The sequence below is a fragment of the Paenibacillus sp. MMS20-IR301 genome (assembly GCF_032302195.1).
Taxonomy (GTDB): Bacteria; Bacillota; Bacilli; order Paenibacillales; family Paenibacillaceae; genus Paenibacillus_AQ.
On the sequence record NZ_CP135275.1, the window covers coordinates 4,093,728 to 4,151,398 of the forward strand.

Genomic DNA, 57,671 nt, shown 5'->3' on the forward strand with positions numbered 1-57,671 from the left:
TGCGGGAAACGGCTGTGGAAGATGTTGAACAGCTTGCCGCTCTCCTGCTCATAGTACACGGAGTTATGGCCTGCCGACACATATCCGTATACCGGGAAATCCGCTTCGGCATTCAGGTTAGTGTACTGGAAGTTGCCGAACAGCTTCACGCCGTAGGGTGCAATGGCTGCATCATCGAAGAAGGAGCCTGCCGGTCCATGCGCGGCTGTCATGTCCTGTCCGGTATAATCCACGTAGGGACCGTCAGGATTAAGTGAGCGGGAGACACGCATATTGTATCCGCCGCTGGCATCCAGTCCGCCGAACGTAACATACAGGTAATAGTATCCGGTCTGTGGATCATAGCTGATATTCGGCGCTTCGATCCGGCTGTGATTCTGGCCCAGCAGATGGACGCCATCCCCCTGGCCCGGAATAGGGAAGCCTGTTGCCGCGTCCAGCTCCAGGATGAAGATCCCGCCCGAATAGGAGCCGTATACCAGCCACAGCTTGCCGTCCTTATCGAAGAAGGCATCCGGGTCTACCGCATTCGGCCGTACCGTGGCATCATAATTGGCTCCCCCGGATTTCAGGAAAATACCTTTGTCTGTGTAAGGTCCTTCGATGCTGTCCGACACGGCAATACCCATAGCCGAGAGCGGCTGGCTGCCTTGGCAGGCATTGTAATACATATAGAATTTGCCGTCAGCCAGCTGAATGACATCCGCCGCCCACAGCGTGTCGCTCTGCGCCCATTCCAGCGCCTCGGCCAGCTCCAGCTTGACATTGCTGGTCTCACTCTTAAACAGCTTGTTGTCCGGGGTGACACCTGAATCAATCAGCGTCCAGTTCATGAGATCCGCCGATTTGGCCGCACCCAGATGCGAGCCGAACACATAATAGGTTCCATTATCCTTAATGATGGACGGATCATGGACAGAGACGTTCGTGAACACCGGCGGCTTCTCCGTTATAACCGGAGTAGCGATGGCTGTAGGAAGCGGCGTTGCGCTTGCTTCCGGTACAGGCGTTGGGGTCGGCTCTGCAGTAGCTGCTGCCGGTCCGCCGTACGACACCGCAGCAGTTGCCGACGGCTTAGCTGATGGGGCTGCCGTCTCCTGTGCAATCCGCGATGCATACTGCGGATCAAAGGTGACTTTGCCTCCCCCTTTAACTTGTATGCTGTCACTGGTCTGCAGCACCAGCTCTTTCACTTCACTTCCCGTATCCACCTGCAGCAGTGCTGCGTGATAGAGGATCAGCTTGGCAATGCTGCCTTTCAGCAGCGCAATCTGCGGTGCCGAGGCTGCACGCATTTCCACCTGGCTGAAGCTGCCGCTCAGCCGGATTACGGCATCCTTCGGCAGGGAATCATTAATGCTAATCCTGCCGAAGCCTTCACCGGTCAGGGAAGCCCCCTCCTCCAGCTTCCCGCCGGACAGAAGCTGCGCATCCCCGATGCTGCTGCTGCCTTCAGCCAGAATACGCACCTTGCCGTTTGCTTTGTGCAGGACAAGCTTCGCTGTGCCGGAATTGTTCAGTACAACGCTGTTCTCCCCGCCGCCGCTTACCCGGATTTCTCCGCTGACAGTGACATTATTCAGGGTAACCTGCCCTTCACCAATGCCTTCGGTTAAATAGAGATTGCCCGCGATTCTGGTATCCGCCAGAACCACGTCGCCGGTACTGATAATGACATTGCGGGCGCTGTTCGCTGTGTAATCTCCCTTGCTGTTCAGGATCTCCCCCGATAGGCTGTTCATCAGCCGCAGTGACTCTGCCCGGGTAATCAGACCGGATGCTCTGAAGGTATTATCCTGGTAACCGCTTACATAACCTTGATCAGTCATCGCTTGAACTGCTGCCCGGCTCCAGTCAGGCAGGGCTGCGATATCCTTGAGCGTGCTGCCCGCGCTAAGTGTAGATGGACTCAGGCTGAATGCTCTGTAAAGCATCACAGCAGCCTCCTGGCGGGTTACCGGATCACCGGTCCGGATCGTCCCGTCATTATAGCCGGTAACATAACCTGCGGCTAAACCTTTCTGTACCTCCTGGTACAGTGCGCTAGTCTCCGGGAGGTCCTTGAAGCTCTGTCCGCTCTCCGCCCGGAAATTAAATACACGGTTAATAAGTGTGATCAATTCACCCCGGGTAATCTGCTGATCCGGCTTATAACTTCCATTTCCGTATCCGGTAATCAGCCCTTTCTGAGCCCATGTCCGGAAATCCTGCTCCGCCCAATGCCCGGCAAAGTCGGCTTTCACCGCTGATGTATCCAGTGCAGATTTCACAGTCCCGCTGTTTGTACCTTCCGTGCTTGAAGCAGCACCGCCGGCTGCATGAATAGCCCCAACAGGCATCATCAATGTCACGGCAAGCAGCATTGCGGTCAGCTTACGAATTTTTTTGCTCATGTTCTTCCTCCCGGTCTTATAGGATTAATAATTGCGATACAGCGCTTACAAAAGACTCATGAAACAACAGCCTGCCTTCTTCTCCAGCGGAATAATTCATTTATTTCAATAAAACCAAAAACAAATCTTCGTATGACGTTTTCATTCTAACGGTAACTATTGGTATCGTCAATAATTATTTTTGTTATACATATATTGATTTAATAAATACTAAATTAAATACATATACCCTATTTTTCAGCCGCTCCACTACAGCAGTATTCTTCCGCCTGCTCCCGCCCCCGCCTTATTACGGAAAGCTTCCCCGACTAAGGTCGGGAACCAAAAACAGTCTGCAGGCTGTTTTGCCGCGCAGGATATACAAGTACAATTCAACTATAGACAACGAAGCACAACACGCCGCGCTGCGGCAGTCACTATAAACCATAAACGAGAGGAAGATTTCATTATGAAAAAATTATACCGGTCCGTTACTGACAGTAAACTCACAGGCTTGTGCGGAGGTGTGGCCCGCTGGCTGAACCTGGACAGCACCATTGTAAGATTGCTTGTAGCCGCTGCTGCTGTATTCAGCTTTGGAACAGTCCTCGTCCTGTATGTTATAGCCAGTCTCATTGTCCCTAAAGAATCTTACGGCGGCTTCACCGACGGATTCGACTACTAATCTTTATTTGCCGGTCGTACCAGCCTGGTTATACCAACCCCAACTAAAAAGGAGATCATAATCATGAGCATATTCCAGAGAATCACAACGTTAACCAAAGCAGCAATCCACGAGGGACTGAACAAGCTGGAGGATCCGGTTCTGCTGACCGGGCAATATTTGCGGGACTTGGAGGATAAAATCACCTCTGCCGAGAGCAAGCAGCGTGAATTCAAAGCAGCGGCAAGCGTCCTGGAGCGGCGTATTTATGAATATCAGGTGCTGGCGGAGCGCAGTGAAGCGGAAGCGGTACAGTCAATGAGTGAAGGCAATGAAGCGGCTGCCCGTACTGCCGTAATGGCCAAACTGCGCTATACCGAAAGCGGACAGGAATGCATCACAGGCCTTCAGGAGACGAATGCTGCACTGGCTACACTTGAAGTACAGCTGGCCCAGGTCAAGGAAGAGCATAAGCGGCTAAAAGCTAAACGGGCTGAGCTGGCTGAACGCGCCCGCAAGGCTGCTGAGATCAAGCAGTCGGCGCAAGCCGGTGCAGCAGGCAGTCCTGCCGGATACCGCGCTCAGGTATTGAACGCCGGTGATGCCTCCCGCGGATTCGAGCGGATGGAAGATAAGATCGCCATGCAGGAAGCACTCGCTGAGCAAGCCGGGCTGGCCGCTGCTGCTGCTGCCTCCACTGAATCCCCGCTTAACTCCGCTGTAGAGGCTGAGCTGGAGCGCCTGCGCAGTAAGAAATAATCTTGCGGTACGCAGCCCGCAGGACAGAAAAGGATGCCTCCCCGATAATGGGGAACGGCATCCTTTTTTGCTGTAAATAAATTTTTCCAAATATGAATCCTTAGGTGAAGCTGCGCGTACAATACTTATCCTTCTTTCAGCTGAAGTGAAGAGAATACAACTTAATATCACTTCTGGGGGGATTTGTTCATGTCAATTCTGGCAGTGCTTCTGTTCTTTGTATTTGTTGTTTTCGGGATCATGGGAATTGTATCGCTGATCCGCAGGCAATCAACTGTCAAACGTAACTTTCTGGTCTCGCTCGTTTCATTCGCCGTCATGATCGTAATCTTCGCAACCCTCGGCAGCCAAGACACTGAGGAATCCGCGACAAAGGGATTAAGCTCTGCTAATAATTCATCTAACAACGAAATTAATTCAGTAAATAACATTCCTGCTGCTGCGAATGCGACAGCTGATCAGGATGCTCAAGCGGCTGCAGATGCTGAGAAGGCTGCGGAGGAAGCGGCAAAGCAGAAAGCGGATGCCGAGGCCAAAGCACAGGCTGAGGCGGATGCTGAGCTTCAGGCGAAGCAAAAGGCTGCGCTGGCGCAAATGACGGCAATTGTGGATGAAGTCGAGGGAATCACCTGGTATCAGGATAAGAGCGCGCCGGAGTACATTAATGAGAATGGAATCTACGCTTATTTCGGAGTCGGCAATGACGGGGCTGTCAGCGGCCTGCATCTGAAAATTCAGTATGCCGCCAAAACCTGGCTGTTCATCAAAGGATATACCTTCAATATTGATGGTGAGAAATATGAGATAGACCCGGGCCTGCTGGGCGTTCAGCGGGACATGAGCACTGATTTCAACTCGCCGGGCGTCTGGGAATACTATGACTTCACGCTCAGCAGCTCCCAGATGGACATGCTGCAGCTGCTGGCCGGATCAGAGAAGACCATTATGCGGCTTGGAGGCGACCAGAAGGTGGTCGATCAGACGCTAAGCGCGAACCAGAAAGCCGCACTCCAGCGGGTGCTCGATGCCTACATAGCTACCGGGGGAGAAGTGTAGCACAGCAAAAAGGTTGTTCCTGACGCCATCCGGCTGAAGGAACAACCTTTTTTGCAGCTAACACCTATTTAGAAGCCGTGAATAGCGCTTCCGTCACACTTGTCCTGCCGGTTCTGAAGCCTTGGTATAACGGTTCTCCGGAACAGGCAGGCCGAGATTGCCCCGCAGTGTATCACTTTCGTATTCGGTACGGAACAGGCCGCGCTCCTGCAGGATCGGCACAACAAGATCCACGAACTCCTCCAGGCCGTTTGGCACGGCGGCTGCCAGCATGAATCCGTCAGCGGCTCCGGCCTCGAACCAGGCCTGAATCTGATCCGCCACCTGCACCGGTGTTCCGATGAAGCTGCTGCGCGGCGTTGCAGACTGCAGAGCAACCTGGCGCAGGGTCAAGCCCTGCTCCCTGGCATCCTTTTTAATTTTGTCCGTACCGCTCTGGAAGCTGTTTCTGCCCAGATCACCCACATCCGGGAACGGCTCATCCAGCGGATACTGCGAGAAATCATGATGCTCGAAGAATCTGCCCAGATAATTCAGCGCATTCTCAATCGTTACCAGCCCGGCAGATTCCTGGTATTTGCGTTCTGCTTCCTCAGGGGTAGCCCCCAGAATCGGTGCAATGCCGGGGAAGATCAGCACTTCCTCCGGGTTACGGCCGAACGAGGCTACCCGGGTTTTGACATCCTTGTAGAATTCCTGCGCAGCCTCCAGTGAATCATGGCCTGTGAAGATAGCATCTGCTACGCTTGAGGCATAATCCTTACCGACCTCGGAGGACCCTGCCTGGAAAATCACCGGCTGCCCCTGCTTTGAGCGGGCAATATTGAGCGGCCCCTTCACAGAGAAGAATTCACCCTGATGATTGAGCGTATGCATTTTCTCCGGATCAAAGAATACCCCCGTCTCCTTGTTGCGGACAAAGGCATCATCCTCCCAGGAATCCCACAGCCCGCGCGCCACCTCCAGATATTCAGCGGCAATGCGGTACCGCTTGCCATGATCCGGATGCTCCTGCTTGCTGTAATTGAGGGCAGAGCCTTCAAGCGGCGAGGTCACAACATTCCAGCCGGCCCGTCCGCCGCTGATGACATCCAGCGAACCGAATTGCCGCGCTACGGTAAACGGCTCACTGTAAGAGGTGGACAAGGTGCCGACCAGACCGATCTTGCTGCTGACTGCGGCCAAAGCGCTGAGAATCGTAAGCGGCTCGAAGCGGTTGAGGAAATGGGGGATCGACTTCTCATTGATAAATAAACCGTCGGCGATAAAAATCAGATCCAGCTTGCCATCCTCCGCTTTGCGCACCCATTTCTTATATAACTCAAAGTTCACGCTGGCATCAGGCTGCGCATCCGGATGGCGCCACATCGAGGTGCTTCCCCCGACTCCGTGCAGCAATGCGCCGAGCTTCAATTGTCTTGGCTGTGACATGACCATTCCTCCTAAAAGTTTGTGAGCATTCCTTCGTTTGATTCTGCTCCGAACAAACTTGCTTCGTAAGCATAAGCTTAGTTTGTGATAGCATGAAGCTTCCCGGCTTACTCCGCAAAGCTAATTCCTGCCTCTTAACGCTGCAGGGACCCAGCCGCTTCCGCTCCCCGCTTAACCCGTTCAATCTGGGCCAGATGGGTCTGTACGTGGGCTGTAAAGCTGCGGACAATATCCGAAATCCGGACAGTTTCCCCCTTGAAGTTAATGCCGCTTTTCTCCCATTCCCCGCTGCCCAGCCTGCCGAGCAGGAGACTGTTGTAATGCAGCAGGCTGCGGAACACATTCAGGCTTTCTTCAGCAGTGCCCTGGTTGCTGTGCTGTCCGCTAACCCAGGCATCCTGGTTGAATGCGGGCAGCTGCACCTGCGTATCCGCCAGAATGTCCCGGATACGGAAAGAAACGACGATGCTGTGATCAGCCAGGTGTGCCAGCACCTCGGTTATGCTCCAACTGGCCGGCCCTTCTTTCCACTTCAGCTGCTCCCCGGAGAGACCATCCAGCGCCTGCGCCAATTGCTGAGCTGTGTTCAAATAATCCGTTAAGTCCTTACTGCTCATTCCATTCCCTCCCTGTGTAAGCTCAGAATGCTGCTTGTTCCTGCTAAATGTTAAAGCGTGACAACGCGAACGGTTTAATAGGATGCCCTGTATGTCCCTGTACCGCCAAGTCTGCGAGAATCTCGCCTACGACGCTGGAGAATTTGAAGCCGTGTCCCGAAAAGCCTCCGGCCAGCAGCACATTGCTGTAGGCCGGATGGCGGTCGATGATGAAGTCTTCGTCCGGCGTATGCTCATATTTGCAGACGGCCCCTTTGAGCAGCCGCCCCGCTGCACCCGGCATATATGCCTCAAGAACCCGGCGCAGATCGCCTTCATCACTCTCCAGGCTGCCGAACGGGGCCAGCGCCTGACCCGGCTTCCATTCTTCACCGGTATCATGGCGGCCGATCTTCAGCCCCGCCCCGCCGATGCCGGGGAAGCCATAGAAGCCGCCTTCTTCCGCTCCCAGCGTGAAGCCGGGGAAGTTCCCCGCGTTGAAGGCAGGCGGGCTATCGAACCAGCCCACCACCTTGCGGATTGCCTTAATGGGCAGGCTGACAAAGGGGGATAAGGAGCTGAACCAGGCTCCGGCGCTGAGCACAGCGGCTGCGCCATGATAATCGCCGTTCTTCGTATGAACGGTGACACTTCCTTCGCGCGCCGTTACATCCAGCACCGGTGTATCCGTCAGCAGTGTTGCCCCATGAGCCAGGGCCAGCTCCCGGTAAGCTGTGATGCACTGCTCACTGTAAAGGTAACCGGCATCAGGTTCGTACATGGCCTCGAAGGATTCCGGAAGATTCAGGACCGGCCAGCGGCGGGTTATATCCGCTGCTGGCAGCCGCTCCGCCCGGACCCCGCGCTTCTGCGCTTCCTCCAGCCGGCCGGCGAACGAATACACGCCGCTGTCTGCCAGATTCAGCACGCCGGAACGGACGAGCAGCGTCTTTCCGCTCTCCGCCTCGGCTTCCTCCCACAGCTGCTGGGCACGGAGCGCCAGGTCAATATAAGCGGGATCACCGCTGTAGGCATGCCGGATCAGCCGGGGCTCCCCGTGATGGCTTCCCTGCGTATGCGGCGGATCAAAGGCATCAATCAGCAGTGTCCGCACGCCGCGCCGGGCCAGATGATAGCCTGCACTCATGCCCATCGAGCCTGCGCCGACAATAATTACATCATATACGGGCTGATCAGCGATGCTCATCACCGCCCTCTGCTGTGTAATGCTCCAGCACCCGTACCGCCAGAGCGCTGTAGAATCCGGCGCCTACCGGCAGCGCCGCTTCATCCAGTTCAAAGGCGGGATGATGCCATTCCCGGCTTCCGGCGGTGCCGGTGAAGACGAACAGGCCGGGAACCGCCTTCTGGTAGAAGGCGAAGTCTTCTCCGGCCGGTGACGGCACCGGCACCACCGGGGTATACCCCAGATGCGCGGCGGTTTCCTCTCCAAGCCGGGCAAGCAGGGCATCATTGATAACCGGCGGCGGTCCGCCGATCCAGCGCACCTTGGCTTCGGCACCAAGCGCGGCCGCTACACCGGTGACCACCTCTTCGAATCGCCGCAGCACTGTGCTGCGCACCGCTTCATCGAAGGAACGGATCGTCCCCTCCAGTACAGCTGTCTCAGGAATGATATTCCACGAATTTCCGCTGTGAATCTGCGTCACACTGATGACCGCACTGCTCAGGCTGCTGACATTGCGGCTGACAACAGACTGCAGCGCCGTTACGATATGCGAGGCGGCCACAATCGGGTCGATTCCGGCCTCAGGCACGGCCGCATGGGAGCCGAAGCCCCGGATGCTAACTGCGAAGCCGTCTGCCGCCGCCATCAGCGGTCCTGCCTTAATGCCGATCGTCCCGACCGGCAGATCGGGCTTGTTATGCATCCCGATTACAGCGCGGACCTGCTCCAGCGCTCCGGCAGCGATGACCTGCTGCGCGCCTTTCGCCTTCTCTTCGGCAGGCTGGAACAACAAGCGTACCGTGCCTTTCAGGCTGCTCTCCCGCTCCTTCAGCTGATAAGCGGCTCCAAGCAGCGCGGCGGTATGGAAATCATGCCCGCAGGCATGCATTTTACCCGGGTGCAGCGAGGCATAGGGCAGGCCGGTCTCTTCCTGGACCGGCAGCGCATCGATGTCCGCCCGCAGCGCGATCACCGGACCGCCGGACAAGCCGCCGATTTCAGCGACCACTCCGGTCTGTAAGCCGTAATCTATAATCTTCACTCCGGCCTGCTTCAGCAGGGAAGTGATATATGCCGTTGTTTCATATTCCTCACCGGACAGCTCCGGATGACGGTGCAGATGACGGCGGATTTCAATCAGCCGGTCAGCGGCCGCTAACTCCTGTACGGCCAGTGCAGCGGATTCTGCAGCTGAGCTTGTCATAGCGATGCCTCGGCCGGAACCTCCGCCAGCGCCTCACTCAGCAGCTCGAAGGAACGTGCCCGCTTGGCAAAGGGCTGAATGTTAGTGGTGACGATAAATTCCTCCACGCCTGAAGCTGCGGCCAGTTCCAGCAGCTGCGCACGCACGCTTTCCTTGGTTCCCTTTGTAATCTCCGGCTCCTGCTCCTCCAGCGTGAAAGGCTCATCGCTCTGCCGGGTGAATTCCTCCGCCTGCTCACGGTTCACCACCGTCAGCTTCTTGCCGCCGGCAAACTGAATACGGATCAGCTTCTGTGTACCGGCCAGCTCCCGGGCTTCCTCTTCCGTATCCGTTACAATTACAGAGAGTGCGATAATGACCTGCGGCTCCTTCCCGCTGCTTGCATCGAAGCTGCGGCGGTAAGCCTGCACCGCTTCCAGTGCCACCGCCTGGTCGCCGCCGATGAATAATGAGAATACATACGGCAGCCCCAGCCCGGCGGCAATCTCGGCACTGGCGACACTGGCCCCCAGCACGTACAGCTGCGGCGGTGTTCCCGGCAGCGGTCCTGCCTTGAGCCCGCTGAGCGGATGCCCGGCCTCCAGCCGGTTATGTACATACTGCTCCAGCTGGATAATCTTATCCGTCAGGGTAGAAGCTTCACCGCCGCCCTGCTGCAGCGCCTGCGTGCTGCGCGGCAGTCCGCCGGGCGCGCGCCCGACCCCCAGGTCGACCCTCCCCGGCGCCAGTGCAGCCAGCACGTTGAAGTTCTCCGCCACTTTATAGGGACTGTAGTGCTGCAGCATCACTCCGCCGGAGCCGATCCGGATCGTCTCCGTCTTCGCCAGCAGATGCGAGATCAGCACCTCAGGGGAAGAACCGGCCACCTGCTCGGAATCATGATGCTCCGAGACCCAGAAGCGGCGGAAGCCGAGGCGTTCTGACAGCTGCGCAAGCTTAACGGTATGCCGGAAAGCCTCTTCCGGCGTCTCCCCGGGATAGATCGGGCTTTGGTCGAGTACACTGATTGTAATTGCCATAGTTATGCCTCCTAGATGGAATAGTTCAGCTCCGGCGTAATCCGCTTCAGGAACTGCTTCGTTCTGTCTTCCTTCGGATGGTTGAATACCTCCACCGGTGTCCCTTCCTCCACAATCACACCGCCGTCCATGAACACCACATGATTGGCCACATCCCGGGCAAAGCCCATTTCATGTGTTACTACAATCATCGTGATGCCTTCTTTGGCAATCTTGCGGATCACCGCAAGCACTTCGCCCACCAGCTCCGGATCAAGCGCCGAGGTCGGCTCATCGAACAGAATCACTTCCGGCTCAAGCGCGAGGGCCCGCGCTATGCCGACCCGCTGCTGCTGGCCCCCGGACAGCTGGCTGGGATAGGCGTCCAGCTTGGCGCCGAGCCCGACCTTTTCCAGCAGCTCAGCGCTCCGCTTGCGGGCTTCCTCCTTAGGCAGCTTCTTAACGATCAGCAGACCCTCCATTACGTTTTCCAGCGCAGTTTTGTGGCGGAACAGATTATACTGCTGGAAGACCATTGCCGTCTTTTGCCGCAGCTCGTGAATCTCTTTTTTGCGGGCATGCCGGCAGTCCAGCTTGAATTCGCCGATGGAGATTTCACCGCTGCTTGGCTTCTCCAGATAATTCACACAGCGCAGCAGAGTCGTTTTCCCGGAGCCGCTGGGACCGAGAATAACGACAACCTCCCCTTTCTCCACCTTCAAATCAATATTATTCAGCACCTGATGGCGCCCGAAAGACTTCGAGATCCGTTCCAGCTTAATCATGCGACCCCACCCCGGTTATACAGATTTATCCGCTTTTCGATCAAGGCGGTTGCCCGCTCAATCAGGAATGTCAGTCCCCAGAAGATCAGTGCCGCCGCCAGATACGCCTCGAAGAACTTCCAGTTCGTTGAAGCTACAATCTGTGCTTTGGCGTTAATATCTACAACCGATACGGTAAAAGCAAGCGTAGACCCGTGCAGCATCCCGATCACCGAATTCGACAGGTTGGGCAGGCTCGCCGCCAGCGCTTGAGGGAACACGATCCGCCGGAGCGCCTGGGGAGTACTCATCCCTATGGAATGGGCAGCCTCGATCTGACCGCGGTCCACCGCCAGCAGACCGGAACGGACCACCTCGGACATATAAGCGCCGGCCGTTATGGAGAAGGAGATATATGCGAAGCCGATCATCGGAATGGAGACTGACCGGAAGCTCCAGCCAAACTGTGCGGCAAGCCCGTCAATAATCACCGGCAGGCCGAAATAGATCAGCAGCAGATGGGTCAGCATCGGAGTCCCGCGGATAAAGGTGACATACCCCGCCGCCAGAGGATGCAGAACAGGAACCTTATAGATCCGGATCAGCGCCACAACGATGCCAATGATGAAGCCGGCCGACACCGAGACGACCGTGATGTACAGTGTTGTAGGAATCGCCCCCAGAATCTGCAGGAACGCTGTCCAGATAAATGACGGGTCAAGCTTCATATCGTGCCGCCTCCTTTACCAGAGTCCAGCTCCGCGATAATCCGCCGGTAGGACGATTTTTTCTGCAGGCTGAATCTCCTCTTCACTGGACTGCCCTGGGCTTCATGCTGCAATAGCCGGCGTTCCGCCACAAGCAGCAGCTTCTCAATGCACAAGCTGATGACCAGATAGATCAGGGCAAGGGCAATATAAGTTTCGATAAAATGCTGAGTCACGCTGCCCAGCGTCTGCGCCTTCCCCGTCATTTCCATCACGCCCAGCGTAAAGGCCAGCGAAGTATCCTTCAGCAGCGCAATGACCAGGTTCGAGAATACGGGAATTGCAATACCCAGCGCCTGTGGCAATACAATCCTTGTAAACGCCTGATAGGACGTCATTCCCGTAGCATACGCCGCCTCCACCTGGCCTTTATCCACTGCGGTAACCGCCGCCCGGATCATTTCTGACATGAACGCCCCGGTATGCAGCCCGTAGGTCAGAATCACGAATACCAGCACCGGTGTCCGCGTCATATCCACATGCACCAGCTTCAGCACCTCGGGCAGCCCGTAATAGAACAGGAACAGCTGGATCAGAATCGGCGTTCCCCGGAAAAACGAGATGTACACCTCGGCAAGGGTCTTCAGAACCGGCACTTTGTACAAGCGGGGAAGCGCGATAATAAATCCTACAAGGATACCAGCCAGCAGCGAACAGGCGACGATCAGCAGTGTAGTGCTCAGCGTGGTCAGCAGCTTAGGCAGAAAAGAAAACACAAAACCAAGATCAAACGGAGCACCCATCCTGCCCCTCCTCTCCGCTATTACAGCAGGCTTACTACTGGACTGTGGTTGATGTTACGTCCGCCCCGAGCCACTCTGTGCTGAGCTTGCCCAGCGTCCCGTCGGCCTTCAGCTCTACAATGACTCCGTCGATGGCATCAGACAGCTTCTGCGAATCAGCATCATCCTTACGCAGCACATACAGAATGTCAGCGGAGGACAGCTCATCTCCAACCGTCTGCAGCTGGCTCTGCGGGTCAATAATCGGTACAACGAAGTCCGCAGCAAGCGTGGCATCCACCCGTCCGGAGACAATCTGGCTTACCGTATCGTTGGCCGCACCGTTCTGGTAGACAATATTGATAGCATCTGTACCGTGCTCCTTGTTATAATTCTCGAGAATTTGCGCCTGGGCACTGGTTGCACCTGCCAGCACCTTTTTGCCTTGCAGATCATCCAGTGTCTTGATGGATTCATTGCCTTTGGCAACCACAATCCGGTTTCTCCAGTGGGCATAAGCTTCCTTGTTAAAAGAGTACTTTAGCTCCCGCTCCGGATTCTTCTCCATAACGTGGGCGACCAGATCAATCTTCTTCGTCTCCAGGCTGAGCAGCAGATTGCCGAAATCCATCGTCTGGAAATCAAATTCATACTGCGGCAGCCGGCTGTCAATCTCCTTCAGCAGCTCTACGTCAAAGCCGGTCAGCTTGCCGTTCTCATCAATGAAGCAGACATTCGGAAATGCCGTCCCTGTGCCGACAATAATCTTGGTCACTTCAGCCGGCTCCGCAGCCGCGCTTGTTGCCTCCGCACCGCTCTGCGGTGCAGCATCAGCCACATTTCCGCTTGTGCCGCTGCCCGCGCTGTTATTATCGCCGCAACCCGCAATGACCAGTGTCAATAATAGTGCAGATGTAACCGGAAGTGTCTTCTTCATTTTTCTATCCCCTTTTAGTTGAAGTATGGTTGAGCGGTAAGTGTCTTTCTCATCAAATACATCAGGCCGTCGCCATTATGCGCATCCAGCTCAAGAATCTTTTCGTAGCCTCTGCGTTCGTACATGGGCACGAGCCAGGGATGCTTCTCAGCCGTCGCCAGGGTTACAGCTGCTGCACCCAGCTTGCCGTGAATGATATGCTCCTCTACCCAGTCCAGCAGCTTGCCGCCATACCCCTGGCCGCTGCGCTGCGGATGAACCGCGAACCACTTCACGAACGGCAGGTCAGTAACCGCCTTGACCTCTCCGCTGTTCGAGAGTGTAATTGTCGCCGCCACCCGGCCGTCAATCTCCAGCACATAACACTCATTCACGGTGATATTTTCCTGAATCAGAGCCAGATCGGCATTAGCCGCCGGCCACTTCAGTCCAAGCTCACGTATCAGCTCATAAGCACCATAGGTCACTTCCAGCAGTTGCTGGGCATCCTTTAGTTCCGCCTGCCGGTATACTTCGCCCATTTTCTGCCCCCGTATCTAAATTTTATAATACCTATGAGTTTAGTATGAATTACATGCAATTAACTTTATCACTGCATGCTGCCATGCGCTAATAGAGTTTTTCAATACATTTATACAAGAAGTCGATCCAGCTTGCTGCCGCCCGTCGCCAGTTCCAGCAGCGTCTCAATGAATTCCGCATTCTCCCCGTTCAGGGAGATCAGGCTGGTCCGCAAGGAGATTCCTTCCGTCTCGGCAATATCGACCCTTATCAGTGCTCCTGCCTCCACTTCCTCCTGCACGCTGAGGGCCGGAAGGAAGCAGATTCCCGCCTGCTTCAGCACCAGCTTCTTGGCGGTCTCCAGGTTATCCACCTGATACACGATGCCCGGCGGCTGCTCCATGCTCTCGAACACGCGGTGCAGCCGCATCCAGTCGAGTGAGCCGCACTCGAAGAACACCAGCGTCTCCTCACGGATCTCCTGAATCGAAGCCCTGCCCTTGCCGGCCAGCGGATGGCTCTTATATACATATAACGAGATGGGGTCCTCACAGAAGGGGAAGGCCTGGATCGCCGGATTGACAACCTTGCGGATAAAAGCAAGATCGATCTCCTTCGCCTTCAGCTTCTCAATCAGCGCATCCGTGGAGGAGGTCGTCAGCTTAATCAGAATATGCGGAAACCTCCGCTTCAGATGCAGCAGGAGATGCGGCATCAGATAGTTGGAGACGGAGACGGTGCTGCCGATTCTCAGTTCACCCGGAATCTGGCCCTTCGACTGGATCTGATGCCTGCCGCTCTGATACACCTGCAGAATCTGCTGCGCATAGGGGAGAAACTGCCGGCCTTTGTCGGTCAGATGAATCTGCTTGCCCAGCCGGTCAAACACCTTGCAGTCCAGCTCCCGCTCAAGGGACTGAATGCGGGCAGTTACCGTCGGCTGGGAAATATACAGCACCTCAGCCGCTTTATTGAAGCTCCCGTAGTGGTTGATGTAGACAAAGGCTTCAATATTCTCAATGTTCAAGGTATACTCCTCCTCTGCAGATTCCATATATTTAACTATTCCAATCGATTAACCATGAATTAGAACCGTACGGGTCTATAGATTTTGTTTATATCTTAGTCACCGGACCTTTTTTTGTCAACAGAATTGCCGCAGACCATCCAATAAAAACTATTACATAGATCACACAAACGGATAGAATTTTTCTATTCATTTATCGGAATTATTAAATTCCTCTTATGTTCATCGGATTTATCGATTATAATAATCGGCAAACCCTTATCCCGGACAGGAGGCACCCTATGTACACTGCAGCAGAACTTATAATCCGTGACGCTACGGATGCTGACCGCGAAGCGATAGCCAGCGTATTGCTTGAAGCTTACAGTGAATATTCCGCAGTATTACCCGAAGCTTATTGGACGGAATACCGCGATTCCATCCTTGATTCTGTACACGGAGACACCCCTGCTGCCCGCATTGTAGCTGAGCTGGACGAGGTGATTGTGGGAAGCGTGCTCTTGTTCACCTCATCCGCAGCTGCTTACGGGCGGCCGGAAATGGGCATCGTGACGCCGATCATCCGCCTGCTGGCTGTTTCGCCGGGCGCCAGGGGCCGTGGAGCCGCACTGCTGCTGATCCGCGAAGCTGCCGCAAGATCCCTTGCCCTCGGAGCATCCAGCCTGAATCTGCACACCTCGGATATGATGGCTTCCGCCATCCGGCTCTACGAACGGCTCGGCTTCCAGCGGGCCTACGAGACAGATATCCATAACGGCAGCACACTGGTCAAGGGCTACCGGCTGGAGCTGTCCGTTACTGGCGGCCCGCTGATTGTGGCGGAGACCGGAGATCCGGCCAATTAATGCGCTATATTGCTACAGGATCCGCTTGGCCTTCGCCGCCTTCAGCCATTGCGGGAATTCATTTAACAGCTGATCGTAGAGCTGCTCGTCGGATACCGCCTCAATGCGGTCCAGATGGATGAAATTCGCGTTATCTACCAGTCTTCCGGTCATTGTATCCAGTTGCTTCAGCACCTCGAAATCCGAATTGCCGATCCCTACAAACTGCCAGAAGATCGGCAGCGCGGAGGATTTCATAATCACCTTCCTGGTAAGCTTAACTACGCCGCCGTCATTAATAAAGATAATGAACACCGGAGTCGTATCCTGCTCCTCCTGCGTGTACTTTCTGATTACATCCTCCATCACCGGCGGCTCATTGTTGCGCCCGAACTTGTGGATGTTATCGTTGTTCATAATGTGTGTGAAGACATAGCTTCCGTGATCCCGTTCTGTTACCGGAGGCAGCCGGCTGAACTCCGTATCATACACCCACACATCGAGCGAGCCGTTATCATCGAACTTGCTGGCGACAGCCAGGATACGCTCTACCACCTCCTGGACTACACCTTTGGCATAAAGATTCCGCATCGAGCCGGTAATATCCAGCACAATCCCCACTCTGGCAGTTACACCCGTCAGCTGCTTCTTGACCAGTGTGAGCTCTACGAGCTTTTTGCGTAAATCGATTGTAGAGAGTACATTGACCGGCTCAGCCTCCCCCACCAGCTCTGCCGCAGCTGCCGCTTCGCTCTCTGCCTCTTGCTCTACCTCAAGCCCGTAGTTTGTGCAAAGTGCCGCCAGACCTCCGTCAAACCCGCTGCCGATCGCGCTGAATTTCCACTCTCCCTGATGGCGGTACAGCTCTCCGACGACTACAGCCGTCTCTTCCGAGAGACCGGCTCCATATTCGAAACGGTGGATTTCCCCGCCGCTCTTGCGGTCCAGCAGCCGCAGCACCAGTCCGGACAGATGCTTCATCCGCTGATTGCGCTGTTCGCCCTCATAGATAGTCAGCGTGATTGCGATCCGGGCCACTTGCTCCGGAACTCTGGCTAATGAGACTGTAAGCTTCTCCTTGCCGCTTCCCTCACCTGAATGTGCTACCGCCCCGTCCACGGATACCGGATTGCCATAGAAGATGAAATCCTCATCCCGCTCACACCGGCTGCGTTCTGACAGCAGAAAAGCTGCCGCATCCACACCGGCATCCTGAAGCCCCGTGCTCCATTCCAGAACCAGCGCTAATTCTTGAATCCCTGTTCCTTTGGTGATGTCCGCCTTTTGCCCTTTCAACAGCTGCAAGTCTATCATCTCCTTGTGTATAGCAGCATATTCCAGTAGTACATAGATTAGGAATACCATATTTGCACTGGTTTTTACAGATAAAAGTTTTTATACGCTGCGCACGGTATCACTTCCCTCTATTTCCCGCTTAATTCACCAGATTGTAATTCCCTCTGTGCTCCTATAATATGAAGTTTATAGATGATAGATAAGGGGCTTTATCTGATGGATTTTACAGCAATTGACTTTGAAACGGCCAACTCCAGCCGCTCCAGTGCATGCGCACTCGGGCTTGTTCAGGTTCGCGCAGGCGTGGTTACGGCGGAGCATGCCTGGCTCATTGATCCGCAGCAGCGGTTCGACGGCATGAACATCGCCATTCACGGGATTACGCCTTCCATGGTTCAGGGCAAGCCGACCTTCCGTGAGCTTTGGCCTACGGTTGAGCCGCTGCTGCAAGGAGAGATTGTGATCGCACACAATGCCTCTTTCGATATGAGCGTTCTGCGGTACTGTCTGGATGACTCGTCCCTCAGCTATCCGGATTTCCAGTATCTCTGCACCTACCTGCTGGGCAAAAAAATGCTCCAGGAGCTGCCCTCCCATAAGCTGAATGTAATCTCGGAGCATTTCGGCATCCGGCTGAAGCACCATGATGCACTCGATGACGCCAGGGCCTCTGCCCTGATTCTGCTGAAACTGATGGAGCAGTGGCAGCAGTTTGACCCGCTGCTCTTAGCCGGTGACCAGGGCTACAAAGCCGGCACCCTGTATGCGGGCGGATATACGCCGTTCAAGGCAGCGCCGAAGAAGCCGGCCAAGAAGCCGGCAGCCCTGAAGGCTGCTGCTCCAGCGGCCGAAGCCAAAGCAAAGGCTGCCCGAGAGATGCCGGAGCTGGTGCGGGGCCAGCGCGTGGATATCGGGGAGCGGCTCAGTGCATCGCGGCTCCTGTTCGCAATTGAGTGGGACGCGCCTTCTCCCGGGCTAGAGCTGGATGTCTCAGCCTTTCTGCTCCGGGATACCGGCCGCTGTGAACAGGAGCAGGAGTTTGTCTTTTATGGAAATATGGAAGACCCCGGCGGCTGTGTCCTCTATGCCAAACCTGCGCCAGACGCGGGACTGCTGATTCTGCAGCTCTCCAGGCTGCCCGCAGCCATTGAACGGGTAGCCGTTACACTTACAATCTTCGGGGATGTGTCCGGCCGGAGTCTGGGCCAGCTGGGGCATGCTGCGGCTTTTCTGATTGATCCCGCGAGCGGGAAGAAGCTGGCCGGCTTTCCTTTTGCCCAAGGCTTAACGCTCGAAACCGCTGTCGTGATTGGTGAGTTCTACAGGTATAAAGAGAAGTGGCGGTTTGCGGCAATCAGCGAAGGCTTCTCCGGCGGACTGCATGCTTTGTGTACCCGTTACGGCCTGGAGGTGGAGTCTTCCGGACCAGCGGCGGGATCTGCTGCGGAATCGGCGGCGGCGGCTGAAGCAGCGGTTGTGCGCTCCGCAGAAGGACCTGACGAATAGCTGTCCTTCATCCGTGCGCCATGTACAAATAACCCCCAATCCGCATTTGCGGTTTGGGGGTTTGCTTTTACCAGCTTACAGCTTCATCCGGTAGACAGCCTTATTCTCCAGCCCGCGGATGAACGGCGTCCATTCCTCGGTCTCAGGAGTTGTATCAAGCGCATCTTCCACCATCTGCAGCTTGGCATCCATCGCATCGATATGATGCAGAGCAACAGCCTCCGCCGTCTGCGGCTGAACTGGACTGCCCCATTCGCCGAGGTTATGATGTGACAGGACGAGATGCTGCAGCGCCATCACCTTCGCAGATTCCAGATCAATCCCCGTACGGATTGCCGCTTCTGTAATCCAGTTCGAGGCCATGGAGATATGCCCGATCAGCTTACCCGGTACGCTGTAATCCGATACGATGCCGAACTGCGAGATCATTTCCTCCGGCTTGGCAATATCATGGAGGATAATTCCCGCCCGCATCAGATCCGGATTCAGGAACGGCCGCTGCTTGCACAGGAAATCACCGATCTCCAGCATCCGCACCATATGATAGGCCAGTCCGGCAAAATAAGCATGATGATGCGTCTTGGCCGCCGGATAGTGCATCAGCTTCTCTTCCACCTTGCCGACGCAGAAGCTCACAATCGCTGCAATCTCCGGGTCTGCTATACTGGCCATTGCATTCTTAATGGTATGGACCAGATCCACCGGACGCACCGGTGCCGAGCGGATGAAATCGGTAAGAGACACGCCGTCCGATTCGTTAGCCAGCCTGATCTTGATTACTTTGACCTGCAGCTTCTCGCGGTAGGTATGGGCAATGCCCCGGACCTTCACCAGCGCCATCGGGAAAAAGGTTTCTTTATCCGCCACGCTGACATCCCAATACTTAGCCGACAGCTGGCCGCTGGAATCACCAAGTACAATATCGAAATAATCCTTTGGAGGAGTACCGTTTGTCTGTTTCAGTGCCAGCTCTCTAAGCAGATAGAAGCCGGTGAATTCATCCTGCGGGGATAATTGTTTAATAAGTGTCATGTAGGAGCCTCCTATTTCTCACAGGCCTCTTGCCTGCCCTGTATATTAGAGTTTAGACGTTCACTTCCGAAATCCCTCTAAATTACTATACGATTACCATTCTTAATTATACCCTTCCCTCAGCTGCCCTGTCCCGGATATCACAAAAATAACCCCACAAATCAACCCCACAAAGTGAGGCTCTGGCTCCGAGGGTTACTCAAGTAATTTGTGGAGGCCCCAAAATATATAAATTTTCATCTCACAAAAAAAAAGGGGTGTCCCGCCATTTGCATGGTCAAGGACAACCCCTTTATTTAGCAGATTACTTATTTACCAGCTGATTCAAGTGCAGCTTTGATTGCTTCAACAGCTTTGGCGGAGATTGCCTTCTGGGCATCATTAGCACCGAATGCAGCCGCGCGGTATCCATACTTGTGCAGGCCTTTACCGTTGGATGTGTTCTCGATTTCGTATTTCACGAGCAATTCATCGTCGGTGAGGTTGTATCTTACTTTGCCTTTATCATCAAGGAAGTAAACCACCATAGTAACCGGAACGTTGAATTTGGTAGTAACCATAACATTTACGGATTTGTCAGCACTTGCACCGATGAAGATCCCGTCGAAGTAAGCAGCCTTCTTAGTTTCTACAACTTCAGCCTTACCATAAGCTCTGTCAACGGCAGCTTTAAGTGCATTGCTGCTGCTGGTAGCGCCGGATACGGCATCAACTTCTTGAACGCCTTCTCTTGTACCTGCAGCCATGAAGCCCGCAGTCAGAACCGGAATAGCCTTTTGAACTTCAGCATAGGCAGCCTTACCCAGGTCTACCATGTTCATGCCTACACGGGACAGGGCAACGTTTACGATCTTGCCGTTACGCAGGGTAACTTCAGCTTTGTTGGTACCTTTGTCATAAGCATCACCGAAAGCGGTGAATGTGCCGTCTTTGTAAGCGCCTTGTACTTTGGAAGCATTGGTCAGAGCATCTGCAAGTGCTGCTTTTGCTGCAGCAGATACAGCTTCCTGGCCGGCAACATCAGCAGTGTTCACGCCGTTTGCAAGCAATCCGGCTGTCAGCTGATCCACAAGGGTTTTCTGTGCGTCAGTACGCTTGTCGTCTGCAATAACCTTACCGTCTGTACCGAACAGGCTCATTTTGATTGCAGTGACTTGATCGCCGGCAACATCTACCAGCAGAAGAACTTTGGACTGATTATCTACACCGGCAAATTTGCCGTCGAAGTATTTACCTTCTGGTGCCACCTTCAGAGCTTTCTCGAAAGCTCTTTCTACTGCCTGGTTCCAGCCGTGGCTGCTTTCAGTAGCGCCGGAAATTCCGTCTACCTTTTCATCATAATTAGCGATATAAGAGCCGTTAGCCAGCAATTTAGCAGTCATAGGAGCATTAGCTTTCACAACTTCAGCATAAGCTGTTGCGCCTCTGTCAATCAGGTTGGTGCCAAGTCTGAACAGCTTCACGTCAACCAGCTTGCCGTTACGGATAACAACATCAGCTCTCTCTACGCCTACACTTCTTGCAGTACCGTAGGAAGAATAGAATCCGTCAACATAAGCGGATGTGTTGTTAATGCTGGCATTTTGTTCTGCATCCCAGAATGCGTTGATTGCAGCTTTGGATTCAGCTTCGAAGCCGGCTACCGGCTTAGCAGCAGAACCATTTGCAAGCAGCACTGGAGTGATTGCTGCAATTGCTGCAGTTTGTTCAGCAGTGTATGCCTTCTCGTCTGCGAAATCACCGGTTGCTGTCAGCGGGTACAATTTAACCGCAGTCAGCTTAGTGGCTTCGTAAGTAGCGAACACAGCGTATTTAGCTTCCGGATCTACGCCCATGTGAACGCCGCTGAAGTAGGTTGCATCAGCCGGTTTGTCTTGCAGCGATCTTTCGAACGCTCTGTCCACCGACAATTTCCAGCCGTCGCTTGTGCGGGTTGCGCCGGATACCGCGTCAACTGCTGCTGCCTGATCTCTGGTTTTGCCGAGCAGTCTGTCTTTCATCAGACCGTATGCAACCCATACGCCGCTGTAGTTTTCACGGGCGTTGCGGTCGATAATTTTCGGGCTGGTTCTCAGCAGCTCGATATCGGCAATTTTACCGTCTTTAATTGTTACTTTAGCGCCTTCAGTACCTTTGGAGTAAGCATCGCCATAAGCTACATATACCCCGTCTTGGTATACAGCTTCTTTAACAACAACCGGTTTAGCCGTTGCTGCTGGTTTTGCGGTTGCTACCGGTTTAGCGGTTGCAGCCGGCTTAGCAGATGCCTTCGCGGATGCTGCTGGTGCAGCAGGTGCTGCTGTTGCAGCCGGTTTAGCGGTTGCTTTCGGTGTTGCTGCCGGTTTAGCAGTTGCCTTCGGCGTTGCTGCCGGTTTAGCTGTCGCTTTCGGTGTTGCTGCTGGTTTAGCCGTTGCTTTCGGTGTTGCTGCCGGTTTGGCTGTTGCCGCCGGAGCTTCTTCCGAAGCTGCCGAAACCGCATCGACCTTCAGGTTCAAGGCTGGTGCATTAATCGTGTAGGCCAGTGGAGCAAGCAGCAAGGCTGCGCTTACAGTCAAAGAAATTAGTTTTTTCAAATGCGTATTCTCCTTTAATAGATCCCCAGTAGTATGTAGCCCTTTAATACCGTTCCTTCTGGTCATTTCATCCCTTCTTACAAAGAGTACTCAAGCTCTTCATAAGAGGTCATCCCCCCTCTCCCAATCCTGCGCGGCCCATCCCGTTCTGTGAAAAAGCTGCATCTATTTATACAATCTTTCTAAAGGTGAAACAATTCACATAAAAAGGTGAATAAATTCACATAAAACGATTTTAGGCTGCTAGCGGTAATTTCTGGCTTGATGATATCAAATTTTAAACACTTTTCTCTGTGTATAAAATCACACACCCTATAAGAAACATCACTTTTTTGCGATTTACTTAAAAAGTACAAACAGTTTAACTCTCAAATTCTCCCATTTACTCCGTCTTATACAATTAATGTGATAGATTATATTGTCTTTATTTGCTGATTTGTGATATTTTTAAACGATGTCATGTTCATGGAAAGGAGCTGGCGGTGCACATGAATCAGCCTCTCATAGGCGTTATTCTTGCTCAAATCGGAACACCTGACGCCCCTAACAGTAAGGCGGTCCGCCCGTATCTTAGACGGTTCCTGTCTGACCGCAGAATCATTGATTACCATCCGCTGCTCTGGCAGCCTCTGCTGCACGGCATTATCCTGCGTACCCGGCCCGGCCGGTCAGCGAAGCTGTACCAGGAGATCTGGATGGAGGAGGGCTCGCCGCTGCTTGTCTACTCCAGGAAGCAGCAGGCTTCCCTCCAGCAGCTGCTCGGCAGCCGTTACCAGGTTGAACTTGGCCTTGCCTACAGTAAGCCCGGCATGCCTGAGGCCTTCCGCAGGCTGGAAGCTGCCGGTATCACCAGAATTATTGTTCTTCCGCTGTTCCCGCAGTACTCCTCCACTACAACCGCATCAGTCTATGAAGCTGCAAGCTTCGCCGCCCTGGGCCGGCACAGCAGCTCCGGGCAGGTATCCAAACGGTTTGTTCCGGCACTGCGGTTCATCGAGGCTTATCACGATGCGCCAGGCTATATTGCAGCGATGAAATCACTGCTGCTCCGGCAGATCGGCAAGTTAAAAGAAGAACCCGATTACTATATTTTATCGTTTCACGGTATCCCCCGCCGCTACGCCGAGACCGGAGACCCCTATCCGCAGCAGTGCCATGAGACAGGCCGTCTGCTGGCTGAGGCGATGGGCTGGGCCCCTGACCGCTGGCAGCTTACGTTCCAGTCCCGCTTCGGGCCTGAGAAATGGGTAGGGCCGTCCACCGCCGATACCCTCACCGGGCTTAGCGGACGCGGGATCCGCCGGCCGCTGGTTTTCTCCCCCGGGCTTGTGACGGACTGCCTCGAGACGCTGCATGAGCTTGCAGTCGAAGGAAGGGAGCTGTATGCTTCAGGCGGCGGTACGGCCGGGAATTTAAGCGTTGCCCCCTGCCTGAATGATGACAGTGAATGGATGGCTTTTCTCAGCGGACTGGTGAACGGTACAGCGCAGGGCTGGCTTCAGCCGGCGGAAGCTGCGGATGGATCCCATTTGCCTGACTGATAATGGAAGGCGCCTGATGGTAGAACTCCCCCATATCTTTTTAACAAAAAACCGCCCGTCCGCAAGTAAGTTATTCACTCCTGCAGCCGGGCGGTTCATTTATAGGCAATTCATGTTCACTCTGTCTATTCTTCCATTATATTATCATGCAGTCAGCTGTTTATATTTGGCAGTCAGTTCCTCGAACCACTGTTTGTCCTGCAGCGACAAAGCGAAGTCAATCAGCTCGGCAATCTCGCCCGGCTGCAGCTCCGGTGAATCATTGAAGCTGATCTCGGCTGAAGCAACCGCTGTACCTTCTGCACCATCCGCGAAGTCATAAGAGAACTTCAGCTTGATATCACTCTCGAGAAACTCATTCCGCAGGAAGTAGAGCACCTCGCACATCAATACAGGTCTGACATGATTATCGAAGACACAATCCATCACCTTGGCCCAATAATGCTGGTTGCTGAGATGGAGCTTATCATTGGTCAAAAGATATTGCTCACCCTGAAAGTCGTTGACGAACTTAAGTTCAACCGGCTCCATTTTAAAAATACCGGCTATCTGCTTCCTGGTGATATTCACAATCTCCTGTGTATCTATTCTCATCATCTCATACACCCCGTTCCTCATATTTGGACTTTCAGTATATTTCAGCAAATTCACGATTTGACAATAATTTTAACTAATTTAAAAGTATTATCGTCTATTTCTCATCTTTTGTTAATGGTTTTTGTTTAAATTTTAAAAAAATATGTTTCAAGTTGTGAGGAATCGGTTAATTATATGCTTTTTGTACAAGTTATACCCCTCTTACGCACAAACGGGATGCCTTCCGTACTCATTTGATGAGCAGGAGGCATCCCGTTTGCGGTGATGGCCTTATTATCCGGCTAATTAATTGCCGCTATTGTTGTAAATCAGTCCACGAACAGGGGCACCAGCTGAATGCCCTCTTCGGGCGATATGCGCACCAGCCCTTTGTCCGAGATCCGCAATGCGGGAATGACCGCCAGGGCCAGCAGAGACAGCGTCATAAAAGCGTAGTTCAGCGTGCAGCCTGCTTCATACAGTGCTTTGCTGATGGCAGCAGACTGGGCGGCAGCAATCTCGAACGGCTCTGCCGACATAAGTCCGGCAATGGCTAGCGGGAACAAGGTCGTTCCCGAAGACGTAATCACAGCGACACCGCCCTGTGCCTCCGCCACCGCATTAGCCGCTTCCGCCATAAGAACATCGTCGTTGCCGATGACCAGCACGTTATGGCTGTCATGGGCGACCGTCATGGCGATCGCCGCCGGCTCATGGAAGCCGATGCCCTGCACCACACCTACGGATTTATTGCCGGTTGCTTTATGCCGCTCCAGTACGGCGATTTTGCAGAGGCCGTCCTGAACCTGCAGCCTGGAGGCGGCTACCGGCAGATTGAGAATCAGCTCCCCGGTCTCCACATGATTCTCAATGACTTTGATGACCCGTGTTGCCAGAACTCCTGTGTCAACCGGCGCGTGGATTACGAAGTCCTCGGCTGTCGGCGTCTGCGCCAGATGTACAGAAGTTAATACTTCATCCGGGTAGGTGTAGGGATTCAGCTCAGCAGTCATAACCCCGTTCTCCGCTACGACCACACCAGCCGCAATCGTCATTACAACATTCACATCAGCCAGATTTCCGTCCAGCAGAATAATATCGGCGCAAGAGCCCGGTGTAATGGAGCCGATATCACGGGCTACCCCGAACCGTTCGGCGGTATTGATCGTCGCCATCTGGAAAGCGGTGACCGGCTTCAGTCCCTGGGAGATGGCATGGCGTACAACAAAATCCATATGCCCTTCATCCCGCAGCGATTCCGAGCTGCGGTCATCGGTCACCAGCATCATCCGCCGCGGATCAAGCCCGCGCTCTGTATGGGCAGTTAACGTCTTCGCCACATCATGCCAGGCGGAGCCGCGGCGCATTTTGGCATACATTCCGAGCCGGACGCGTTCAATAACATCCTCCGCCGTCACACACTCATGATCACCCGTTACCCCTGCCGCAGCATAGACCGGAAGTCTCCAGTCATCCGCAGGCCAGGTAAAATGCCCGTCAACATAACGCCCCGCGCGCAGTGTCGCCTGAATCTCCCCAAGCATCTTCTCATCACCGTAGACTACGCCGGGGAAATTCATCACCTCACCCAGGGCAATAACATCCGGCCCCCAGGTGTATGCCTCTGCCACTTCCTCCGGACCGATGGATGCGCCGGTCGTTTCAAATTCTGCCCCTGCCGAGGGTACGCAGGAAGCGACCTGCATGTATGCGGCCAGCGGCGTTCCGCGCATCTCATCCAGCATCAGCCGTATCCCCTTCAGTCCGAACACATTGGCAATTTCATGGGCATCAAAGAAACCGCCGGTGGTTCCCAGCGGCAGCACCGCCCGGGCAAATTCAGTCACAGTGAGCTGCGTGCTCTCAATATGGCAATGCCCGTCGAGCAGACCGGGCGCGATATATTTGCCCGCCGCATCAATGACCTGTGTCCCTTCTCCAATCGTATGCGATACATCTTTGCCGACATAGGCGATGCGGCCCCCCTGTACAGCAACAGACATGCCTTCAAGAATCTCTCCGGAACATACATTAACCAGCTTGCCGCCTGTTATCACCAGTGTAGCGGGCTGATCACCGCGGGCTGTAGCTACAAGCCCGGGCACGCAGTCCGCGAGCGGCTTTCTTGTATAACTCATAATGCACACTCCCTCCATTTATTAGTATCTATATTTATCTATTGCAACCGGACTGATTCAGTAACCAGTGCCGGCGAAAAAATATCTGAATCGTCTCGCCAGCCGTATCAGGCGAATGCCATTGCTCCTACAGGAGCATTTTGGGCGGAGTATAGTCTGGCTGAGGCGCCTCCGGCGGGACACTTCCCGCCGCTGGAGTGCCTGCGGCTGCGCGCCTCCGGCGGGACAGTTCCCGCCGCTGGAGTGCCTGCTTCCACAGGAGGCCTTTCACAAGAAATCCATCGGCTGAGGCAGCTCTACTCTTCTATTGTACGCTTTCCCTGCACCCATAAGCTCCCCACCGTAGATACCCCGACACTTTGTTACCCAGCCTATTATCTGCAGCTGCTGCTCCTGTAGCAAAAACGGCTCTGACGCCCTAACGGGACGCAAGCCGTTGTCTGAACAAAGTGGGCATAGAGCAAACCAGAACTGAAACAAATGAATGACAATTAGTAAAAGGCATATTTCTTTCTGGCCTACTTCTGGCGGTATCAGGGGTACTTTTGCACTTGATTTCAGCTATCCGCTCCAGCCAAATTGTGTTGATTCAAAACTCCATCTAATAAGTACGCCGGAATGCGGCTTCGGCGAAGGAGATAGAGAAAGAAACACTAACTATTGGAGTCAAATACGAACACCGCATGGCGCACACTTCAGGTAATTCTGAGACTTCGGATACTACAGGTACTATGGACACTACAGCCCTTATTCGCCCGTTTTTGTTTCATTTGACGAATTTGCGGACACCACGGCCCTTATTCGCCACTTTTGGCGGGCTATCTTCACTTTTCTAGCGAAATAACGGCGCTGATGTCCGTAAAACCCGGCATTGAGGCGCTTTTCCACATCTTAACGTCTCCCCTGTCCGTATCACTAGACTATTAACCTAAAAGCCAGCGCGTGACGGTCTACCTTATTGACTGAGATCTAGTTTTACCCCTTTTTTCGCTCATTCAGCCTATATTGGCAGAATTAAAGGGATTTTTACTCTTATTTCGCTCATTCAGCCTACATTGGGCGGGATTAAAGGGATTTTTACTCTTAATTCCACTCATTTAGCCTACTTTGGGCGGGATTAGAGGTATTTTTACTCTTAATTTCGCTCATTCAGCCTACATTGGGCGGATTTATGGGTATTTTCACCTTAATTTCACTCGTTCAGCGTACTTTGGGCGGAATGAAGGGCATTTTGCCGGTGGACCACAGCTTTCTCCCATTCGGCAGCAAACTGAGCATAGGTCACCCGGTTATTCGGATACGAAACAGCCTCCTCCGGTTCCTTGCTGCTTACCTTTCATCACTTACCGCATTTTTATGATTATCTTACTTCTGCCTCGTATACGTCAAGTGCTGCCTGTACGCCATGGCCGGCAGTAAGCACACATCCGTGACGCAGCAGCACAGCCTCCAGCGCTCCAAGCAGGCGCAGCACATTGTTCTCCCGGCAGCTGAAGCCCATCGTGCCGATGCGCCAGATCAAGCCCTTCAGCGGGCCGAAGGAGCTGGCAATCTCAATTCCGAAGCGGTTCAAGAGCATGGAGCGGACGGATTCCCCGTCTATTCCTTCCGGTATCAGCACGCAGGTTACCACCGTCAGCTTGCTGTCCGGATCGCCGTATAATTCCAGTCCCATCGCAGTCAGGCCTGCTACGAGAGCCTGCTCGTGCAGCCGGTGCCGGTCGTGCCGGGCCTCCAGTCCCTCCTCCAATACAAGCCGCAGCCCCTCCCGCAATGCATAGAGCATCGAAGTCATCTCCGTATGATGATTCAGCCGCTGCGGGCTCCAGTAATCCTGTAGCATGCCAAGGTCAAAGTAGTTGCTCCGGACAAACGGGAGCTCACCTGCTATAGCCTCGCCGGTTCTCAGCCCGCGCTCTACCTGTTTGCGCTTCAGCAGCTTCGCTTCAGCCCGTTCATTATACGTAACCGGAGCCATACCCGAAGGGACCGAGAGACATTTCTGCGTCCCGCCGATCACTGCATCCAGCATCCAGGCATCCGTCTCAACCGGCACTCCGCCGATGGTTGCCACTGCGTCTACTATCAGCAGGGCATCGTACTCCCGGCAAACCCGGCCGATTCCCTCCAGCGGCTGCACCCGGCCGGTGGAGGTTTCCCCGTGGACCATTGCCACAACATCCGGTTTAATGCTATGGATGGCTGCAATTACCTCTTCCGGCGGAAAAACACTGCCCCAGCTCTGCTCGATAGTGAAAACCTCCGCACCGCAGCGTTCAGCAATCTCATGCAGCAGATGGCCAAACCGGCCAAAGACCGGTATCAGTACCCGGTCTCCCGGTGCAATCAGACTGACCATTACCGCTTCAATACCCGAACGCGAGGTTCCGTCCACCGGATAAGCCCACTTATTGGTTGTCGCAAACAGTCCCCGCAGCATCTCCATAGTTTCGTTCATTATATCCGTGAATTCAGGATCAAATTGTCCCAGCACCGGAAAAGACATCGCCCGCAGCACACGCGGATCGACTTCCACCGGTCCCGGGGTCATAACACACCGCAAGGATGGCGACAAATCTTCATACCGCTTCATAACCCTTCCCCCCTCATGAATTCCAGAACCTCTTCAGACTGCTGAAGCATGCATAGATGGACTCCGGAACCTTAATTCTCTATTATCTATTCTTAATTACCATTCTTCTATCTCCGAACCCCTATCCTTCACCCTCTATCTTCTATTACGCCTTCCTCTGTATAAGCTAATTTATACAATATCGCCGCTAACACTTGCATTCCGGCGGCCAGCTCTTCCGGCGGTGTATATTCATCAGGAGCATGACTGATGCCTCCACGGCTCGGCACGAAGATCATCGCTGCCGGGCAAAGCGGCGCAAACAGCTGGGCATCATGCCCGGCCCCGCTGACCATTCTCAGGTATGTCTTGCCCTGCTCCAGACAGACTTGCTCCAGTGCAGCACACAGCTCCTTATCCATCGGAGCCGGAGTTGTCATTAGCACAGGCTGTATCTCCAGCTTCAAGCCGCGCCTTGCGGCAATTGCAGCGAATTCCTCCAGCACCTGCGGGCAATAGCGTTCCAGTATCCCGGCATCGCTATGCCGGATATCCAGCGTAAATTGCACCTCTCCCGGAATCACATTCGGTGTACCCGGATACACCTCAAGCCGGCCCGTTGTCGCTACCAGCGGGTCCCCTTCCTCCGCAGCGGAACGTTCCAGGGCGAGCAGCATTTCTGCACTGCCGGCCAGAGCATCCCGTCTAAGTCCCATGGGCGTAGTCCCCGCATGATTGGCTGTTCCGGAGACTGTAACGCGGTACCTCCGCTGGCCGGCGATCGCCTGCACCACACCGATCTGCCGGGCAGAGCGTTCCAGCACGATCCCTTGTTCAATATGCAGCTCCAAATAAGCAGCAATATCACTGCGGAGCGGGCGGGAAATAGTTACTGCAGCAGAACCTGCTGGGCCAGTAACCGCCGAACCCGTATCTACTGAACCTGTACCCGCCGCTCCAGCACCATCCGCCCCGGCATCATCATAGTCTTTCCCGCCCGCTGCTGCGGTCTCAGCCGAGACTCCGGCTGACGCAGCCTCTCCGCCCAGACCGCAAGCCTTCATCGCCGCTCCGAGCGTTACGCCTTCGGCATCAGCAATATCCTCACGGCTGCTGCCGTCATAGAGCCCGGTAACATTCCCCGAACCCCAGAAGGTCAGCGGAAACCGGCTGCCCTCCTCCTCACTGAAGGATACTACCTCTAAGCTGCGCAGCGGCCGGCCGAAGGTCTGCTGCAGATAATGCAGCACGGTGACCGCTGCCGCGATCCCATAGGCGCCGTCATACCGTCCGCCGTTCACTACAGTATCAATATGCGAGCCGGTCAGGATAACTTGTTCTGCCGCAGCAGCCCCCGAACCGGACAACCGGCCGTATATATTGCCAACCCGGTCCTGCCTGACCTCCAGTCCAAGCGACTTCATTCTCTGCTGCAAAAAAAGCTGAGCCCCGCACCATTCCGGAGTGTACAGCAGCCGGGTAACCCCAGGACCCGGGACACTGAAGGCCGCCAGTTCATCCAGCAGCTTCAGCAGCTCACCGGCGGGAACATTATGAACCGGCGGCTTCATAGCACCGGCCCGGCAGATCCGCCGGGCCGGATCCATTCCCCGCTGCTGCCGTCAACAAGCCCTTCAGCGGCAGTATACACTACCTTGCCGCGGCAGATTGTCGCCTGTACCCGGCAGGACAAGGTCATCCCCGCATAGGGGCTGTGCTTATGCCGGTACAGCAGATCCTCCGCCTGCAGCGTATAGGCAGCATGCGGATCGAGCAGCACAAGATCGGCGTCCATCCCTTCTGCAATGGAGCCTTTGCGGTGCTCCAGCCCGAACCGCCGGGCCGGCAGCGCCGACAGCAGGGCGGACATCTGCGTAACCGGAAGGCCGCGCTTCTGCACCCCTTCATGGAACATCAGCTCAAGGCTGCTCTGCGCACCGGAAATCCCGCCCCAGGCCTCGAAGAAGGACAGCCCCGGGGCCAGCTTCAAGTCCGCCGGACAAGGGGAATGATCTGAAGCTATGAGATCCACCCGGCCTGCTGCCAGCGCAGCCCACAGCCGGTCCTGTTCTTCGCGGCTGCGCAGCGGCGGAGCACATTTCGCCAGCGGCCCCAGCTCCTCCAGATCCTCCTCATTCAGCACCAGATAATGCGGGCAGGTCTCTGCCGTCACATCCAGCCCCCGCTCCTTAGCCTCATGAATCAGCTCCAAGGCGGCGGCGGTGCTGATATGCACGAAGTGCAGCCGGCAGCCGGTGCGCTCACTGTACAGCAGTGCCCGGGCCACCGCCTCAAGCTCCGCTTCAGGCGGCCGGGAAGCGGCGAAATCGCGCGCACCGCTGCGTCCTTCGCGGACAGCGGCTGCCCCAAGAGCCGCTGTCACCGCCTCACTCTCCGCATGCAAAGCCAGGATCCCCCCGGCAGCAGCGATGCGGACCATGCCCTGATAGAGGGTGTCGTCATCCACCTCACGGAACCGGCCCTCACCTTCACCGCCGGGATTCGAGATAAATGCCTTAAACCCGGCAACTCCCGCTGATGCCAGCTCCTCCAGCTCCTCCAGATTGCCGGGGACCAGCCCGCCCCACAGCATATAATCTACTGCCGAGTTGCCTGCCGCAGCTTCCGCCTTCAAGCGGAGCGCCGCCAGATTCACCGTCGGAGGATTGCCGTTAAGCGGCATATCCGCATAGCAGGTGCAGCCTCCGGCAGCCAGGGAGGCCGAGCCGCTGCGGAAGCCTTCCCAATGGCCAAAGGCCGGCTCATTGAAATGAACATGCATGTCAATCATTCCGGGCAGCACATATTGTCCGGCTGCATCAATGACCCTGCTCCCGCGTGAACTGCCAAGCGCTTCGCCGAGCATGGCAATTTTGCCGTGCTTCACGCCGATATCCAGCTTACGGACTTCCCCGGGAAGTACAACATCCCCGTTCCTGATAATGAGCTCATAGAATTCCTTCATGACAGGTCCACCTCCGTCTGTATATAGATGTGCCTAGCTGCCGCGGTAGGTGCTGTAACCTCCGGGTGCAACCAGCAGCGGTACATGATAATGTTCTGCCGGGTCCAGAATGCTGAAGCGGATCGGGATATGCTCAAGGAACAACCCCCCGGCCCGATTTGCCGCTGCTGTCACAGCTGCCGCCTCACCTGCAGCACTCCGGCACTCTCTGAAATAATCGCCGGCCATGAACAGCAGCTCATAGGTGCCGGCCAGCAGCTCTTCTCCAGCCAGCAGCGGAGCATCCAGCCTGCCGTCACTGTTCGTAACCGCCTCGCGCAGCAGCACAGGCGCCCCGCCGCCTAACCTCCACAGCTGAAGCGGCATACCGGCAGCAGGTTTTCCTTGCGCCAGGTCCAGTACATGCGTAGTCAGCCGCCCGCTCATAGCTCTTTGAGACATAGATTCGCTTGTTCCTTCTTGAGGCAGGCTCCCGCTCTGCCCGCTTTGAGGCCTCTGCTCTATCCCGGCCATGAATAACACCTCCTGCTGAGTAGTCTGAATTGTGCAACACAGCCCCCTCTATTCCACATTCAGCAGATCATCCAGCCTGAAGCGGGTAATCCGGCTGATTTCCCGCAGCGCCTGCTCCAGCTCCTCCTGCACAGAACGGTGAACCCGCTCAGCGATGGAGCTTATAATATCTTCTTTATTTTTGCCGCGCACAGCCAGGATGAACGGGAACCCGAATTTCTCAGTATAGGCCTTGTTCAGCTCCGTCAGCTGCGCGAATTCCTCCGGTGTCAGCCGGGTAAGGCCCGCCCCCTGCTGCTCCGCTGCCGACAGCGGACTGACCTCAAGCCTGGTTGCCAGATCAGGATGGGCCCGCAGCAGCCCAAGTATCTGCTCACCTTCCGCATTCCGCGCTGTATCCACCATGGAGTCATGCAGCTGCTGCACCGATACAAACGGCTGCTGCCCGTAAGTCCCTTCCGCTACCCAGGGTGAGTGCTCAAAAATCCCGCCCAGGCTCTCCACAAACTCCGTCCGTTCCATAACGTTAATCTGCTCCAGTGTTAATCTATCCGCCGGTACAGGCATTGGCCCTCCTCCATTCATCTAAATTTGCATAATTCAAATTCAAGCATTATCAAGAGTAAAAAAAGCCCATTCCCGCATTCAAGCCATCTACCTTGCCGCCAGCACCCGAAGTGCCGGATGCTTAGTGATTAAAGATGTCCGAACTGCATGAAATGGACCATTAGGACCTGTTGCTTTCATTGAGCTATAGCTATCCAATCCTCTATTTATTGCCTATAACAATGCTTATACGGTATCCCGCGGTTCAGAACCGCTGTTCCCGCACATATGGCGTTCCGAGAGATTCCGGTGTGCCGGAAGGCTTGTTGCGGTTGCGGTAACCGAGATACATCAGGACGAGAATCGTTACAACATAAGGAATCATTTTGAGGAAATAGGACGGCACTACACTGCCCAGCAGCTGAATGCGGAAGCCCAGTGAATCAAGCGCTCCGAAGAAGTAGGCACAGAAGAGTGCCCGCAGCGGATTCCATCGGGCGAAAATAACGAGCCCCACAGCGATCCAGCCCCGTCCGGCGGTAAGGCCCTCATTCCAGGTCGGCGCATAGGCCAGCACCATATCTGCACCAGCGAGCCCGATGAGTGCGGCTCCGGCGGTAACGTAGCTGTAACGGATCAGCTGGACCCGGATACCCATAACATCCGCAGTAGCCGGATTGTCCCCGACTGCCCGCAGATGCAGGCCCCATGAAGTATGGTGAATCAGCAGATGCAGCACAAGAACGAGCAGCAGGCTGAACCAGGTCAGATAATCCATCCGGCCGAAAATATCCCCGATCACCGGCACCGATTTCAGCGCTCCCAGATCCAGCTTGGGTGAAACCCCCGGCAGCGGAATTCCGCTGATTGACTTGCCGAGATAAGCGCTCAGCCCGCTGCCGAACAAAGTCATCGCCAGTCCCGACATCGTCTGGTTCGCCCGGAGCGTGACACATAAGAAGGAATGCACCATACCCAGAAGCGCGGTAATGACCACGGCGGAGAGCAGAGCAAGGATAAGATTCTCGCTGCGGATATAGACGATACATGTAGTCACCGCCCCCATCAGCATCAGCCCTTCCGCACCAAGCTGGATAATCCCGGCCCGTTCGGTCAGAATGCCTCCGAGTGTAGCCAGGAGCAGCGGGGTTCCGGCGGATATGGCTGCTATTAATAACTGTGTAGTGAAATCCATGGGTAAGCTCCCTTCTCTAAAAGCATGCTGTTATGCATTCCGGCGGACACGGAAACGGTGGATCATGTCGCCGGCAATCAGGAAGAACAGGATAGCACCCTGTAGCATTTCCGAGATAGACGAAGGCAGTCCGATGGTCTGTACACTGTAGCCGCCGACGATCAGTCCGCCGAACAGAACCGAAGTAACAATGAGGCCCAGCGGATTCAGCTTAGCCAGCCAGGCAACGATAATTGCCGTGTAGCCGTACCCCGGCGATATCCCCTGCATCAGCTTATGCGTAACCCCTGACACCTCAGCCATACCCGCAATCCCGGCAAGACCGCCGCTGATCAGCATGACGATGATGATGTGCTTCCTGATATGAATCCCGGCATAGCGGGCTGCTGTAGGATTAGCACCAATCAGGCGCAGCTCATACCCCCAGCGGGTGAATTTAATCATCAGATAATAGATAAGAACAGCCACCAGGCCAAATATCAGGCCGATATGCAGCCGTGTGCTTCCCAGTACAGGCAGCGACTGTGCGGCGGTGAACATCGGCGAGCCCGGGAAGTTGAAGCCCTTCGGGTCCTTCCATGGACCGAATACCACATAATCAAGCGCAAGCAGCGCCACATAGTTAAGCATCAGCGAGGTAATCAGCTCATTGACCCCGAAATGCGTCCGCGGAACAGCCGTCATGAGGCCCCAGAGCGCTCCGGCAGCGGTGCCGAAGACCAGCATCAGCGTAATGGACCAGAATGAAGGCAGGTCGGGAAAATAAATCGTTACCGCTGTAGCCGCCATGGCCCCTACAGTCAATTGGCCCTCTGCACCGATATTCCAGACGGAGATCCGGTAAGCCACCGCAATACCAAGTCCGCAGAGCAGCAGCGGTATGGCTTTGACCATCGTTTCTGTGAAGCCGTAGGAGGTCCCGAAGGCGCCGCGGAACATTTTCTCATAGACGACCAGCGGGCTCATGCCGTTGGCTGCAATGAACACCGCGCAGAGGAGCAAGGCCAGTATTACTGATAAAATAGGCGTCCACCAGGGTGAACGGGTACGGCTTGAATCATATTCCAGCCTGAGGGAGTACCACTTCCCGCCTTTATCCGGCAGGGGCTTCAGCACTGCAGTCTCACTTCCGGTATTCGAACTCATACGGCGCTTCCCTCCATCTCCCGGATTCCGGCCATCATCAGGCCGATTTGCTCCCGGTCTGCATGCTCATGATCGCTTTCACCTATAATTGAACCGTTATATATGACCAGAATCCGGTCGGATAACTGCAGCAGCTCATCCAGATCCTCAGAGATCAGCAGTACGCCGCTGCCGGAGCCCCGCAGCTCCATCAGCAGCTCATGAACACCTGCCGTCGCTCCTACATCCAGCCCCTGGGTCGGATGAACGGCAACCATCAGCTTCGGCTGATGACTGACCTCACGGGCGAAGAGCAGCTTCTGCTGATTCCCGCCGGACATTTGCTGCACGGGGGTATCCAGCTCCGGTGTCTTGACGTTGAAGCGGCGGACCAGCTCCTGTGACCAGGAGCGGTTCTTCGCGGCCTTCAGGAAGCCGAATTTGGAATGCTCTTCACTGCGGTAGGATTTGAACAGCAGGTTATCAACTGAACCCAGGCGCCCGGCCAGGCCGCTCTTCATCCGGTTCTCCGGCACATGCGAGATCCCTGAGTCAATCGCGCCTCTTACCGAGGCTGTTTTCACCGGGCTGCCGTCGAAGATGATTTCACCCGTCTTCCAGGTCCGAAGGCCCGTTAATACCTCCGCCAGCTCCTTCTGCCCGTTACCGGCCACCCCGGCGACACCTACAATCTCCCCTTCACGCACCGTGAGCGACAGGCCATCCAGCGCCTTGCGCCCGTGGTCGGCAGCCACATCCAGCTGCTTCACGATAAGCAGCGGCTCCCCGGCTGTCTCCTCCCGGTCCTGGCGGGTGATCGTAACCTCTCTGCCCACCATCAGCCGGGCAAGCTCCAGCTCATCCGTCGCTGCCGTGTCCAGAGTAGCAATCATCTTTCCTTTGCGCATGACAGAAATCCGGTCCGAGGAGGCCATGACTTCCTTCATTTTATGCGTGGTCATGATGACCGTCTTGCCCGCCTGCTTCATCACCTGCAGCGTTTCAAACAGCTGCTCGGCTTCACCCGGCGTAAGCACTGAGGTCGGCTCATCGAGAATGATAATATCCGCACCGCGGTATAGCGTTTTGACAATTTCAACACGCTGCTGCTCCCCGACGGACAGCTGCCAGATCGGCCGGTCCACAGGGAATTTCAGGCCGAACTTTTCGCCGAGCGCCTCAATTTCCTCGTACTTGTTCCTGATCCACCTGCTGCCACGCCAGAAAGACGACTTTTCGCCAAGCACGATGTTCTCCGCTGCCGTGAGGCTTTGCACCAGTCTGAAGTTTTGGAATACCATGCCTACCCCGAGGAGTGCCGCATCTTTCGGAGAACGGATTCTGGCTGCTTTGCCATGAATGAGAATTTCACCCGCATCCGCCCGGTACACACCTGAGAGCATACTCATGACTGTGCTTTTCCCTGCTCCGTTCTCACCTAGCAGCGCATGAATTTCACCCGCATTTGCCGAAAAATCGACTTGATCGCTGGCCGTTACAGAACCGAACTTCTTCACTATCCCGCGCATTTCAACCGAATGGTCCTGCATTGTGGGACGCTCCTTCCTGATAGTTATAGTATAAGTGGGGAAGGCTCCGACAACCGGAACCCGCCCCACCCATAAGCCGTGCTGTATTAGATTACATTGCCGCTGTTATTGCGGAATGGTACCTTCTACACCTTTTACCAGCCAATTCATGCCAAGCACTTCTTCAAGCGTCAGCTTCTGGCCGTCTTGAACCACCAAATTGCCCTTGTTATCAGAGATGGGGCCAGTGAATACATCCAGCTCGCCGCTGATAATCTTGGCTTTGGCATCTTCCACCAGCTGCTTCACATCATCCGGAACCTTATTGCCGAACGGTGCCAGTTCAACCATGCCGTCTGCCATATCACCGGAGTATTGCTCACTCTTCCAGGTGCCGTCCATAACGGACTGGACAGCCTTCACGTAATAAGGACCCCAATTCCATACAGGGTTAGTCAAGTAGTTGTCTGGAGCGTATTTGCTCATATCGGAGTCATTCCCCCCGGCATAAGCGCCGCGTTCTGCAGCCGCCTGCAGGGTAGCCGGTGAATCCTGATAGGCCAGGAGGACATCTGCACCTTTGTCGAGCAGGCTGATCGCTGCCTGGCGTTCAGTCGCAGGGTCATACCAGGTGTTGGTCCAGACCACATCCACTTTGATGTCAGGGTTTACACTTTGTGCTCCCAGGGTAAAGGCGTTAAGGTTATAGATGACTTCGCTGATCGGGAAGGCTCCGACATAACCCAGGTGATTCTTGGTCGTCATTTTGCCTGCCGCAATTCCGGACAGGTAACTCGCCTGATAGTTTTTACCGAAATAAGTGCCCATGTTCTCAGCTGTTTTGTAACCGGAGGCATGCAGGAATTTAACATTAGGGAATTTGCCTGCTACGTTCAAAGTAAAGTCCATGTATCCGAAGCTTGTCGTGAACACAATGTCATGATTTTGGGCAAGCTCAGTGATAATACGTTCAGCATCGGCGCTTTCCGGTACGTTCTCTACGAAGTCCGCTTTGATGCCGAGCTGCTCTTCCATGTACAGGCGGCCCTGATCATGCTGATACGTATACCCGCCGTCACCCGGAGGGCCAATATAGACAAAAGCAACCTTCGGCTTCTCCGCCGCCGGCTCTGTTGTCGCTGCCGCATCGGTCGCTGCTGCCGTATTCGTTGCCGCCGGCGCCTCTGTTGCCGCCGCATTTGTGTTAGACGCCGTATTGTTGTTGCCGCACCCTGTCAGAACCACCGCTAACAGGAACATCGAGACCAAACTGAATTTAAATCCCTGACCCCTTTTTTTCATAATTCTCCTCCTCCAGGATATCTCTTTTAATAGCTAAGCCATTAATTTATATATACTATACTGAGACATGGCAGTTACGTAAATTTATATAACATAGCTTTGTGCCAATCCATAAGAAGTTTCAATGTTTTTGTGCTTTATGCACTAGGATAGCTTGAATTAAGCTTAAAATATGTGATATTCTCTAACACTCACTCGCGCTCCAGCATTTTACGGAACAGGAATACCAGCTTCAGCCTCATGAGGTCATCAATTTTGCGGAAATCCACATCCAGCAGCTCGCTGAGCTTCTCAATCCGGTACGTGGCAGTATTGCGGTGAATAAACAGCTTCTTCGCGGTTTCATTCACATGTCCGTCATTGTCCAGATAAACTTCCAGCGTATGGAGCATTTCCTTGACGTATTCCGGTTCCCGGCTAAGCAGGCCGCGCAGGCTGCCGTTACAGTACCTCTCCATCGTCTCTGACGGAATCCGGTTCAGCAGCAGACTCAGCTCCAGCTGGCGGTAGTGCACCACATTTCCGGGGGAGCCCCAATGCTGGGCCATTCCCATACATTCCTTAATCTCGGCAAAAGCTTCCTTCAGCCCTTCCGGCTTCGCCTTCACCCCGCTGATTGCCGCCCTCGGATAGTAACCTTTATCGAAATTCAGCTTGTGAAAGCATTCTGTAATCAGCTCCCGGAAGCGCTCCGGGGTATGAGGGCTCCCTGGATACAGCGACAGCAGTCCCTCATCCATCATGAGATGGATGGCCCCCAGCCCATGCAGCTCCGGATGCTCTATATATTCCTCTTTGAGGCGAAGCAGTTCCCCCTGCCTTGTCTCTCCTGCAGCAGCCACATCTGTCAGCAGGAGCTGAAACGGTGCCTGCAGCAGCGTAACCTCCAGCTTCCGGGCAGCCTGGGACAATTCATTGCTGGACATTCCGTCATTCAGGCAGCGGCGCAGCAGTGCGCTGAACTCCCGGTGTCCGGCCTGCTCGAAATAATCCTCAAATCCGGCATGAATATGATAAGAAACCAGTTCGGCTCCCTGAATGAACAGGCTCTCTTCCACCGGCAGAAGCAGGGAGTCAACTGCACAATACAGCAGATAGCCTGAGCATTTCCCGCCATGCAGCAGCGGAATCCGGTAACCGGTGCCCTGACCGGTCCGGAAGCGCTGATTACGGTGCTGCCAGGGCCAGCCCTCCAGAAGCTCCGCTTCGGAATGCCCTGAATTATTGAAGACCGCAGCTCCCCGGGCATTAATGACTGCCAGCTTATAGCCGATGATCTCTGATACTGACTCAAGCAGCGGACGGCTTCGCCCGCTGCGCAGGGCAAGACGCATCAGTTTGCGCTGCTTCTCCATAATGCTCTGCAGCATAGTCGTACTCCGCGACAGCTTCGCACGGAACAAGCCGTTCATCTGATCGGAGAAGGTAAACTGGAACGGCAGCTCAATCAGCGGGAAATTTAAAGTCTCCGCTTCGGCAATCAGCGTCTCCGGCACAGTCTCCCAGAAACGGCCCAGCTTAATGCCAAGCCCGGCAGACCCGCGGCGGTTCAGCGTGTGCAGAAGTGCCGAGGCATCCTCCAGACTGTCTTTGATCAAATAAGCTGTCGTCAGCAGCATTTCCCCTTCTTTGATCCAGTCCGAGATATCCGGGGCATCCATCACATTGATCGATTTGACAATCCTGTGCTTTCCCTTGGAGCCTGCAATAAGCTTGGCTTCGGATAAAGGATAAATGGACAACGCTTCTTCTACCGTAAGATGCATGACCACCCCTCCTTTGATAACTTCATTCTTTCAAACTCGAACCATATGTTACTTTATGTAACATTATAGATAAAATGACCCTTGTTGGGAAGATGTGATTGAAAAAAACACACCATATATGTCAGGTAATATCACGCTATTCACAGAATTTTAACGAATACACTCTCCACAGGAAAATAAACGATCAATGTCAATTATGTAAATCTTTAGCCGAAAGATTTGATATAATAAAAAAATGGAAAAAGCCCCGGTTCCCTGATTATAGGGAACGGAGCTTGCTGCATTCAGGCTTTTAGAAATTCGCAGAGTACGACAAGTTGAAATTGCTGATATTATAGCTCTTTCCATGCACTGTGCCGGAGCCGTTTCGGATGGCTGTACGCCGTGCGATAGGATCAGAACCTGTCACACCCTTCAATACCGAATACAACCGCTGATTATCCGGATAACGTCCCGTTTCTCCCGTCTGAAGCCACAGCCGTTCATTCGCGGCAATCTCAGCCACAATACTGCTTTCATTCTGGAAACTCCAGGACTGAACCGCATGGTCAAACAAAAAGGCAAGGCCCTGAGTGCTGATAATGCCAAATTTGGTTGCATACGATAAGGCTCTGTCAATGTAAGATTGCGCATGAGTTTTCTGAAGAGCCTGGTTTGCACTTTTCGCGCCCATATTCTCAAATAAACCCTTCCATTCCGTAACAACCTGGCCTCCGCTGGAAATACTGCCTCCCCATGCGATCTGCTCGGCTTTCGTTTTATTCAGGACAACATTTTTCAGCGTTGCAGCTTTGCTGGCACCGAACACACTATTAAACTCCGCTTCATTGTTGGTAATGTACTCTTTCAATAGAGGGGCCAGCGACCCTTGTCCGAAATTGAATTGAATGATGCCGAAGGAAATGCCCTGGTTGTCGAAATTGCCGGTTACTGTTGAATACCCCTTATCCCCTTCAAAAAAACCTGTATGTGTGAGCAGTCTGTCTCTCACCGTGTTTGTAATTGCCATCTCAATCTCTCCTTTTTCTTATGGAATACTATATAAAGTGAAAAAAGAGAGAAAGAAAACAACCTCTATCAAAAAATAAGGAGAGAATCCCATGATCAAAAGGAAACTGGCACCGTTTCTTATTCTTTTGCTGTGTGCGGCAGGTATTGCGGCCGTTCTGATCCGCTTTCAGGATGCTCCGGCGGCGGACGTGGTAACTGCAACTTCTGAGCCCGCCCCATCCGGCCAAATCCCTGATGTCTTGACCATCCACGACCAGAATGGCAATCCTATCAATTTGGATACCGGAGATATCCCTATGTACAAGCAATATCTGGAATCACAGGAGGACATCCTCACTGAAATCCGCCGGACCCAGCTTGAAACACTTAATCTGTCCGCACAGGAACGTTATCTCTTGCTGAAATACAATTGCGGGAACAAGCAATGCTCGACCATTCTGTTGAAGAATACGGATTCCAAGAGCACCAGCATCAGTTTAGCCAATGGGATCTATCAAGACTTCAAGCTTTCACCCGGGCAAGACCGGATATTATTGCGTTATGCGTATAATGAAGGCGACTCAGTAGTCCGCCATATTCTGATTGCTGTTGATCTGCCGTCGATGAAAATCCTCTCTTATGCCTCAGGTGAATTAGCCAAAGAATACATGTATGCACCAAAATGGCCCATTGTGAGCTACCGTTGGGATAACAATCAGCAGTTTCAAATTGAAACGCCGGATCTTGATTCCTCCGCGTTTGAAGCTCTGCAGGAATGGAATCATTCCGGCACACAAGCAACCAAAAGGGCCGAGGTCTCACTGAACCCCAACGACCGCCTGGATGCTTATACCGTGCCTCAATAAAGCTTGCACCTTATGCATGCCCCAACGAAAAGGAGCAATTGTATCAGATGCAGTAGAATCCTTTTCTGAACGGCCGAAATAGCCATTCAATTGTATTTCGTACAATAGTTTTCAGGCCAATTTAACCGTTATTTGTTGCATAAAATACAATAGAACCCTCCACACTCTAATTCTGCTGAAGCCCAAACTCTCAGGATCAACGATATAGGGAAAATCAGGGGAAAATCAGAGACTAATCAGGAACGCTACTCCCAAACCGCCTGCACCCATGACAGCAAAGAGAGGTCCTGCTCATGGCCGCCGATAACGGATAGCCCTAGCGGCAGTCCTTCAGGCCCGGCGACCGGCAGCGTAATCTGCGGCAGCCCCGCAAGGCCCGCGAGGCAGCAGAGCATCATAGCTCCGCTGCGGTTCCGCTCCAGCTGCGCTGGTTCCCCGCCGCGCCGCGGGGCCGGCCCGGGCACGGTCGGAATGACGAGGCAGCCGTCATTCCGCAGCAGACTGCGCAGGCGCTCTGCCAGTTCCCTGCGCATGGAGCCGGCGCGGCCATGATCCGCTCCGGCCAGACCGGCCGCCCAACTGAACCGGGCGGCAATGTCCGGCCCGAAGACCGGCCGCTCCCGCTCTATCCAAGTGCCATGGGTTGCCCAAATCTCGGCACCCTGAAGCTCACGGAAGACATCCATCCATGTCTTCAACCCCTCCGGCGCAATCTCCGTTTCAATCACCTGCAGTGAAGCGCCCGCCTGAAGCCGCTCCACACCCCGCTCCAGATAGGCGGCGCAGTCCTGTTCAACCAGCGCCCAGCATTCTGCCGGGATATACATTCTGGAGATTCCGGACTTCGGGTCACAAAGGTCCTGCCCCGTACCGCTGCTATTCCCGCCGGCATGCCCCTGTTCTCCGCTATAATCTCCAGGCCCGCTGCTGCCTCCGGCTATAGCCGCCGTGTTCCCAAGCAGAACCTTCCCGACCCTCAGCAGCCGCTCCGCACTGCCCGCAATCCAGCCGGCCGTATCAAAACCCGGAGCCAGCGGGATGACACCGTCCATCTCCACGGCCCCGTGTGTCGGCCGGAAGCCGTATACGCCGCAGTAAGCGGCCGGCACCCTGATGGAGCCCCCCGTATCCGTGCCCAAGGCGAAATCCACACTGCCGGAGGCTACCGCTACCGCTGAGCCGCTGGAAGAGCCGCCGGGAATCCGGCCTGCACCTTGCGGATTGACCGGAGTGCCATAATGATAGTTCTCCCCGCCCAGACTGTACATCAGCTCGTCGGTGTGGGCAGCCCCCCGGAGTGAAGCTCCGGCGGACAGCAGCTTATGAACCGCTGCGGCATGAACAGCCGCAGGCTCATGACTGCGCAGCCAGTCCGGGTTCCCGGCGGAGGAGCGGTGTCCCGCTACCGCAAATACATCTTTAACCGCAAAGCTTAAGCCGTCCAGTGTGCCCCGGCCGCAGGCGGGAACCCTAAGCTCCGGGGCTATGAACGCACCGTACTGGTTCTGAAGAGCCTCCATGTAATTCCCACCTTTCTTAATTCCGCTACCAGCCGATAGCCGCCCCGTCACAGCGCGGATCGGTACCGCCGCTCAGGTACCCGTTCCCGTCAACCGCGATGGCGTGGGCATGGCCCATGATGCCGTCATAACTGCCGGCCGTGCGGACCAGGTGTCCGGCAGCTGAAAGCCCGGCCAGCACATGGTCTGCCACCCGGTTCTCCACCCTCAGCTCCTGGGTAGGCTCACCCCAGGTTCTGCCCCAGACGAAGCGGGGCTCATTCACGGCTGTCTGCGGGTCCATGCCGTAATGCAGCATCCGCGTCAGCAGCAGAGTCTGGGTCTGCGGCTGACCCTCGCCGCCTTGTGTACCGTATAGGTACACGGGTTTGCCGTCCCGGCAGGCCATGGCCGGCATCAGGGTATGGAAAGAACGCTTATGCGGCTCCAGCGTATTAACATGCTGCGGATCAAGCGAGAAGAAGGAGCCTCTGTTCTGCAGCAGAATCCCCGTCTCTCCGGCCACAGCTCCCGAACCGAATTCGAAATACAGGCTCTGGATGAACGAGACCGCATTGCCTTCGCTGTCTACCACAGCAGCATAAGCCGTATCCCGTCCAACCGGCTCACTATCATAAGCCAGCGCCTGCCGGAGGGAGATGGATGCTGCAAGCTCAGCGGCATATCCCTTATCCAGCAGCCGCTCAAGCGGAATCCGGCTGAAGGCCGGATCGGTGAGCACCCGGTCCCGGTCCCGGAAGCTCAGCTTCAGCGCCTCCACCAGCAGATGATAATATTCATAAGAGCCATGCCCGATCTCAGCGAAGTTGTAACGCTCCAATATATTAAGCGCCATAAGCGCCGTGAACCCCTGCGAATTAGGCGGAACCTGATAGACTGTAAGACCGTGATAGTCTGCAGCGAGCGGCTCCTCCCAGTTCCCCTGGTGATCCGCGAAATCCTCCTTCGTGAGATAGCCGCCGGCCTTCCGCATATATTCACTGATCTCTTCCGCGATCTTCCCTTTATAAAAAGCGTCCCTGCCGCCCGCGGCCAGGGTCATCAGCGTCCTGCCGAGCTGCCGCTGCACAAACCTGCTGCCCGCTGCCGGAACCCGGCCCCCGGGCAGATAAATCGCCGCCGCTTCCGCAGACAGCGCGGCTCCGGCAAGCACGCTGCCCCCGTGCTGGTCCGGGGACAGCGGGAACCCCCCGGTGCAGTAGCCGATTGCCGGCTCCAGCACCTCGGCCAGCGTCAGCCGTCCATACTCGCGCTGGACGGCTTCCCAGCTGTCTGCCATTCCGGGTACCGTAATGGCACTGCGCACACCCCGCCGCGGGATAGCCGCCTCGCCGGCGTAACAATCCCGGCGGACGGCATAGCCGGACCGGCCGCTGCCGTTGTAAGCCCGGACGCGCCTGTCTGCGGCGCTGTAAGTGAGCCAGAAGGCATCGCCGCCCAGCCCGGTCATATGCGGGTAGACCACTGCCAGCGTTCCGCTGATTGCTACCGCCGCGTCGAAGGCATTGCCCCCGCGCTCAAGGATGCGCGCTCCGGCGGCAGAGGCCAGATAATGGGGGCTGACCACCATTGTTTTTGTGCCGATTACAGGCCCTCTCTTCAAGCGGATCATCTCCCTTCCAGGTCGTTTCAGTTAGTGTCATTTAACAGCAGCACCAAAACCAATGTCAACGCCTTCCGCCCAACTGCGAATTCCAGCCGTCATTTTTGTGAGCTGTGCACAAACTTTGCGTTACAGCGGAGCAATCGTCTCCCTTAACAACCGCCTGCTTGTCCAGCCGTGACCCGCGGCCAGCGCTTTTATTCCCCTCTTTAAACAGCTCAAGGGACCGGCAGATGCCATTTCCATCCGCAAGTCCCCGATTTTTTTTGCCGCCCGGATCTGTCATTTCAGAATATACTGCGACAGCACCGCCTGCACCTCATAAATATTGACGGATTTATTGAACGTTTTCTTCAGCGGAAGCGCCGCACCGGAGACATAAATGCACAGCTCGGCATCCAGATCGAAATGTCCGGCCGTTTCCACCGAGTAGTGTGTGATGCTCCGGTAAGGGATGGAATGGTATTCCGTCTTCTTGCCCGTTACCCCCTGCTTGTCAATGAGAATCAGCCGTTTGTCCGTAAAAATAAACATATCCCGGATCAGCTTATACGCGCGTTCAATCTTCTCCTGCGGGGCCAGAATCTGTGCATATTCCCGCTGGACATCGCTTAGCTGAACCTGAGTGGCATTGCCCAGAAGCCCGTTAAAAATCGTCATGTGCATCCCCATTTCAGTCATACATTTGGCAAAAAAAGCGCTCGGCCATAGTCCATACTACTTGCCGGTGAACAGGTTTATGCCTGGGCAGCCTGATTTGCCACTTGCTAATTTCCGCTATATTGGTTACACTGACTTTAAATTTATGCGAAGGAGGTGTAGGAGAATGGATCACAATGTGACTAATAGTGTTAGCAGCCGGCTGATTAATATCATGTCTGGCATCGTTCATGTAAATGCCGTCAACGGGAGAAGTCTGTCCATTTACACGAACTTAATAACACTACAACATTGTGAAATGCCTTTCTCGCCTACACTCGAGCGGATGCCATAAACCGGAGAGTTTTCAGGCCGCAGGGAATTTCCCTGTGGTCTTTTTGTTATGTATTTTTAAAGATTGCGGGGGATTTCCGGTGCGGCAGTGCGGGTAAGGCATTCCTATAAAAGGAGAATAACTATGATCATCTCATGCCAAAATGTCCAAAAATACCACGGTGCCCAGCTCGTTCTGGAGAACATCACCTTTGAAATCCGCCAAGGCGAAAAAATCGGCCTGATCGGCCGCAACGGCTGCGGCAAAACCACCCTTTTCCACCTTCTGAGCGGGGAAGAACGCCCCGATCAGGGACAAATCTCGATCCGCCGGGGCAGCGTTATCGGGCTGCTCGCGCAAATCCAGGAAGCCCATGACAGCGAGACCGTCTACGATGTCCTGCAGCGCAGCTTCGCAGAGCCGCTTGCCTGGCAGCGCCGCCTGCGGGAGCTGGAGCAGGAGATGTCTGCTCCCGGCGCAGAAGCCGACGAAGCCGGCTGGGGCAGCCTGCTCAAGGAATACGGTACACTGCAGGAGAAATTCGAAGCGGCCGGAGGCTATGAGATCGAATCCTCCATCCAGCGTGTAGCCGCCGGGCTCGGCATCGGAGCCCACCAGTATGACCGCCGGTTCGCAACCCTCTCCGGAGGGGAGAAAACCAAGATCGGTCTTGCCGAGCTGCTGCTGCGCCGTCCCGACATTCTGCTGCTGGATGAGCCGACCAACCATCTCGATATGGAGGCAATTGAATGGCTGGAGCAGTTCCTGCAGAGCTATGACGGTACGGTACTGGCTATCTCCCATGACCGTTATTTCCTGGATGCGGTCGTCAAGAAAGTGATTGAGATTGAAGACGGTGAAGCCTTCACCTTCCATGCGAACTACAGCGGCTATCAGATTGAGAAGGAAGCACGGCTCCTGCAGCAGTTCGCTGACTATCAGGAGCAGCAGAAGAAGATTAAGCAGATGCAGGAGAGCATCAAGCGGCTGATTGAATGGGGCAAATTGAATCCCCAGAACGTCTCCTTCCCCCGCCGCGCCGCCTCCATGCAAAAGGCGCTGGACCGGATGGTCAAGGTCAAACGTCCGGTGCTGGAGCGTAAATCCATGGATCTGCAGCTGCAGCAGGATGACCGGACGGGCAATCAGGTCGTGATTCTGGAACAAATCAGCAAAGCATACGGAGACCGTAAGCTGTTCTCCACAGCCAGCGATATCCTTAGATATGGAGAAACCACAGCACTGATAGGCGGCAATGGTGCAGGCAAAAGCACACTGCTGCGGATTATCCTTGGCCAGGAGACCCCGGACAGCGGCAGCTGCACCCTGGCTGCGAGAGCCGTTGTCGGCTATCTCGCCCAGGAAGCTGTGCCGGAGGAGAACGGGCAGTCGGTACTGCGTTATTTCCGTGAGGAGGCCGGACTTGAGGAGGGTGAAGCCCGCGGGCAGCTGGCCCGGTTCCTCTTCTACGGCAGTGATGTGTTCAAGGACATCACCAACCTCTCCGGCGGGGAGTGGACACGGCTGCGCTTCGCGGTGCTGATGCACCGCCGGCCGAATCTGCTCATTCTCGATGAGCCGACGAACCATCTCGATATTGATTCCCGCGAGGCGCTGGAGGAAGCGCTGGAGGAATTCCCGGGCACCGTGCTGGCGGTATCCCATGACCGGTATTTCATTAACCGCTGCTTCGGCAAGCTCTGGACGATTGAAGGCGGCCGCTTCTCCTCCTTCTCCGGAAATTACGAGTATTATAAGGAGAAGCAGGCTGGCGCAGCAGTACAGCCGTCGGCAGCAGGCAAGCCTGCTGGCAGGGCAGACATACCGTTTAAGGCGAAAGCTTCACCTGCGGCTAACGGTGTACGCTCCCGGAGCAGCGAACACAGCGCCTCCGGTGCCGCATCCCGCAAGCCGCGGCCGGCGGCTGCCTGGGAGCAGGATATCGCAGCAGCGGAAGCCCGGCTCGCGTCAATCGATGCCGAGATGCTGGACCCGCAGCATGCCAGTGACGCGCTGAAGCTGGCCGGGCTCCAGGAGACGCGCGACGGCGCCCAGCAGCAGCTGGATGACTTGTACAGCAGCTGGTTAAGTGAAGCGGACAAATAATTCAGATGAACAAATTCTATAATTGGAGTGATTTAAGATGACATTAACACCGGCAATAGCAAGATACTGGGAGGGCTATCTGGCCCTTCATCCTGAAGCCGCCGACCATTTCGACAGCGCCTGGGCTTTCGGCGATAATCCCCGGCTGGCCGATGAATTGCTGGACCTCGTCCTGCAGGGCATCAAGACCGGAACGGCGCAGAATTACGAGCTGAGCCAGGCCAGGAACATCCCTCTTCCTTTTGAAGGCGGATTGTCCATCCTGCTGGATAGTACCGGGGAGCCGCGCGCAATAATTGAGACAACCAAGGTAGAGATCGTCCCGTTCGGTGAGGTCACCCCGGAGTTCGCTTACTCGGAAGGTGAGGATGACCGGAGCCTTGCGTCCTGGAGGTACCATCATGAGGTGTATTTCACCAGAGAACTCCAGGCTGAGGGTAAGACGTTCGATCCGGACATGCGGGTCGTCTGCGAGACCTTCCGTCTGGTTGATACAAGTGGAAACAGATAAATTCTTATATTTTCAATAAGGGGCTGTAGCTCCTCCATATATTCAAAAAGGCTGCTTCTCCGGACGGAGAGGCAGCCTTCATTGTATAATTAGGATTTATTGTATGCTGATAGCTTCTGCGGACGGGTTAGAAATTCCAGATGCCCATAATCCAGCCGATGACCGAGATCCATAATGGAATACTGATCAGGATGCCCCATACCAGGCCGGTAGCAATATTGCCTTCTGCAGGTCTCGATACACTCTCCGGCGCAAGCGGAAGTCTTAACTCTTCTTGTTCCATGCGATCCCCTCCTAAAATATCTTATCGTCACAGCAGAGGAAAAAATGTAGACCGCCTGGCCCAAAAAGTTGCGCACTCCATAAATTTTTAGTTATATAGGCTCAGCGGCTTATTGTTGTAAAGGCTTACATGTTAAGTATTAACCATTTTTTGTCTTCTTTAAAACTTTCAGGCCATTACCGTTCATATATAATATGCAGTTCTTTAGTCCAATATGACCGGTTTTTCAGGATCATGCAGATACTGGAACAGCGTATGCAGCTGTGCCGCCGTATTCCGTTCTTCAGACAGCGCCGGCAGCTCATGTTCACCAAAAAAGGCTACTCCGCTCGTCTCTACACCTGCCGCAGCCGCACCGCCGGTAATCCGGCAAAGAATGAATATCTTGTAAACATGGTAGGGCTCCGGGGGATGCTGATGGAACTTCTTGTCCAGCACAGCGAGCAGCCTTACGGCTTCTGCCTGGTAACCGGACTCCTCGGCAATCTCTTTGACCACTACCTCACTCGGGGACAGGCCGATATCGGCCCAGCCGCCGGGAAGCGCCCATTTGCCGTCCAGCTTTTCGTGTACGAGCAGAATTTTATCATCCTGAAAAACCACGCCCCGGACATCCACTTTAGGTGTGCTGTAGCCGCCTTCTTCCGCGAAGGAGAGCCGGATGCGCTCCTTGCTCTCATAGGTATAATTAGCCAGAATGTCCACACTAAGCTCCCGCAACGCCTGATAACGCTCGATATCATACACATCCTTGGCATAGGTCAGTCCTGTCTGGGCAATACCCTGGATCTCCTTCGCCCAGGTTAACCATTTCGGTTCCATTCTAATCACTCCTTCTATTCGCAAAGCATCAAATGACGGGAGAACAAGCCTTTCTTCGCAATACAGCGGTCTATGATTGTAAATCCGGCAGAGCTGATCATCTCATCCATCGCCTCAATCGCCACGATAACAACCCGGCCGGCAATACGGCGGGCATTGGCCAGAATTGCGAACTGTTCCTCCGGTGTAATGCTCGAATACAGATTGTACGGCATGTCCACAATGGCAGCATCATAATGCTCCTCAATATCGGCAATATCTCCAAGTGTGACGGTACTCTCAAAGCCGAAATGGGCAATGTTCGTCCGTGCACCGGCAGCAATAAACGGGTTGATATCCCGTCCGACGATATCGATTCCCATCGACAGCGCCTCCACCATAACCGTCCCGATCCCGCAGCAGGGGTCTATAGCCTTCACTCCGGGTATCCGGGGAACAGCCATGTTGACTGCCGCCCGGGCCACACGCGTGCTAAGCGCGATGGAGTAGCTGCGCGGCTTCTGCATCTGGCGGAGCCAGGTTGCCTTATTCTTATGGTAAGTGCCGAAATACCAGCGCCCGCCCAGTGTTACAAGGCCATACACCCGCTCCGGACGGTTCACATCCGCTTCTCCCTCAATCCGCATGCCGATTTCCCGTTCAATGGCTCTGCGCTCATCATACTCAACTTTATGCTCAGGGGCCAAGTCATTCGTTTTCACAAAAATAACCTTAAAGGTCTGCCCCGCAAGCTCTACCTGCTCTGTCTGCTTGTAGATTTCCTCAAGAGTGTCCCCTGCGTACATGACATCAACCCGTTCTTTGATAAAAGGGCTGCGGCTTACATCCACCTGGATACCGCTTGAAAAAAGCATGGGCGGAATCACCCGCCCGAACAGGCAGCGCAGCTCCATGCCGCACAGCGATGCCTCATCCTCTGTATGGGTGTAAGTATATATATATGACGGGAAGCCGCTCTCAGGCAACTCCGCTCCGTGTTCAACATTTACAGGCACATTCTCTGACACTCTGATTCGCTCCTATCGCTTTCGCCGCTGGCGGCGCCTTTTGGTTCATAAAGTTCAGCATACTACCGGGAGGCGGTTTACACAATCCTTTTTGATCCATTGGAATATCTCCAGTATAATGAATGCATTACACTGCCGGGTCAAGACTGCCCGGAATCCCGGATGATGTCTTTATGAATGATGCCGGTTCCCGGCGGCACCCTGCAGCGAATTCCAAGGAGGTACATAAATACTATGTCGTATGAAACTTATTTTCAGGCTGAGCGTGAAGCCCAGCTGTCCGAACTCAAGCAATGGCTGGCGATCCCCAGCATTTCCGCCCTCTCCGCACACAAGGAAGATGTTAATGCCGCTGCCGGCTGGCTGGTTGAGACACTGACACGCGCGGGACTGGAGCATATCGAACTGCATCCTACAGCAGGCCATCCGGTTATCTACGCAGACTACCTGCATGCTCCCGGCAAGCCGACCATTCTCGTCTACGGACACTACGATGTACAGCCGGTTGATCCGCTGAACCTGTGGACTACCCCTCCGTTTGAGCCGGAGATCCGTGACGGCAAGCTGTATGCCCGCGGAGCTACCGATGACAAAGGCCAGGTGTTCATGCATATCAAGGCTATTGAAGCTATTCTTAAGCAGGAGGGCACACTGCCGGTCAACATCAAGCTGTGCATCGAAGGCGAAGAAGAGATCGGCAGCGTGAATCTGCCGCCTTTCCTGGAAGCCAATCAGAACAAGCTGGCTGCCGATGCCGTGCTTGTCTCCGACACTTCCCTGCTGGAACGCGGCCGTCCGGCCATCTGCACCGGCCTGCGCGGATTGTGCTCACTGGAGGTTACCGTGAATACGGCACTCACAGATCTGCATTCCGGCTCTTACGGCGGCGGCGTACCGAACGCGCTGCATGCGCTGGTCTCCCTGCTCAGCTCGCTGCATGATGACCAGGGCCGGGTCTCTGTTGACGGCTTTTACGAAGGCGTACCTGCACTCTCCCCGCTGCTGCGTGATGAATTCGCCAAGCAGGGTGTGGACGAGGACAAAATCCGTACAGGCCTTGGCCTCGAGCAGCTGTACGGCGAGGAAGGCTACAGCTTCGTAGAACGGGTTGGTGCACGCCCGACGCTTGAGCTGAACGGCGTTTATGGCGGATTCCAGGGCGAAGGCAGCAAAACGGTTATTCCGAAGGAAGCCCACGCCAAGATCACCTGCCGCCTTGTCGGCGATCAGGACCCGCAGCATATTCTTGATGCCGTTGAAGCACATCTGAAGGCTAACATCCAGAGCGGCGCCAAAGTAGCTGTGAAGCAAATGGAGAAGGCCCGGGCCTTTAACATTGATCCTGCCCACCCGATTCTGCAGACTGCTGCAGACGCCTACGGCAAAGTCTACGGCACCCGTGCGCTCTTCACCAAAGACGGCGGCTCGATTCCGATCATGGAGAGCTTCTCCCGCATTCTGAAAGCTCCTGTAGTCCTTATGGGCTTCGGGCTGGACGATGAGAACCTGCATGCTCCGGATGAGCACTTCAATCTGGAGAACTTCGACAAAGGCCTCCTGACTATCGTGGAGTTCCTGAAGACGGTGTAAGCCAGGCATTTCCGGCACAATTACAACAGCTCTAACAGTAAATAAGCAGACCCCACAGTCCGAGAGGACAAGTGCGGTCTGCTTATTTTTGCAGAATTCATTTATAAGATATAAACAACAAAAAAACCCTTGCAACACAAGGATTTCGGAATTTAAAACTTGGAGCGGGTGATGGGAATCGAACCCACGCTATCAGCTTGGAAGGCTGAAGTTCTACCATTGAACTACACCCGCAACTTAAATGGATAACCAGTTGTAAGAAAAACATAAATTGAAGACAAAATCTATTGTAGCATTGCTATAAACAAATTGCAAGTCTATTTAAGATAAGGACAGCTCTCTTGTATTACGATGGCAGACCGAGGAGCGGCTTCAGAAAGGCCTGCTCGAATTCTGCCGCCTTCACCGGCTTGCTGAATAAATACCCCTGTGCTTCATGACAATGCTGCTGGCGCAGGAAATTCAGCTGCTCCTTATTCTCTACGCCTTCCGCTGTAACCTTCAGCTTCAAGTGATGGGCCATGGAGGTAATGGTCGAGACAATAGCCGCATTGTTGCTGTCCTCCATCACTTCAGAAACAAAGGAACGGTCGATCTTCAAGCGGTCAATCGGCATATTTTTCAAATAATGCAGTGAGCTGTAGCCCGTGCCGAAATCGTCAATACTGATGAACACACCCAGTCTTTTCAGCCGGTTCAGCTGGTCAAAGGCTGTTTCCTTATCCAGGGTCATGCTCTCCGTAATCTCGAGATCAACATAACCCGGGTCTAGGCCGATATCCGCTAATATAGCGCCTATTTTACCGGCAAGATTCGGCTGCAGGAACTGGCGCATGGACAGGTTAATGGAGACGCAGATCGGCCGGTAGCCAGCATCCTGCCATTGTTTGTTCTGCAGACAGGCTGTCTTCAGCACCCATTCACCAATGGGAACAATCAGTCCGCTCTCCTCGGCAATCGGGATGAAATCCACCGGCGAGACCAGCCCGCGCTTCGGGTGATTCCAGCGCAGCAGCGCCTCCATGCCGACAATCTCTTCAGATTCCAGCTGCACCTGCGGCTGATAGACCAGGAAGAATTCATCACGCTCCAGCGCTCTGCGCAGATCATTCTCCAGCTTGAGGCGCTCCTTCGCCTTCATCTGCATAGCCGGAATGTAGCGGCGGATCTCCACTCCTTGCTCCTTGGCGTTATGTACTGCGGTATCCGCGTTCTGGATCAGCTGCTCCGCTGTATCTCCGTCTCCGGGATAGATGCTCATGCCCAGACTCAGCGAGATATGATACTCGCCGGATTCCAGGCCTACCGGTGTTTCAAACAGCCGCAGCAGCTCATTTGCCCGGACTAGACAGTTCTCCAGCCCGGTCCGCTCTGTCATAAGAAAGGCGAACTCATCGGCTCCCATACTGTACAGCTCTTCATTGGCTTTAACCTCACTGCCGATCCGCTGGGAGACCAGCTGCAGCAGCAAATCGCCTGCGTAATGGCCAAGCGAGTCATTAATATTCTTGAAATGATTGATGTTCATGATGACGAGTCCGGCGAATCCCCGGCTTTTATCATTCTCGCTCTGAATAACGATCTCTTCCATGCGCTGCATCAGGCGCCGTCTGTTCGGAAGGCCGGTCAGATCATCGTGATACGCCAGATAGTTAATCCGCGCCTCTGCCTGCTGATCCTCCTGAAAGGGCTCTTCCAGCGTCAGTCTGTAAACCCCGGTCAGCAAAAGATAGTAGGCTGCGCCGCTGCTGAGCATTCCGAAGAAATAATCCAGCTCCCCGACACTGAGCAGATTCATAAAGAAGACCTGGCCCAGGGCAAAAAACACCAGCGCACGGATGATGATCAGCAGTGAGGCTGACTTCTCAATGTTGCCCGGATAGACGATAATTCCCACTCCAAGCAGATAAACGAACAATACCGCCATATTCAGCAGATCCCTGGCCGTCTCCATCCAGGCATAGCCTGCCAGACCAGGAACAACCAGATTGGCCAGCACAAGTCCTGTCAAAAAAAATGCAATCAGCAGAGCCGAATTACGGAATACCTTGGTTTTGCTGTCAACGGGCACCTGCTCATCTGACCTGCTGAAAATAAAGACAATTCCCAGCGCACTCGCCAGCCGCGAAAAGGTCAGCAGCCACAGGGATTGTGCGGGATCAATATAGGAGGAAACTGCAGGAATACCGACGAAACTGAGTATATGCAGAAAATCAAAGATGCTGACACCTAAAAAAAGCGCTGAGGTATACAATCTTGCTCTGGATAATTTATTGGCAAATAATAACCATCCCTGGGCGAAAACCGCAAAACCAAACGCCACAGTGCAGCAGCCTAAAATCAGATAAAATGCCAGAATTAAATCTTTATCTTCAATCTGCCCCAGCGGTGCACGAAAAATCTGGATCAGAAGGAACAGTGCTGCCCCTAAGATAGCTGCATGAATGGTCTTTCTCTCTTCTTGTCTCATAAGTCCCTCACGTCTAAAAAATGATATCTGCAAATTCGCCTGAATGCGTATTATGTCCTATGTATAAATATCGGCGGAATGTCTCCTTAAAGTTACACTGTTCATCCTACAATATTTGAAGTAAAAGTCATCCGGCAGAAAAAAAGCACCTTCCCCAAACAGAGGTCAGTGCTTTCTCCTTCCAGGTGGTTATTTATCCCCAAAATTAACCTCAGGCGTGGTCAGCTTGTCGTAGAAGTCAACCGCCTTATCCTTATCAGCCGAAGAACGCAGCGCCATGGCCGAGCGCGGATGCTCATCAAGAGTTCCAGTAATCATGTAAGGGATGATATACCCCCACTCCTCCTTCTCACGCAATGGAATCATCAGGTTCTCCACGATATCCAGAACAGGGCGGAGTGTGTATTTGGTATTCTTCAAGTGGGTAACCAGCAGCTCCGTAGGGCAGTTGCCCGCCGCACGGCCCATGCCGTAGCAGGAGGCATCCAGCAGCTCCACACCTTTCTCGGCTGCAATCAGCGTATTGGAGAAGGCTAATTGCAGATTGTTGTGTGTATGTACACCCAGCCGCTTATTCGGCAGATGTGTTTTGAATTTTTCCACCAGATAATGAATGTCATTGTGGTCCAGGCTTCCGTAGGAATCTACAATGTACACTACATCAACGACGCTTTCGCGGATCTGATCAAATGCTTCAAGCAGTTCATTCTCCATTACGTTGGATAAGGCCATAATATTGATCGTAGTTTCATATCCTAGATCGTGGAACGTCTGAACCAGCTGGAGTGCCTTGTCCACGTCCTTGCTGTAGCAGGCCACGCGGATCAGATCAAGCATGCTCTCGCTGCGGGGCAGAATGTCATTCTCATCCACACGGCCGATATCGACCAGTGCGGACAGCTTTGTATGGCCTTTTTGCGGAATTACCTTGCGGAGGAAATCATCATTCAGGAAACGCCATGGTCCTGCACCTTCAGCCCCTTTTAACAGCTTAGGGGAGTTTTTATAGCCGATTTCCATATAATCAACACCGGCTTCATTCAGGCCGGCATATAATTTTTGAACAAATTCAATACTGAAATCCCAGTTGTTTACGAGTCCCCCATCGCGGATGGTGCAATCGACAATTTTACTCTGATTAGTCTTCACAATCTGTTCTCCCTTCAAATAACTCTTCATATTATAGCTTCATATTGAAAATGGACACAGTCTTACTATGCTTACATTATCGTTCAATCATACTTTAATGAAGAATATATTGTAAAGAAAATTTCAGTAATTTCCATATAGATTTCAAAGATCAATAACAATGATATTAATCACGGCATATTTTCGAACAAAATGCTACAGTACAAGAAATAATTGAGATTGATTATCAATCTCCTTCGGAGGGATATCAATGGCTTCAGCGTCCTGCTCCCTGCTGCGTTTAGAGCCTGGCTCAACCGGCTCCATTCATAAAATCGCAGGTATGAATCCCATATTACGCCGCCGTCTGGCCGATCTGGGAGTATCTGAAGGCGTCACAATCCGGTTGAAGGGCAAGGGGCCTTTACTGGGACCTATTACACTGGAGTGCAACGGCCAGCTGTTCGCCATCCGCCGCAAGGAAGCCTCTATGATTGAGGTGAAGGTTTGATGAGCTCCATTGCACTTGTAGGCAATCCTAATACCGGAAAAACCTCACTGTTCAACACACTGACTTCTTCGTATGAATATGTCGGGAACTGGGCCGGCGTAACTGTGGAAAAGAAGGTCGGCAGTCTGAAGAATGGAGCCGGCAAGCTTATTGACCTGCCCGGCATCTATTCGCTTCATCCGCTGTCCCGTGATGAAGGTGTAGCTGCCCAATATCTGATTGAAGAATCGCCTGAGGCTCTCATAAATATCGTAGATGCATCACAGCTTGAACGCAATCTGCTGCTTACGCTGCAATTACTGGAATACGGCAAGCCGACTGTACTCGGACTTAATATGATTGATGTTGCCAATGCGCGCGGAATTCAGGTTAACGCTGAAGAACTGCAGGCCCGCCTTGGCATTCCTGTGTTTCCGCTGATTGCCAGAACAGGCAAAGGCACAGGCCAGGTTCTCAGTGTCCTGGAGAAGACAGAAGCTATCCCGGCAGTCAGCTTCCGTCTGGATTACGGCGCGCTGGTTGAAGAGAACATTACTGCTATCACAAATAAACTCAAGCAGGTTTCCGGCCTGCCGAGCCACCGCTGGGTTGCGCTCCAGCTGATGGAGCAGAACCCGGTAGTTCTGGATCTGCTGAAGAAGCGTACTGATGTTTCAGAACTGATGGCATTATGCGATGCCTGCCAGAGCAGCCTGCAGAAGCAGAAGCTGGCGCTTACTCTTCCGCAGTGGATCCGCTCCATCCGCATGGACTATATCCGCAGCGTCTGTGCAGCGGCAATAGATACCACCAGGCAGAAGCCGCATAACCTGACAGAACGGCTGGATTCCATTCTCACGCACCGTTTTCTCGGACTGCCCTTATTCATTGTCTTTATGTACGCGATGTTCAAAACAACCTTTGACTGGGTAGGCGGCCCCTTATCAGATCTTGTGGACGGCTTCATAGCCGGTCCGCTTAGCGATGGTGCCAACTCTCTGCTGCAGATGATCGGCGCTTCAGATTTCACGCATGCCTTGATTGTCGATGGCATTATCGGGGGTGTCGGCGGTGTGCTTGTCTTTGTTCCGCAGATCTTTATCCTGTTCCTGATGATTTCCTTCCTGGAGGATTCCGGTTATATGGCGCGGGTCTGCCTGCTGATGGACAGCACGATGGAGCGGATGGGACTGAACGGCAAAGCCTTTATTCCTTTCATTATCGGCTTCGGCTGCAACGTTCCGGCCATTATGGCTGCACGGAGCATCGAACAGCCCAAAGACCGGATGCTGACTACACTGCTCATGCCGCTCATGTCATGCTCGG

The 57,671-nt window shown here is 54.3% G+C and carries 48 protein-coding genes, 1 tRNA gene and 1 pseudogene (2 of these 50 cut by a window edge); 12 read left to right on the top strand and 38 right to left on the bottom strand.

Annotated elements, in window-relative coordinates:
- Positions 1-2,393: the 5' end (the start) of a LamG-like jellyroll fold domain-containing protein gene (locus LOS79_RS17555; RefSeq protein ID WP_315411357.1), read on the bottom strand. It extends 3,091 nt beyond the left edge of the window; 2,393 of the gene's 5,484 nt are visible here — the first part of the coding sequence; it begins with the start codon at positions 2,391-2,393; the stop codon falls past the left edge of the window.
- A 448-nt stretch (positions 2,394-2,841) separates the two neighbouring features.
- Here LOS79_RS17555 and LOS79_RS17560 point away from each other — a divergent pair, with 448 nt between their 5' ends.
- The 3 genes from LOS79_RS17560 (at position 2,842) to LOS79_RS17570 (ending at position 4,851) form a co-directional block, all read left to right on the top strand.
- Positions 2,842-3,057 carry a PspC domain-containing protein gene (locus LOS79_RS17560; RefSeq protein ID WP_315411358.1) on the top strand — a complete coding sequence of 72 codons (216 nt, stop codon included), beginning with the start codon at positions 2,842-2,844 and terminating at the stop codon, positions 3,055-3,057.
- A gap of 63 nt (positions 3,058-3,120) precedes the next feature.
- Positions 3,121-3,795, top strand: coding sequence for a PspA/IM30 family protein (locus tag LOS79_RS17565; RefSeq protein ID WP_315411359.1), 675 nt, complete (start codon positions 3,121-3,123; stop codon positions 3,793-3,795).
- Positions 3,796-3,984: 189 nt separating this feature from the next.
- Complete coding sequence (locus LOS79_RS17570) at positions 3,985-4,851, top strand: hypothetical protein (protein ID WP_315411360.1); 867 nt, start codon at positions 3,985-3,987, stop codon at positions 4,849-4,851.
- A gap of 93 nt (positions 4,852-4,944) precedes the next feature.
- Here the strand turns inward: LOS79_RS17570 and LOS79_RS17575 are convergent, their stop codons facing one another.
- The 11 genes from LOS79_RS17575 to LOS79_RS17625 form a co-directional block, all read right to left on the bottom strand.
- Positions 4,945-6,282: an LLM class flavin-dependent oxidoreductase gene (locus tag LOS79_RS17575; protein WP_315411361.1), complete on the bottom strand. Its 1,338-nt coding sequence runs from the start codon at positions 6,280-6,282 to the stop codon at positions 4,945-4,947.
- Between the two features lie 134 nt (positions 6,283-6,416).
- On the bottom strand, positions 6,417-6,899 hold the full coding sequence (locus LOS79_RS17580) for a DinB family protein (protein WP_315411362.1): 483 nt from the start codon (positions 6,897-6,899) through the stop codon (positions 6,417-6,419).
- Positions 6,900-6,942: 43 nt separating this feature from the next.
- Positions 6,943-8,085, bottom strand: a complete 1,143-nt coding sequence (solA, locus tag LOS79_RS17585; RefSeq protein WP_315411363.1) for an N-methyl-L-tryptophan oxidase — start codon at positions 8,083-8,085, stop codon at positions 6,943-6,945.
- Complete coding sequence (locus LOS79_RS17590; RefSeq protein ID WP_315411364.1) at positions 8,072-9,271, bottom strand: amidohydrolase; 1,200 nt, start codon at positions 9,269-9,271, stop codon at positions 8,072-8,074. The genes solA and LOS79_RS17590 overlap by 14 nt, the downstream gene beginning before the upstream one ends.
- Complete coding sequence (locus LOS79_RS17595) at positions 9,268-10,290, bottom strand: LLM class flavin-dependent oxidoreductase (protein ID WP_315411365.1); 1,023 nt, start codon at positions 10,288-10,290, stop codon at positions 9,268-9,270. The genes LOS79_RS17590 and LOS79_RS17595 overlap by 4 nt, the downstream gene beginning before the upstream one ends.
- Positions 10,291-10,301: 11 nt before the next feature.
- Positions 10,302-11,054 (bottom strand): amino acid ABC transporter ATP-binding protein, encoded by a 753-nt coding sequence (locus tag LOS79_RS17600; RefSeq protein ID WP_315411366.1) that lies wholly within the window; start codon positions 11,052-11,054, stop codon positions 10,302-10,304.
- The gene (locus LOS79_RS17605; protein ID WP_315411367.1) at positions 11,051-11,761 is read right to left on the bottom strand and encodes an amino acid ABC transporter permease; all 711 of its coding nucleotides are present in this window, start codon (positions 11,759-11,761) and stop codon (positions 11,051-11,053) included. Before LOS79_RS17605 ends, LOS79_RS17600 begins: the two co-directional genes overlap by 4 nt.
- A complete protein-coding gene (locus tag LOS79_RS17610) occupies positions 11,758-12,543 on the bottom strand; it encodes an amino acid ABC transporter permease (protein ID WP_315411368.1) in 786 nt (261 codons plus the stop codon). The genes LOS79_RS17605 and LOS79_RS17610 overlap by 4 nt, the downstream gene beginning before the upstream one ends.
- A 34-nt stretch (positions 12,544-12,577) precedes the next feature.
- Positions 12,578-13,459: a transporter substrate-binding domain-containing protein gene (locus LOS79_RS17615; RefSeq protein ID WP_315411369.1), complete on the bottom strand. Its 882-nt coding sequence runs from the start codon at positions 13,457-13,459 to the stop codon at positions 12,578-12,580.
- Between the two features lie 14 nt (positions 13,460-13,473).
- Positions 13,474-13,980, bottom strand: coding sequence for a GNAT family N-acetyltransferase (locus tag LOS79_RS17620; RefSeq protein ID WP_315411370.1), 507 nt, complete (start codon positions 13,978-13,980; stop codon positions 13,474-13,476).
- 110 nt (positions 13,981-14,090) lie between these two features.
- Positions 14,091-14,987 (bottom strand): LysR family transcriptional regulator, encoded by an 897-nt coding sequence (locus tag LOS79_RS17625; RefSeq protein ID WP_315411371.1) that lies wholly within the window; start codon positions 14,985-14,987, stop codon positions 14,091-14,093.
- 281 nt (positions 14,988-15,268) lie between these two features.
- Between LOS79_RS17625 and LOS79_RS17630 the strand changes: the two genes are divergently transcribed.
- A complete protein-coding gene (locus LOS79_RS17630) occupies positions 15,269-15,832 on the top strand; it encodes a GNAT family N-acetyltransferase (protein ID WP_315411372.1) in 564 nt (187 codons plus the stop codon).
- A 12-nt stretch (positions 15,833-15,844) separates the two neighbouring features.
- On the opposite strand, the gene LOS79_RS17635 is transcribed toward LOS79_RS17630, so the two are convergent.
- A complete protein-coding gene (locus LOS79_RS17635; protein ID WP_315422301.1) occupies positions 15,845-16,540 on the bottom strand; it encodes a vWA domain-containing protein in 696 nt (231 codons plus the stop codon).
- Positions 16,541-16,603: 63 nt separating this feature from the next.
- A pseudogene (locus LOS79_RS17640) lies at positions 16,604-17,176 on the bottom strand (TerD family protein); the annotation flags it as partial.
- A gap of 147 nt (positions 17,177-17,323) precedes the next feature.
- Here LOS79_RS17640 and LOS79_RS17645 point away from each other — a divergent pair.
- A complete protein-coding gene (locus LOS79_RS17645; RefSeq protein ID WP_315411373.1) occupies positions 17,324-18,613 on the top strand; it encodes a TerD family protein in 1,290 nt (429 codons plus the stop codon).
- A gap of 75 nt (positions 18,614-18,688) precedes the next feature.
- On the opposite strand, the gene LOS79_RS17650 is transcribed toward LOS79_RS17645, so the two are convergent.
- Both LOS79_RS17650 and LOS79_RS17655 read right to left on the bottom strand, forming a co-directional pair.
- The gene (locus tag LOS79_RS17650) at positions 18,689-19,645 is read right to left on the bottom strand and encodes a 3'-5' exoribonuclease YhaM family protein (RefSeq protein ID WP_315411374.1); all 957 of its coding nucleotides are present in this window, start codon (positions 19,643-19,645) and stop codon (positions 18,689-18,691) included.
- Between the two features lie 308 nt (positions 19,646-19,953).
- Positions 19,954-22,218: an FMN-binding protein gene (locus LOS79_RS17655; RefSeq protein WP_315411375.1), complete on the bottom strand. Its 2,265-nt coding sequence runs from the start codon at positions 22,216-22,218 to the stop codon at positions 19,954-19,956.
- Between the two features lie 488 nt (positions 22,219-22,706).
- Between LOS79_RS17655 and hemH the strand changes: the two genes are divergently transcribed.
- Complete coding sequence (hemH, locus tag LOS79_RS17660) at positions 22,707-23,759, top strand: ferrochelatase (RefSeq protein ID WP_315411376.1); 1,053 nt, start codon at positions 22,707-22,709, stop codon at positions 23,757-23,759.
- Between the two features lie 144 nt (positions 23,760-23,903).
- Here hemH and LOS79_RS17665 read toward each other — a convergent pair whose 3' ends face one another.
- The 13 genes from LOS79_RS17665 to LOS79_RS17725 all read right to left on the bottom strand — a co-directional run bounded on the left by LOS79_RS17665 (position 23,904) and on the right by LOS79_RS17725 (position 40,995).
- Positions 23,904-24,329: an IDEAL domain-containing protein gene (locus LOS79_RS17665; RefSeq protein ID WP_315411377.1), complete on the bottom strand. Its 426-nt coding sequence runs from the start codon at positions 24,327-24,329 to the stop codon at positions 23,904-23,906.
- Positions 24,330-24,664: 335 nt separating this feature from the next.
- Entirely contained in the window at positions 24,665-26,473 is a 1,809-nt protein-coding gene (locus LOS79_RS17670) for an adenine deaminase (protein WP_315411378.1), read from the bottom strand.
- 1,360 nt (positions 26,474-27,833) lie between these two features.
- Entirely contained in the window at positions 27,834-29,066 is a 1,233-nt protein-coding gene (locus LOS79_RS17675; RefSeq protein WP_315411379.1) for a pyridoxal-phosphate-dependent aminotransferase family protein, read from the bottom strand.
- A gap of 128 nt (positions 29,067-29,194) precedes the next feature.
- A complete protein-coding gene (locus LOS79_RS17680) occupies positions 29,195-30,652 on the bottom strand; it encodes a Zn-dependent hydrolase (RefSeq protein ID WP_315411380.1) in 1,458 nt (485 codons plus the stop codon).
- Entirely contained in the window at positions 30,613-32,010 is a 1,398-nt protein-coding gene (locus LOS79_RS17685) for an allantoinase (protein WP_315411381.1), read from the bottom strand. Before LOS79_RS17685 ends, LOS79_RS17680 begins: the two co-directional genes overlap by 40 nt.
- A 33-nt stretch (positions 32,011-32,043) precedes the next feature.
- Complete coding sequence (gene uraH / locus LOS79_RS17690; protein WP_315422303.1) at positions 32,044-32,436, bottom strand: hydroxyisourate hydrolase; 393 nt, start codon at positions 32,434-32,436, stop codon at positions 32,044-32,046.
- 135 nt (positions 32,437-32,571) lie between these two features.
- Entirely contained in the window at positions 32,572-33,090 is a 519-nt protein-coding gene (gene uraD, locus LOS79_RS17695; protein ID WP_315411382.1) for a 2-oxo-4-hydroxy-4-carboxy-5-ureidoimidazoline decarboxylase, read from the bottom strand.
- A 244-nt stretch (positions 33,091-33,334) separates the two neighbouring features.
- The gene (locus LOS79_RS17700; RefSeq protein ID WP_315411383.1) at positions 33,335-34,264 is read right to left on the bottom strand and encodes an ABC transporter permease; all 930 of its coding nucleotides are present in this window, start codon (positions 34,262-34,264) and stop codon (positions 33,335-33,337) included.
- 30 nt (positions 34,265-34,294) lie between these two features.
- The gene (locus tag LOS79_RS17705; protein WP_315411384.1) at positions 34,295-35,410 is read right to left on the bottom strand and encodes an ABC transporter permease; all 1,116 of its coding nucleotides are present in this window, start codon (positions 35,408-35,410) and stop codon (positions 34,295-34,297) included.
- Positions 35,407-36,939, bottom strand: a complete 1,533-nt coding sequence (locus LOS79_RS17710; RefSeq protein WP_315411385.1) for an ABC transporter ATP-binding protein — start codon at positions 36,937-36,939, stop codon at positions 35,407-35,409. The genes LOS79_RS17705 and LOS79_RS17710 overlap by 4 nt, the downstream gene beginning before the upstream one ends.
- 105 nt (positions 36,940-37,044) lie before the next feature.
- Positions 37,045-38,220, bottom strand: coding sequence for a BMP family ABC transporter substrate-binding protein (locus tag LOS79_RS17715; protein WP_315411386.1), 1,176 nt, complete (start codon positions 38,218-38,220; stop codon positions 37,045-37,047).
- Between the two features lie 191 nt (positions 38,221-38,411).
- The gene (locus LOS79_RS17720; protein WP_315411387.1) at positions 38,412-39,986 is read right to left on the bottom strand and encodes a PucR family transcriptional regulator; all 1,575 of its coding nucleotides are present in this window, start codon (positions 39,984-39,986) and stop codon (positions 38,412-38,414) included.
- Between the two features lie 292 nt (positions 39,987-40,278).
- Positions 40,279-40,995, bottom strand: a complete 717-nt coding sequence (locus tag LOS79_RS17725) for a lysozyme family protein (RefSeq protein ID WP_315411388.1) — start codon at positions 40,993-40,995, stop codon at positions 40,279-40,281.
- A gap of 91 nt (positions 40,996-41,086) precedes the next feature.
- Between LOS79_RS17725 and LOS79_RS17730 the strand changes: the two genes are divergently transcribed.
- Positions 41,087-41,842, top strand: a complete 756-nt coding sequence (locus LOS79_RS17730; RefSeq protein ID WP_315411389.1) for a hypothetical protein — start codon at positions 41,087-41,089, stop codon at positions 41,840-41,842.
- Positions 41,843-42,087: 245 nt separating this feature from the next.
- Here LOS79_RS17730 and LOS79_RS17735 read toward each other — a convergent pair whose 3' ends face one another.
- The 3 genes from LOS79_RS17735 to LOS79_RS17745 form a co-directional block, all read right to left on the bottom strand.
- Complete coding sequence (locus LOS79_RS17735) at positions 42,088-43,362, bottom strand: amidase family protein (protein ID WP_315411390.1); 1,275 nt, start codon at positions 43,360-43,362, stop codon at positions 42,088-42,090.
- A gap of 25 nt (positions 43,363-43,387) precedes the next feature.
- A complete protein-coding gene (ggt, locus tag LOS79_RS17740; RefSeq protein WP_315422305.1) occupies positions 43,388-44,932 on the bottom strand; it encodes a gamma-glutamyltransferase in 1,545 nt (514 codons plus the stop codon).
- A 315-nt stretch (positions 44,933-45,247) separates the two neighbouring features.
- A complete protein-coding gene (locus LOS79_RS17745; RefSeq protein ID WP_315411391.1) occupies positions 45,248-45,625 on the bottom strand; it encodes a PH domain-containing protein in 378 nt (125 codons plus the stop codon).
- Between the two features lie 457 nt (positions 45,626-46,082).
- Here LOS79_RS17745 and abc-f point away from each other — a divergent pair, with 457 nt between their 5' ends.
- Together abc-f and LOS79_RS17755 are read left to right on the top strand one after the other, a co-directional pair.
- Complete coding sequence (abc-f, locus tag LOS79_RS17750; protein ID WP_315411392.1) at positions 46,083-48,044, top strand: ribosomal protection-like ABC-F family protein; 1,962 nt, start codon at positions 46,083-46,085, stop codon at positions 48,042-48,044.
- Between the two features lie 37 nt (positions 48,045-48,081).
- On the top strand, positions 48,082-48,555 hold the full coding sequence (locus LOS79_RS17755) for an ASCH domain-containing protein (RefSeq protein WP_315411393.1): 474 nt from the start codon (positions 48,082-48,084) through the stop codon (positions 48,553-48,555).
- A gap of 127 nt (positions 48,556-48,682) precedes the next feature.
- On the opposite strand, the gene LOS79_RS17760 is transcribed toward LOS79_RS17755, so the two are convergent.
- From LOS79_RS17760 to LOS79_RS17770, 3 genes are all read right to left on the bottom strand, one after another.
- Entirely contained in the window at positions 48,683-48,838 is a 156-nt protein-coding gene (locus LOS79_RS17760) for a hypothetical protein (RefSeq protein ID WP_315411394.1), read from the bottom strand.
- A 204-nt stretch (positions 48,839-49,042) separates the two neighbouring features.
- The gene (locus LOS79_RS17765) at positions 49,043-49,660 is read right to left on the bottom strand and encodes an NUDIX hydrolase (protein WP_315411395.1); all 618 of its coding nucleotides are present in this window, start codon (positions 49,658-49,660) and stop codon (positions 49,043-49,045) included.
- 14 nt (positions 49,661-49,674) lie between these two features.
- On the bottom strand, positions 49,675-50,625 hold the full coding sequence (locus tag LOS79_RS17770) for a TRM11 family SAM-dependent methyltransferase (protein WP_315422307.1): 951 nt from the start codon (positions 50,623-50,625) through the stop codon (positions 49,675-49,677).
- Positions 50,626-50,901: 276 nt separating this feature from the next.
- Between LOS79_RS17770 and LOS79_RS17775 the strand changes: the two genes are divergently transcribed.
- Complete coding sequence (locus LOS79_RS17775) at positions 50,902-52,257, top strand: dipeptidase (protein ID WP_315411396.1); 1,356 nt, start codon at positions 50,902-50,904, stop codon at positions 52,255-52,257.
- 160 nt (positions 52,258-52,417) lie between these two features.
- Here the strand turns inward: LOS79_RS17775 and LOS79_RS17780 are convergent.
- The 3 genes from LOS79_RS17780 to LOS79_RS17790 form a co-directional block, all read right to left on the bottom strand.
- Positions 52,418-52,491, bottom strand: a tRNA-Gly gene (locus LOS79_RS17780).
- 112 nt (positions 52,492-52,603) lie between these two features.
- Complete coding sequence (locus LOS79_RS17785) at positions 52,604-54,727, bottom strand: putative bifunctional diguanylate cyclase/phosphodiesterase (RefSeq protein WP_315411397.1); 2,124 nt, start codon at positions 54,725-54,727, stop codon at positions 52,604-52,606.
- Positions 54,728-54,916: 189 nt separating this feature from the next.
- Entirely contained in the window at positions 54,917-55,876 is a 960-nt protein-coding gene (locus tag LOS79_RS17790) for an aldolase catalytic domain-containing protein (protein ID WP_315411398.1), read from the bottom strand.
- A 250-nt stretch (positions 55,877-56,126) separates the two neighbouring features.
- Between LOS79_RS17790 and LOS79_RS17795 the strand changes: the two genes are divergently transcribed.
- Together LOS79_RS17795 and feoB are read left to right on the top strand one after the other, a co-directional pair.
- On the top strand, positions 56,127-56,366 hold the full coding sequence (locus LOS79_RS17795; RefSeq protein WP_315411399.1) for a FeoA family protein: 240 nt from the start codon (positions 56,127-56,129) through the stop codon (positions 56,364-56,366).
- Positions 56,366-57,671, top strand: partial view of a ferrous iron transport protein B gene (feoB, locus tag LOS79_RS17800; RefSeq protein ID WP_315411400.1) — the 5' portion only. It continues 707 nt past the right edge of the window; the window shows 1,306 of its 2,013 coding nt (coding positions 1-1,306); its start codon is at positions 56,366-56,368; its stop codon lies beyond the right edge, outside the window. Before LOS79_RS17795 ends, feoB begins: the two co-directional genes overlap by 1 nt.

Excerpts from the sequence above, each read along its gene's own strand:
- LOS79_RS17560 (WP_315411358.1), top strand. The coding sequence starts at position 2,842 with ATGAAAAAATTATACCGGTCCGTTACTGACAGTAAACTCACAGGCTTG.
- LOS79_RS17565 (WP_315411359.1), top strand. The coding sequence starts at position 3,121 with ATGAGCATATTCCAGAGAATCACAACGTTAACCAAAGCAGCAATCCAC.
- LOS79_RS17570 (WP_315411360.1), top strand. The coding sequence starts at position 3,985 with ATGTCAATTCTGGCAGTGCTTCTGTTCTTTGTATTTGTTGTTTTCGGG.
- LOS79_RS17575 (WP_315411361.1), bottom strand. The coding sequence starts at position 6,282 with ATGTCACAGCCAAGACAATTGAAGCTCGGCGCATTGCTGCACGGAGTC.
- LOS79_RS17580 (WP_315411362.1), bottom strand. The coding sequence starts at position 6,899 with ATGAGCAGTAAGGACTTAACGGATTATTTGAACACAGCTCAGCAATTG.
- solA (WP_315411363.1), bottom strand. The coding sequence starts at position 8,085 with ATGAGCATCGCTGATCAGCCCGTATATGATGTAATTATTGTCGGCGCA.
- LOS79_RS17590 (WP_315411364.1), bottom strand. The coding sequence starts at position 9,271 with ATGACAAGCTCAGCTGCAGAATCCGCTGCACTGGCCGTACAGGAGTTA.
- LOS79_RS17595 (WP_315411365.1), bottom strand. The coding sequence starts at position 10,290 with ATGGCAATTACAATCAGTGTACTCGACCAAAGCCCGATCTATCCCGGG.
- LOS79_RS17600 (WP_315411366.1), bottom strand. The coding sequence starts at position 11,054 with ATGATTAAGCTGGAACGGATCTCGAAGTCTTTCGGGCGCCATCAGGTG.
- LOS79_RS17605 (WP_315411367.1), bottom strand. The coding sequence starts at position 11,761 with ATGAAGCTTGACCCGTCATTTATCTGGACAGCGTTCCTGCAGATTCTG.
- LOS79_RS17610 (WP_315411368.1), bottom strand. The coding sequence starts at position 12,543 with ATGGGTGCTCCGTTTGATCTTGGTTTTGTGTTTTCTTTTCTGCCTAAG.
- LOS79_RS17615 (WP_315411369.1), bottom strand. The coding sequence starts at position 13,459 with ATGAAGAAGACACTTCCGGTTACATCTGCACTATTATTGACACTGGTC.
- LOS79_RS17620 (WP_315411370.1), bottom strand. The coding sequence starts at position 13,980 with ATGGGCGAAGTATACCGGCAGGCGGAACTAAAGGATGCCCAGCAACTG.
- LOS79_RS17630 (WP_315411372.1), top strand. The coding sequence starts at position 15,269 with ATGTACACTGCAGCAGAACTTATAATCCGTGACGCTACGGATGCTGAC.
- LOS79_RS17645 (WP_315411373.1), top strand. The coding sequence starts at position 17,324 with ATGGATTTTACAGCAATTGACTTTGAAACGGCCAACTCCAGCCGCTCC.
- LOS79_RS17650 (WP_315411374.1), bottom strand. The coding sequence starts at position 19,645 with ATGACACTTATTAAACAATTATCCCCGCAGGATGAATTCACCGGCTTC.
- hemH (WP_315411376.1), top strand. The coding sequence starts at position 22,707 with ATGAATCAGCCTCTCATAGGCGTTATTCTTGCTCAAATCGGAACACCT.
- LOS79_RS17670 (WP_315411378.1), bottom strand. The coding sequence starts at position 26,473 with ATGAGTTATACAAGAAAGCCGCTCGCGGACTGCGTGCCCGGGCTTGTA.
- LOS79_RS17675 (WP_315411379.1), bottom strand. The coding sequence starts at position 29,066 with ATGAAGCGGTATGAAGATTTGTCGCCATCCTTGCGGTGTGTTATGACC.
- LOS79_RS17680 (WP_315411380.1), bottom strand. The coding sequence starts at position 30,652 with ATGGATCCGGCCCGGCGGATCTGCCGGGCCGGTGCTATGAAGCCGCCG.
- LOS79_RS17685 (WP_315411381.1), bottom strand. The coding sequence starts at position 32,010 with ATGAAGGAATTCTATGAGCTCATTATCAGGAACGGGGATGTTGTACTT.
- uraH (WP_315422303.1), bottom strand. The coding sequence starts at position 32,436 with ATGAGCGGGCGGCTGACTACGCATGTACTGGACCTGGCGCAAGGAAAA.
- uraD (WP_315411382.1), bottom strand. The coding sequence starts at position 33,090 with ATGCCTGTACCGGCGGATAGATTAACACTGGAGCAGATTAACGTTATG.
- LOS79_RS17700 (WP_315411383.1), bottom strand. The coding sequence starts at position 34,264 with ATGGATTTCACTACACAGTTATTAATAGCAGCCATATCCGCCGGAACC.
- LOS79_RS17705 (WP_315411384.1), bottom strand. The coding sequence starts at position 35,410 with ATGAGTTCGAATACCGGAAGTGAGACTGCAGTGCTGAAGCCCCTGCCG.
- LOS79_RS17710 (WP_315411385.1), bottom strand. The coding sequence starts at position 36,939 with ATGCAGGACCATTCGGTTGAAATGCGCGGGATAGTGAAGAAGTTCGGT.
- LOS79_RS17715 (WP_315411386.1), bottom strand. The coding sequence starts at position 38,220 with ATGAAAAAAAGGGGTCAGGGATTTAAATTCAGTTTGGTCTCGATGTTC.
- LOS79_RS17720 (WP_315411387.1), bottom strand. The coding sequence starts at position 39,986 with ATGCATCTTACGGTAGAAGAAGCGTTGTCCATTTATCCTTTATCCGAA.
- LOS79_RS17725 (WP_315411388.1), bottom strand. The coding sequence starts at position 40,995 with ATGGCAATTACAAACACGGTGAGAGACAGACTGCTCACACATACAGGT.
- LOS79_RS17730 (WP_315411389.1), top strand. The coding sequence starts at position 41,087 with ATGATCAAAAGGAAACTGGCACCGTTTCTTATTCTTTTGCTGTGTGCG.
- LOS79_RS17735 (WP_315411390.1), bottom strand. The coding sequence starts at position 43,362 with ATGGAGGCTCTTCAGAACCAGTACGGTGCGTTCATAGCCCCGGAGCTT.
- ggt (WP_315422305.1), bottom strand. The coding sequence starts at position 44,932 with ATGGTGGTCAGCCCCCATTATCTGGCCTCTGCCGCCGGAGCGCGCATC.
- LOS79_RS17745 (WP_315411391.1), bottom strand. The coding sequence starts at position 45,625 with ATGACGATTTTTAACGGGCTTCTGGGCAATGCCACTCAGGTTCAGCTA.
- abc-f (WP_315411392.1), top strand. The coding sequence starts at position 46,083 with ATGATCATCTCATGCCAAAATGTCCAAAAATACCACGGTGCCCAGCTC.
- LOS79_RS17755 (WP_315411393.1), top strand. The coding sequence starts at position 48,082 with ATGACATTAACACCGGCAATAGCAAGATACTGGGAGGGCTATCTGGCC.
- LOS79_RS17760 (WP_315411394.1), bottom strand. The coding sequence starts at position 48,838 with ATGGAACAAGAAGAGTTAAGACTTCCGCTTGCGCCGGAGAGTGTATCG.
- LOS79_RS17765 (WP_315411395.1), bottom strand. The coding sequence starts at position 49,660 with ATGGAACCGAAATGGTTAACCTGGGCGAAGGAGATCCAGGGTATTGCC.
- LOS79_RS17775 (WP_315411396.1), top strand. The coding sequence starts at position 50,902 with ATGTCGTATGAAACTTATTTTCAGGCTGAGCGTGAAGCCCAGCTGTCC.
- LOS79_RS17785 (WP_315411397.1), bottom strand. The coding sequence starts at position 54,727 with ATGAGACAAGAAGAGAGAAAGACCATTCATGCAGCTATCTTAGGGGCA.
- LOS79_RS17795 (WP_315411399.1), top strand. The coding sequence starts at position 56,127 with ATGGCTTCAGCGTCCTGCTCCCTGCTGCGTTTAGAGCCTGGCTCAACC.